Origin of the sequence: Bradyrhizobium sp. LHD-71, from assembly GCF_031157255.1 — a bacterium.
Classification (GTDB): domain Bacteria; phylum Pseudomonadota; class Alphaproteobacteria; order Rhizobiales; family Xanthobacteraceae; genus P52-10.
The window spans coordinates 1-47,296 of record NZ_JAVIFX010000045.1 but is presented as its reverse complement, the minus strand read 5'-3'; the positions used below and the strand labels follow the sequence as shown (position 1 = coordinate 47,296).

The following is a 47,296-nucleotide window of genomic DNA, read 5'->3' as shown; positions in this document are numbered from 1 at the left end:
CTGGGAAGTCGCCAAATAATTCAACGGGCACCTTCGCATAATCCGAAGGGTCTAATCGTTGGGCCACTTTTGTGACCAATTTTGTCGGATCCTCCACGTATTTTACGAATTTTCCTATCGTCTTCATCATGCATTCTCCTGGGTTAGTCGGCGCTGGGTCAACATTCGCTTCCCGTCCGGAGCGGGCCGGCACGGGTGCGCCGCAGGGTCAGCATCTGTCGCAGGTCATCGCGATACATCCACCATTCGGATGATATCGGCGGGACCTCACGTACAGCGGATCGAAGTGTTTACCGACGTCGGCCGACAGCGGCCAAGGAAGGCGAGATCACCGCTGACGTTCTTGGCTTCCTAACGTCCGCGACAAACGCCGAAGTCGCGAAGGTTCATTCGAAGGCGATGCCAGTAATCCTCACGACTGAAGAGCGATTCGATCTCTGGATGACGGCTGATTGGGAAAGGGCATCCAAGCTGCAGAAGCCGTTGCCAGATGGAGCGCTGAAGATCGTCGCGAGCGGCGAGAAGGAAGATGATGCCGCCCGTGGCGCGACACTCGCCTGACAACAGCAGGAATGACGCGCGGAGAGATGAGGCAGAACAGCGAGGCGTGAACGAAAGCAGATTCCGCGTGTCAAAAACGTGCCACTATCGATGCATTCAGCTGCATCGTTCTGCATTTATTCGCAGCACTGTTCGGAATAGCGATTTCAAAAAAACTGTTGCTTTTCGGGCCTTAAGTGGTGCTGCCGGACAGGATTGAACTGTCGACCTCTTCATTACCAATGAAGTGCTCTACCACTGAGCTACGGCAGCGAAACCTAAGAAGATCTCGGGAATCACGGCAAAGGCCCGCCGGATGGGGCGTTCCTTGCCACAAGGGGGCGTTCCGCGCAAGCAGGAGTGGGGGCTGACGGCCCGCCAAAATGCTCGGGGCCACCCTGCGAAAGCAGGAACGATGCGGCGTTGTCAGCCCGCCTGCTTCAGACTTGCCAGATGTTCCTTCGCCGCGGCGCCGGCGTTCTGCTTGTCCGCGAGTTTCATCAGCACGCGCTTGATGCGCTCCGGCGCGAAATCCTGCTGCGCCAGTGCCATGCCGCGGTCGAAGGTTTCAGAGTAGCGCTCGATCAGCCCCTCGCGAAACGTGAAGTGCGCGACGCCTTCGAACACCACCGGCTTTCCTTCCGAACCCGGCATCTTCGACGCGTAGCTGAAGCGATAGCGTGCATAGCCCGTGCCGCCGTCGGTCAAGGCGTCGAAGAAATCCCAACGGAAGTTCCTGCCGGTGTCGTGAAAATGCTGCAGCATCCTGGCGATCGCCTCGCGGCCCGCATATTCGCCGTAGAAGCCGTCGTCATAGACACCGTCTGTCGTAAACAGTGCGGCAAGGCCCTTTCCGTCATTGGCGGCGACCGCGGCTGCAAAATGTTGAAGCATGTTCGTGAATTCGGTCATGGGAACGTTCCATCGGCTGGCTGCGGGCGATCTTACCACGATCCCGGAACAGGCGGTGCGGGAATGCCGCTCCTCCGGCGCGGGCACGACGGTGAGCTTGATTTTCCCGCCATTCGCGCGCATCTCGCATCCATGCCCGACGTTCGCAGCACCGACCGCCAGAACCGCCTCCGCGCTGCACTGCGCGAGAACCTGAAGCGGCGGAAGCAGCAGGCGAAGGGCAGGGCCGGCGGCTTGGTCGACGAGCCTGCTCCTCCTACGACAGAGGGGGACCAGGAGCACGCCGGGCAGGAGGAGGATGAGGCCAAATCGTCGGCTTGAAAGGCGGGCCTTCCGGTCCCGACTTTCGCCGTATTGGCTTGGCAGGGTTCTTGAGCAATCAAATTGATTATCTCAAGGCTTTTGCAACATCCGCAGCTTAGACGTAAGCCTCGTCCGCTCGGACGATTTCGGGGGCACAATGGATCGCATTCGCATCACTGGCGGCAACGAGCTCAACGGCACGATCTCGATTTCTGGCGCCAAGAACGCTGCGTTGCCGCTGATGACCGCGGCGCTGCTCACCGATGACACCCTGATCCTCGACAACGTGCCGCGGCTCGCCGATGTCGCCCAGTTGCAGCGCATCCTCGGCAACCACGGCGTCGACATCATGACGTCCGGCAAGCGGCCGGGCGACAGCGAGTATCAGGGCCAGACGCTGCACATTTCGGCCAAGACCATCATCGACACCACCGCACCGTACGAGCTCGTCTCGAAGATGCGCGCGAGCTTCTGGGTCATCGCGCCGCTGATCGCGCGCATGGGCGAGGCGAAGGTTTCGCTGCCGGGTGGCTGCGCCATCGGCACGCGCCCGGTCGATCTCCTGATCATGGCGCTGGAGAAGCTCGGTGCGGCGATCCAGATCGACGGCGGCTATGTGGTCTGCAAGGCCCCGAAGGGCCTGAAGGGAGCCACGATCGATTTCCCGAAAGTGACGGTCAGCGGCACGCACGTGGCGCTGATGGCGGCGACGCTGGCGAAGGGCACGACGGTCATCGAGAACGCCGCGCGCGAGCCGGAAGTGGTCGACGTCGCCGATTGCCTGCTCAAGATGGGCGCAAAGATTTCCGGCGCGGGTACGCCGCGCATCGTCGTTGAAGGCGTAAACCGGCTGAACGGCACGCGCCACACCGTGCTGCCGGACCGGATCGAGACCGGCACCTATGCGATGGCGGTGGCCATGACCGGCGGCGACGTGCAACTCGCCGGCGCGCGGCCGGAGCTGCTGCAGTCGGCGCTGGACGTGCTGGTCCAGGCCGGTGCGGTGATCACGCCGAACAACGAAGGCGTCCGCGTCGCGCGCAACGGCGCCGGCCTCAGTGCGGTGAAGGTGTCCACGGCGCCGTTCCCCGGCTTCCCGACCGATCTGCAGGCGCAGCTGATGGCGTTGATGACGCGCGCGAAGGGATCGTCGCTCATCACCGAGACGATCTTCGAGAACCGCTTCATGCATGTGCAGGAGCTCGCCCGCTTCGGCGCGCGCATCTCGCTCGATGGTGAGACGGCGACCATCGAAGGCACCGACCGTCTGCGCGGTGCGCCTGTGATGGCGACAGACCTGCGCGCGTCGGTCTCGCTGGTGATCGCAGGACTTGCCGCCGAAGGCGAGACCATGGTCAACCGCATCTATCACCTCGACCGCGGGTTTGAGCGGCTGGAGGAGAAGCTCTCCGCGTGCGGCGCCGACATCGAGCGGATCAGCGGCTGACTTTCACCGTCCGCGTCCCATCGCGCGCGCAAAGCGCGCGAAGAAATCCCGCAGCACGGCCGTCGAGGCTATCTGCAGCTGCGCCCCGAACCTGACGCCGGCGGCGTCTTTGCGCGTGACCGCCTCGCGCAGGCCGTTCTGGATTTCCGACAGCAGCACCCGCAGGTTGGTGTCGCGCACCAGCCGCCGCAGCTGGATCCATGACTTCTCCGATTCTCTGGCCGCCTGGCCGACCGCCGGCCAGTCGATTTCGGCAGCCGAGGCGAGCAGGACGAGTTTGAACGCCGAATAGGTGTGCAGCGATACCGGCAGCGGCGTGCGTCGTAGCTGCGCCGGCATCGTGGTGACGATGACCTTGAAGGCTTCGGCCGCGGCGAGCGCTGCGCCGGTGAGGTCGCCCTTGTTCTCCGCCACTTCTGCGTCCGCCAGCCGTCCCTCGAGCGCGCTGAAGGTTTCCGCGCTCACCATCGGGCGCAGCCGGTTAAGCTCCCCGCGCGCCGAATTGAGGCGGAGCCGCACCGCGCTGGCCCTGTCGGCCAGCGTCAGTTCGATGATTTCGATATAGGTCATGGCGGCTTCGGAGAGGGCCGACGCTGCACGGACCGCCTCGCGAGGCGGCCGCGCACCGCCGCGCTGGGCGAGTTGTGGGGTGTCGTCCGTCGGTGGCACCTGCGCCGCGGCTGGCGATGTCAGCAGCGCCGCGATGATCGCGGCCACCATCCCCTTCGGCATCGGTCCCTCCGCGGGCAGACCCGAAGGGGTTGCCCTGTGACAAACGATGATCGGCTCGTTCGCGTTCCCGTCCCAGCCTGCGGCGTATTCGGCCCGCAGGACGGTGAACCGGGGCTGAACGCGCCGCCAGCCACTAGTGTCCCAAATCCGAAGTTCGCAATACTTCGCGGCACCCTCAGAGCGAACTTCGGATTCGATAAGGACACTAGCAAAGTCATGATTCCAGTGTCGTTTATGGTTCAGAAATTCGCTCCTCGGAGTTGCAGCAAGCGATGGAGCGAATTTCTGAACCACGACACTGGTGCAGGGTTGACGGGATTCTCCTCTCGCGCCATTGAGCGGGAGCCGATTTTGCCCGTCTCCGGATAGAGTTGAATGCCGATCCGCCTCGACACCCGCGCCGCGGACTTTGCCAGCCGCTTCGACCAGTTCCTCGACGCCAAGCGTGAGGTGTCGGAAGACGTGGATGCGGCCGCGCGCGCCATCGTCGCCGATGTGCGTTCGCGCGGCGACGACGCGCTGTTCGCCGCAACAAAGACATTCGACCGGCTCGAGCTGACCGCCGAGACCGTTCGCGTCTCCAGCTCCGAGATCGTCGCCGCCGTCAAGGCGTGCGATCGCGAGACATTGGACGCTCTGACGCTGGCGCGCGACCGCATCCAGGACTTCCACCGCAAGCAACTGCCGAAGGACGAGCGCCACACCGACTCCCTCGGCGTCGAGCTTGGGCATCGCTGGACTGCCATCGAGGCAGTCGGCCTGTACGTGCCGGGCGGCACGGCGGCCTACCCGTCGTCGGTGCTGATGAACGCGGTGCCGGCGAAGGTCGCCGGCGTCCCGCGCGTGGTGATGGTCGTGCCGGCGCCGGACGGCAAGCTCAATCCGCTGGTGCTGGCTGCAGCCAGGCTCGGCGGCGTCACCGAGATCTACCGCGTCGGCGGCGCGCAGGCGGTAGCCGCGCTCGCCTATGGCACGGCGAGCATAGTTGCGGTGGCAAAGATCGTCGGCCCCGGCAACGCCTACGTCGCCGCAGCCAAGCGGATCGTGTTCGGCAAGGTCGGCATCGACATGATCGCCGGCCCCTCCGAAGTGCTGGTGATCGCCGACAAGAGCGCCAACGCCGAATGGATCGCCGCCGATCTCCTGGCGCAGGCCGAGCACGACGTCGCCGCGCAGTCGATCCTGATCACCGATTCCGACGAGCTTGCCGAAGCGGTTGCGCGCGCGGTGGACGGCCAGTTGAAGACGTTGCCGCGCCAGGACATCGCCGCAGCGTCATGGGACGGTTTTGGCGCGATCATCCGTGTCAGCAGCCTCGATGAGGCTGCCACGCTTGCCGACCGCATCGCCGCCGAGCATCTGGAGATCATGACGCGTGCGCCGGAAAAGCTTGCCGCCAAGATTCGCAATGCCGGCGCGATCTTCTTAGGGCTTCACACGCCGGAGGCGATCGGCGACTATGTCGGCGGCACCAACCACGTGCTGCCGACCGCGCGCTCGGCGCGCTTCTCGTCCGGACTTGGCGTGCTCGACTTCATGAAGCGCACCTCCATCCTCAAATGCGGCGCGGACCAGCTGCGCGCGCTCGGGCCCGCGGCGATCACGCTCGGCCATGCGGAAGGGCTGGATGCGCATGCGCGCTCGGTGGCGCTGCGTCTCAACATGCGATGAGCAAGCGCCCCGCCAACCCTGATGCCGACAACCGCATCGTCGCGGTGACGCTCGACGAAGAGTCGATCGGCCGTTCAGGGCCGGATATCGAGCATGAGCGGGCGATTGCGATCTACGACCTGATCGAGAAGAACCTGTTCGCGCCGGAGGGCGGCCACACCGGACCGTTCACGCTGCACATCGGCATCACCGGCAACCGGCTGATGTTCGATATCCGCCGGCAGGACGGTCAGCCGGTGATCGCGCATTTGATGTCGCTCACGCCGTTCCGGCGCATCGTCAAGGACTACTTCATGATCTGCGACAGCTACTACCAGGCGATCCGCACCGCGACGCCCGATCGCATTGAGGCGCTCGATATGGGGCGCCGTGGCATCCACGACGAAGGCTCGCGCACGTTGATGGAGCGTCTCGACGGCAAGGTGCGCATTGACTTCGACACCGCGCGGCGGCTGTTTACGCTGATCTCCGTCTTGCACTGGAAAGGCTGAGCATTGGAGGCGGCGCGCGCCAAAGCCCCACAGGCGGTGCTGTTCGCATGCGGCCTGAACAGCGTCCGCTCGCCGATGGCGGTGTCGCTGATGCAGGCGATGTTTCCGAAGATCTACGCTGCGTCCGCCGGTGTGCGCAAAGGCGAGCTCGACCCGTTCGCGGTGACGGCGATGAGCGAGATCGGCCACGATATCACCCGCCACCGGCCGATGACGTTCGAAGAGCTCGACGACTGGGAAGGGCTGAATTTCGATCTGATCGTCACGCTGTCGCCGGAGGCGCATCACAAGGCGCTGGAGCTGACGCGCACGCTCGCCGCCGATGTCGAGTACTGGCCGACGCCTGATCCGGTCGGTCTCGAAGGTTCGCGCGAGCAGCAGCTCGAAGCCTATCGCGCCGTGCGCGACGGCTTGATGGAGCGCATCCGAATGCGGTTCGGCGGCGCCACCAGGGGCGCGGTGTAGCAGCGCGGCTGCTTCAGCCCGGTTTTGCCATTGCCTCGCGCCGCCGCCGCGCCATAATCGCGTCCATGCGCAATGGCCTCTATTCGCTGCATGTGACGCTGCTCGACGGACCCGGCAAGGGATCGGGCGTGTTCGTCCTGCACGATGGCAAGATGCTGGGCGGCAACGGTCTCGTGTGGCTCGCCGGTACTTACACGTTCGACGGCCGCGGCAAGTGGAAGGGCGAGCTGATCACCGAACCTTACGCACTCGTCTCTGATCCGACATTGGTATTCGAACATCGGATGGTGAGCATCGGATTTTCCGGCACCTATACCGATAATGCTGCAGACACGCTCAACACTGGTTTCGTCGGCAAGCGTTCGATCGCGTTCCGCACCACCATGCTCTGGCTCGCAGACGGTTAGCTGGCTCGCAGAAGGTTAAGTGTTTTCGACGGAATTCACGCGTTTCCATTTTTGGCATGCTGCATTGAATTTGGTCATTCCGCGGGGAACAAAATCCGGTCTCGTGTCATTTCCCATTGCCCGGTGATGAGCCGTGCGCCGCAAGCGGTCGGGACGGGTCCGAGCGACTGGCGCGACAGATGCAGACACGATTGATGCAAATGCGATGCACTGCGTGATGCAGAATGTCGTTCGCCGGATGTTCGCCGCGTCGGCCGCGCGATGGATGGGCAGACCCTTGGGTCATCATGCACAGCGTCGTGCGGTTTTTAGCGAACATGCTTGCGGAGGTGGATGATGCTCAGAGCCGGATGCTTCGTTCTCGCGTCCTTGCTTTGCGTGGGCGCGGCAATGGCGCGTGACGACGGCCGCTACGCCAACACCGATCCCGAATTGAAGAAGTGGTTCGACAAGCTCTCGAGCAAGCGCGGCCCGTGCTGCTCCGATGCGGACGGCTTTGCGCTGTCGGATGTCGACTGGGAGAGCAAGGACGGCCGTTATCGCGTCCGGCTCGAAGGCAAATGGTATGACGTGCCGGAAGACGCGGTGGTGACCGAGCCGAACCGCGTCGGCCGCACTATGATCTGGCCGATCAAGTATCCCGACACGATCCACATCCGCTGCTTCATGCCCGGCGCGATGATGTGAGGGATCGTAGCCCCGGATGAGCGAAGCGACATCCGGGATTCTTAAGCTGTCGAGTGAGCCCCGGATATCGCTGCGCTCATCCGGCTACCGCCTCACTGCTCATTCGCAAACTTCAACCGTCCCGCAGGCTTCAGGGTGCGTGCGTCGAAGGTGCGGATCTCCAGCACGCCCGCTGCTTCCAGCGTCACCACCAGCCGGTCGCCGGCGACCGAGGTCGAAACGATCCGTGCGCCCTTCGGCAGCATCTCGATCAGGTCGGTTGGCGCCGATGTGGTTTCGCCGCGATAGATGCGATAGCCGATGACGATCAGGATCGCGGCAACGCCGAGCCCCGTGGTGAGCCCTGCAATCAGCATCATGCGCCGGACCCGCGCCATCAGCGCATCGGTCTGTTCCGGTGTCGGCTCGGTCGCCAGAGGTTCGGCCATCTTGTGCGTGAACTCCACTGAAAAGCAGGGCCGCCATGTCCGGACATCCCGCTCAAAGGATGCACTGCCAGCATGATCGCCATGGCCGGGTCAAGTCCGCCAATGATCCCGCCATGACAGTGAGGGGGATGTTTGCTACTCGCATGGCCGCTGTGGAACGAGATCATGATCACCGACGGGCATGTTGAAGAGATTGTCGTGAGCGAGGAGGAGGCCGGCGGCCGCCTCGATCGCGTGCTGGCCGTGCGCCTGAGCGAGCTCTCGCGCTCGCGGCTGAAGGCCCTGATCGTTGCGGGCAGGGTGAGCATTGGTGGCCGGCCGGTCCACGATCCCGCGCAGCATGTGAAATCGAGCGAGGTCATCGTCGTCGACGTGCCGCCGGCCGAGCCGGCCGAGCCGGCGGCGGAAGATATCCCGCTCGAGGTGATCCACGAGGACGAGGCAATCATCGTCATCAACAAGCCGGCCGGCCTCGTCGTGCATCCGGCGGCAGGACATGCCAGCGGCACATTGGTGAACGCGCTGATCGCCCATTGCGGCGCCAGCCTTTCAGGCATCGGCGGCGTCAAGCGGCCGGGCATCGTGCACCGGCTCGACAAGGACACCACCGGCGTCCTGATCGCCGCGAAGACCGATCGCGCGCACAAGTCGCTGACGGACCAGTTCGCCGATCACGGCCGTACGGGCGTGCTGCGCCGGGCCTATGTCGCGCTGGTGTGGGGTGCGCCAAAGCTGCCGTCCGGCACCATCGACCTGCCGATCGACCGCCATCGCACCGCGCGCGAAAAGATGGCCGTGCGGACGGGGGGACGCGAGGCGATCACCCACTGGCAGGTGATCGAGCGGTTCACTGACAAGGACGGGACGCCTGTCGCCTCAGCGCTCCTTTGCGAGCTCGAGACCGGGCGCACGCACCAGATCCGTGTCCATCTGGCGCATGCGGGCCATCCGCTGCTTGGTGACGACGTCTATGGTTCCGGTTTCAAGACCAAGGCCGTGCGGCTGGACGCCAAAGCGCGCGCGCTGCTCGAAGGACTCGGCCGCCAGGCGCTGCACGCGGCCCATCTCACCATCGCCCATCCGCTCACCGGCGAGGAGATGTCGTTCGATGCGGACTGGCCGGAGGATATGGCGAAGCTTGCCCAGGCGCTGCGGTGGTGATGCGGCGAAGGCCGGCGGGTCAGGAGTTACCCTCTCGCCATGGGCTACAAGTCTGCATCCGGGCCGGCGTCGCCGCCCGATACGGCGCTGAAGGATGCCTGGGCGGGACCTCAGGCGTTCACGCAACTTAACTGCACTGCAGGACCGCGGACGGAAATTTTCATGCTATTGCATGAATCACTCGTGGATCACGATTTCGGGAAAACAACCAAGATTACAACAATTTAACCAGACGTAACGGCAACGTGACGCACCTCGAACCTTCCCTTTTGGGGGCGTTCTCGTGTATGCTGCATCTGCGTCGAAGGAAAATGTTCGGCGCGGAACATCGCAGCGCCTTCGGCTCTTAATCAAGCGAGGGTCTGCCTGGCTCGCCGCTATCGGGAGCCTGAACAATTTGGAGGGCTCAAACTATGGCCCGTGCTGTTGCTCTGCCGGTCCTTTCCAACGAATCCGGCCTTGCTCGTTACCTCGCCGAAATCCGCAAGTTCCCAATGCTGGAACCGCAGGAAGAGTACATGCTCGCGCAACGCTTTCGCGAGCACGAGGATCGCGACGCGGCGCATCGGCTGGTCACCAGCCATCTGCGTCTCGTGGCCAAGATCGCCATGGGCTACCGCGGCTACGGCTTGCCGATCGCCGAGGTGGTCTCCGAAGGCAATGTTGGTCTCATGCAGGCGGTGAAGCGCTTCGAACCCGAGAAGGGGTTCCGCCTCGCCACTTACGCCATGTGGTGGATCAAGGCCTCAATTCAAGAGTACATCCTGCGTTCGTGGTCGCTCGTGAAGATGGGCACCACCGCGAACCAGAAGAAGCTGTTCTTCAACCTGCGCAAGGCCAAGAGCAAGATCTCGGCTCTGGACGAGGGTGACCTTCGTCCCGATCAGGTGCAGGTGATCGCCAAGCGTCTCGGCGTGACCGAGCAGGACGTGATCGACATGAATCGCCGTCTCGGCGGTGACGCGTCGCTCAACGCGCCGATCCGCGACGACGGCGATCCGGGCGAATGGCAGGATTGGCTGGTCGACAACTCGCCGAACGCCGAAGCGATGCTGGCGGAGAGCGAGGAGTTCGATCACCGTCACGATGCGCTGGTCTCGGCCATGAAGGTGCTGAATGCGCGCGAGCGCCGCATCTTCGAGGCACGGCGTCTGGCTGAAGAGCCGATGACGCTGGAAGACCTCGCGGCCGAGTTCGGCGTCTCGCGTGAGCGGGTGCGCCAGATCGAGGTGCGCGCGTTCGAGAAGGTGCAGGCGGCCGCGAAGGCGCAGGTGGCAGCACAGGCTGCCGCCACCGCCAAGACGGCCGCGGCCCACGCCGCCGCGCGCTAAGAATCGCAAAAGACAACCTGAGCGAAAGCCGGCCTTCGGGCCGGCTTTTTTGTTTTCGGGCGCCTTTGTCGCACCTCGCTCGCACGTATGGCGCGGGACTCTGACGGTTTTCGGCAAGGCCGTTAGGCGCGGTTTAAGAAAGTTCCCGTAGCAGTAGCGGCTGGCGCACCCAGCAAAGACGTCAGCTTCGCATGCGCGCCGGCGGGCCGACAACGTCATCACCTTGAGCCGCCGCTGCCCTCATGCTCATTCACGTCATCGCCGACGAGCCGGCCAAGATCAGCAAGATCCGCGAGATGCTGGAACCCCGGCATACGGTCAGCGCCTCGCTGATCGATGACGCGCCGAAGGGCGTGACCGCGGCCTCGCTGCTGGTCGACGCCGACCTGCGCAATGTCGAGACCATCGCCTCGATCCGGCTGGCGCTGCCGAAGGTGCGAGGTGTCGGCCAGCGGCTGTTCATCGTCGACCGGCGGGCGCGCGCTGCGGTGGTGCAGGCCTATTCGCTCGGCGCCTCCAGCGTCATCCCGACGCCGCTCGATGCACGCAGCCTGCAGCAGAAGCTCGCCATGCTCTATCCCACGATCGCCAACGACACCGAAGACGCCGGGCCGCCGACGGTGGTGTCGAACGCGGCCGCGGCGCTGGCTTCGATGTTCGATGCGGTGCTGAACGGCAGGCAGCTCGACTTCGCCGAAGCGCAGATCGCGACATCCGAGGTCATCGACGCCGTCGCGTCCAACGGACTGACCACCTGGCTCGACAATGTGCGCCGCTATCATGAAGGCACCTTCCAGCACTGCCTGCTGGTGACCGGTGTCGCGGTCGATTTCGCGCTCAGCCTCGGCTTTCACGCCGGCGACGTGAAGCGGCTCGGCGTTGCCGCGACCTTGCACGACGTCGGCAAGGCGGCAATCCCGCTGGAGATTCTCGACAAGCCGGGCGCGCTCGCGCATGGCGAGATGGCGATCATGCAGGGTCACGCGAGGCTTGGCTATGATGCGCTGCGCGGCGTTGGCGGCGTACCCGACGAGGTGCTCGACGCCGTGCGCCATCATCACGAATTTCTCGACGGCACCGGCTATCCCGACCGGCTCACGGCGCCTGACATCTCCGATCTCGTGCGCGTTCTGACCATCGCCGACATTTTCGCCGCGCTGATCGAGGTGCGCGCCTATCGCCCGCCGATGGCGCGTGAGAAAGCCTACTCGATCCTGCAGGAGATGGCGGGACCGAAGCTGGAGAAGGCCCTGGTGACGGCGTTCCGCGATGTCGCGCTGACGCGCTGACATTATGGCGAGCGATGCAACGCTTCTTCGATTGACCGCATTGACGGGGAGGGCGCCTTCAATTCCGTCAAGCCCCTTCATTATCCGTCACTTTCCGTGTATCGCATCGCGATATCCTTCCCCGCTGGTTCCTTGACGATTCCCTTCAATGCTCGGCCGCCCCAAACTCGTTCTCGCCTCCGGCTCGCCGCGTCGCCTGGCCCTGCTCAACCAGGCCGGCATCGAGCCCGATGCGCTGCGTCCGGCCGACGTCGACGAGACGCCGAAGCGGGGGGAGCTGCCGCGCGCCTGCGCCACGCGCCTTGCGCGCACCAAAGCGGAGGCGGCCCTGCGCAGCGTGCGCCTCGATGAGGAGCTGCGCGGCGCCTTCATCCTTGCCGCCGATACGGTGGTCGCCGTCGGCCGCCGCATCCTGCCGAAGGCCGAGCTGGTCAACGAGGCGGAGCAGTGCCTGCGGCTGTTGTCCGGCCGCAACCATCGCGTCTACACCGCCATCTGCATCGTCACGCCGAAAGAAGGTTTTCGCCAGCGGCTGGTGGAGACGCGGGTGCGCTTCAAGCGGCTGAGCGACGAGGACATCCAAGGCTACGTCGGTTCCGGCGAGTGGCGCGGCAAGGCCGGCGGCTACGGCGTGCAGGGCATCGCCGGCACGTTCGTGGTGAAGATGGTCGGCTCGTATTCGAACGTGGTCGGCCTGCCGCTCTACGAAAGCGTGACGCTGCTCGGCGGCGAGGGCTTTCCGACCCGCTTCGGCTGGCTCTCGACGGCCGGCGCGCTATGATGGGCCTATGGCCACTGCGAAACCGCGCCGGAGAAAGTGCCCGATCTGCGGCAAGCTCGAAGTCGAGGCCTTCCGGCCGTTCTGCTCGGAACGTTGCAAGAGTCTCGACCTGCACCGCTGGCTGACCGGCGGCTATGTCATCCCCGTGTCCGAGGACGACGACGAGGATGGCCAGCCGGACAGCAGGTCCAAGCCGCCCGAGGACTGACGGGCGCTTCCCTTTCGCGAAAGCATTGATTTTTCCGCGCCGTCTCTGCAGATTTGGCCCCGGAATGAAGCCTGTGACCTGCTTGCAAGACAGGTGCAGTGGAGGAAACGCGACCTGAGCGCCCTTGGTCCAAGGGCGTGGAAATCACACGCCTTACCCTGAACGAAGGGCTCACGGCCCTTGTACACGGCCCCTTGAAGGAGACCCATGCTCGATCGCCGGACATTCCTCTCGCTGGCCGCGGCCTCGCTCGCGGCGCCTGGCCTCAAGCCGTTGCCGGCGTGGGCGGAAAGCGGGCCGACCAGGGCGGTGCGGCTCGTGGTCGGCTTCGAGCCGGGCGGCGCCACCGACGTGATCAGCCGCGTCATGGCGCAGCGGCTGAGCGAGATGTGGGGCCAGAAGGTGACGGTCGAGAACATGCCGGGCGCCGGCGGCAACCTCGCGGCCGAAGCGGTCGCCAAGTCGGAGCCGGACGGCAACACCCTGTTCATTGTCGGCCCGGGCCAGGCGACCAACAAGTTCATGTATGCCGATCTCGGCTACGACCCGGTCAAGGATTTCGCACCGGTCACCCTGCTGGTGCAGCAGCCGAACGTGATGGCGGTGCCGGTGACGTCGCGCGCGACCTCGGTGAAGGAGTTCATCGCCCTCTGCAAGGCCAATCCCGGCGGCGTCACCTACGCCTCGTCCGGCGTCGGCACCACGCTGCATCTGTGCGGCGAGCTGTTCCAGCGTCTCGCCGGCGTCGAGATGCGGCATGTGCCGTTCCGCGGGTCGGCGCCGGCGCTGCAGGAATTCCTGCCTGGCCGTGTCGACGTGATCTTCGACAACGTGACCTCGATCCTGCCGCATGTGATGGCCGGCGGCGCGCGCGGGCTCGCCGTCACCACCACAAAGCGTGTTCCGGCCGCGCCGGAGCTGCCGACGCTGATCCAGGCCGGTGTGCCGGATTTCGACGTGTCGTCGTGGTTTGCCATGTTCGCGCCGGCGAAGACGCCGTCGGCCGTCGTCGCCCGTATCAACAAGGATGCGGTCGCAGCGCTCGCCCATGATTCAGTGAAACCGAAGCTGATGCAGCTCGGCTGCGAGATCATCGGCTCCACGCCGGCAGAGCTCGCCGTGCATCTGAAGTCCGAGATGGAGCGCTGGGCCCCGGTCATCAAGGAGGCGGGGATCAAGCTGGCGAACTAAGTTCTGTAGCGAATGAGCTGTAGCCCGGGTGAGCGAAGCGACACCCGGGGCCGACGCTGCGGCAAGTCTCCCCGCATATCGCTTCGCTCATGCGGGCTACCGGGCCACTGACGCAAATCCAGAAGACCCGATCAATCGGGCTGAACTCATCAACCCAAGAGGAAACGTTCATGCTCAATCGGCGTCAATTCATCGGAGCCACCGCGGCTGCGCTCGCAGCACCCGCGGTCGGCACCTCGCAGGCTTTCGGCCAGGACTGGCCGAACCGTGCCGTGCGCATCGTCGTCCCGTTCGCGCCGGCGGGCTCCACCGACATCACCGCGCGGCTGCTCGCCAATCGTCTGAGCGAGGTGTGGGGCCAGCCGGTGGTGGTGGAGAACAAGCCCGGCGCCGGCGGCAATGTCGCCGCCGACCTCGTCGCCAAGAGCGAGCCGGACGGCTACACCATCTTCATCGTCGGCCCGGGCCAGGCGACCAACAAGTTTCTCTATCCGTCGCTGACCTACGATCCGGTCGCCGACTTCCAGCCAGTGACGCTGCTGCTCACGCAGCCGAACATGATGTGCGTGCCGAACAATTCGCCGGCCAAATCGGTTCAGGAGTTCATCGCCCACTGCAAGGCGAACCCCGGCAAGGTCACCTACGCGTCGTCCGGCAACGGCACCACGCTGCATCTGTCGGCCGAGCTGTTCAAGAAGCTCGCCGGCGTCGAGATGCAGCACATTCCCTATCGTGGTTCCGGCCCTTTGATGAACGATCTCATCCCCGGCCGCGTCGATGTGGTGTTCGACAACGCGCCGTCGATCTCCTCGCATGTGAAGGGCGGCGCGGTGCGCGCGCTCGGCGTCACCACGCTGAAGCGCATCGCCATCGCGCCGGAGCTGCCGACCATCGATGAATCGGGCGTGAAGGGCTTCAACGTGTTTTCGTGGTTCGCGTTCTTCGTGCCGGTGAAGACGCCGAAGGACGTCGCCGCCCGCATCAACGCCGACACCGTCGCCGCGCTGAAGCACGACAGCGTCCGCCCGCGCCTGCTCGAGCTCGGCGCCGAGCCCGTCGGCTCGACCGCCGACGACCTCGCAAAACACCTGAAGTCCGAGATGGACAAATGGGGCCCGGTGATCGCCGAAGCGCGGATCAAGCTCGACAACTGAGCCGCCACCCCCGTCATTGCGAACGAAGCGAAGCAATCCAGTCTGAGCCTGCCACGGGCGCCGCGCTGGATTGCTTCGTCGCCATAGGCGAGCGAAGCGACGCCGTTCTTCGAACGGCTATGCCTCGCAATGACGCAGATACGCCTCGCTCGAGCCAGGGTACCCCCATTTTCCCTTATCCCCCAATCCCTTGGACAGGCCCGGTGCGCCGCTTGCCACCGCCGCCGCCGCCCCCTATAAACGCGCGCTCTGACCCGGCGCCTCGCGCCGGGGCGGGGGATGCCCAGGTAGCTCAGTTGGTAGAGCATGCGACTGAAAATCGCAGTGTCGGTGGTTCGATTCCGCCCCTGGGCACCACGCTTCGCCTTCGGCTGCGCGTGGCGCAGCCACCGGCGGCCGTAGCCCGGATGAGCGAAGAGGCTGGACTTGTCCGGCCGCGTAGCGACATCCGGGGAGGTCTCCCCGAAGCTCTATGCCCGGACTCGGAAACGAGGTTTGACTAAACGCGCACCAATGGCTTTGCCGGATTTCCAACGACGGTCGAGCCTCCGGCGACATTGCGCAGCACGACCGCGCCCGCGCCCAGAGTTGCGCCCGCGCCGACAGTCACGCCCCCAATGATCAACGCACCGAGACCGACGAACACGTTGTCTTCGATGGTCACGTTGCCGGCGGTGCGGGCGCCCGGCGAAACGGAAACGTGATCGCCGATCACGCTGTCATGGTCGATCGAGCACGACGTGTTCAGGATGCAGAAGCGGCCGACGCGCGCGTCCTGCTGTATGATTGCCCCGGCCGAGACGATCGTGCCGACACCGATCGTCGCTGTGACGGATACAGCCGCCGCAGGGTGAACGATCACCGGAAGGCTGGCGTCTCGTTTCAGCAGCTTTTCGCATGTGGCGAGCCTTCGCGGACCGCGCACGGCGATCACAAAGTCATGGGCCGCGATGAATGCAGGATCGTCGAGCAACCGGTCGTCGCCCAGCCGTGGCCGCGGATGCATCAGCGGCGCGGATTCATCCGCGATGTCGATATAGCCCGTTAGCGCGCGGCCCTGCGCTTCGATAGCCTCGATATAGTTGCGCGGAAGGGAGCCCGGCCCGCCTCCGACCATGACGAGATACTTCATTGCAAATATCCTTGTTGTTTTGCTGCATGGTGCTTGGCCGTGCATCTGCTGACCGGAACACATCAACGCTTCCGCAGTGCCGCCAGCGAGGCCTTCGCCAGCTTGTCCGCTGCGTCGACCATCTGGTCGAGCGGATGGCCGGCAAAGCCAAGAACATAACCGGCCATCGGCCGGATGCGGAAACAGGTGTCCGCCAACAGCCAGCCATCGACGCCTGCGCGCGCCTTGGCGCGCGCAGCCACAGCGGCATCGACTGCCGGGCCAAATCGCGCAACGAGATGCAGCCCCTGCGACGGCACCGGCACCTGCAGCCGGCCTTCCGAGGCTTCCGACAACGTTCGCGCTAGTGCATCACGCGCCTCTCGGTAGATGCCGCGGACTTTGCGAACATTGGCCGAGAATGCGCCGGAGTTCAGCATGTCGGCGATCGCCCCCTCCATCAGCGTGGACGGGAAACGGTCGATCGCTGTGCGGGCCTTTGTGACGGGAGCGATCAATGCCTCCGGCAGCGCGCAGTAACCGATGCGAAGGCCTGGAAACAGCGTCTTGGCGAAGGTGCCCATGTAGATCACGCGCCGCAGGTGGTCGATGCCTGCGAGCGACAGGAGCGGCGCGCCGTCGTATCTGAACTCGCTGTCATAGTCGTCCTCCACGATCCACGCGTTGGCATCCTTTGCCCAGTCGAGCAGCTCGAGCCGGCGCGGCATCGACATCTGCATGCCGAGTGGAAACTGATGCGACGGCATCACGTAGGCGGCGCGGGCGTCCGGCGCGGTCGCACGGCCCCTTGTGACAACGATACCGGACTTGTCGACCGGCACCGAGACAGGTCGGGCTCCGCAATGGGTGATGGCATTGTGGGCGGCGGGATAGCCCGGATCCTCGCACCACACCCGATCTCCCGCCCTCAGAATGGCGCTCAGCACGATCCGCAAACCGTGCTGCGTTCCCGTCGTCAACATGATCTGCTCGGGATCGCAGCGCAGACCGCGCGCAGTCAGCAGATGATCGGCGATCGCAGCGCGCAATTCGCCGCTGCCGCGCGGGTCGCCATAGTGCAGGTGCTCCGCTCCGAATGCCCGCATCCGCCTGCCGACGAACGAGCGAAACCGCCGCAACGCGCGGCTGTCGATGTGTGTGCATCCGAGCGCCAACGCACCCGTTTGCAGGCGTTCGACGGCGAACTTCGTCTTGCGCGCAGCTGCTGCCGGCTGAGGAATGCGTGGAGCGACGAACGTGCCTGAGCCGACCCGCGCAATGACGAAGCCGTCGGCGATCAGCCGCTCGTAGGCGTTGATGACGGCGTTGCGGCGAAAGCCGGTCTGGCGCGCCAGCGTGCGCGACGGCGGTAGTGCCTCTCCGGGTTTCGCAAGTCCTTTCGCGATTGTCTCGCGCAGCGCCTGATAGAGCCGGTCCTGCGCCGAGGCGCCCGGCGTGACGTGGGCTTCCGAAAGATCGAGCGGCAGATCGCTTGTCCGCTGTCCCGCGGTTGAATTGGTCGGAATTTTTTGCATGGAATTGGCACTATCGCAGACCAATGCTTTCGCTACAACTGACCTCGTCCATGCGCGAACTTTCGGAGGCACACGTGAGCGAAGGCGCCGCGACCAGCTATCCCCTGTCGGCGCGGAACCGGGTCAAGCGCCGGCATGATCGTGGCTTTTACGACCAGGCCACCGTCCACGCCGTGCTGGACGCGTCGATGCTCTGCCATGTCGCGTATGTCGTCGACGGACAGCCCTATTGCACGCCGACGTTCTTCTGGCGCGAGGGGACGACGCTCTACTGGCACGGTAGCAGCGCGAGCCGCATGCTGGAGAGCCAGGCGGCGGGGCTGAAGGTGTGTCTCACCGTCGCCCATCTCGACAGCCTGGTGCTCGCACGGTGCGGGTTTAATCATTCGGCGGACTACCGCGCCGTCATGGCCTTCGGCACCGCCCGCCTCGTGACCGACGGCCAGCAGAAGGAGCGCGCTCTGGTCGCGATGGTGGACCGGTTCTTCCCGGATCGCACCGCGGGCCTGCGCGCCAGCACCGCGCAGGAGATCAAGGCGACCTCGGTGATCGCCATGGAGATCGAGCAGGCCTCCGCCAAGATTCGTGCCAAGGGCGTCGCCGACGACGAGGAGGATTACGAACTGCCGATCTACGCCGAGCGCATCCCGGTTCGCACCGTGCTGGGCGCGCCGGAAGCCTGTCCGCGGCTACGCAACGGCGTTGCGCGCCCGGCATCCTTGCAGGGCTACAGCGAGGGGCGTCTGCTCGAAGACGCGCTGACCGGGGCGCAGCGGCACTACTCCCGGCAGGAGTGATCGAAAAAGTCCCTGCGGCGATCGATTGCCCGCGCCATCCGCCGTCGTAAGTGTGTGGTCTCGGCCCCCGGGCGTGGCCGCGGGGCGAAGGCGGGCGGTCCGAGGGGATTCCCCGGCGCGATCCTGCCGGAAACCCCAATAGAAAAATACTGGGCGTGGACATACGCAGATGGGTCACGGATTTCTCCGGTTGTCCATCAACGAGGATCGCGCACATGGCTGACAAGTCGACATTCACCCCTGACGAATGGAAAGTGCTGCTGGAAAGCGTGATGGCGGCGAGCCTTGCCGTCACCGCGGCGGAGCCGAGCGGCCTCCTCGGCATGCTCAAGGAGAGCTTCGCCAGCGGGCGGATGCTTGCGGAAGCGAAGCTCGACTCAGCCTCCAACCCGCTGGTCAAGGCGGTCGTCGACGATCTCGCCACCAGCGAGGGCCGGAACCTGGCGAGCGACGGATTGCGGGCGCAAATGACCGGCAAGTCGCCTGCGGACATCAAGACCGCCAGCCTGGCGATCCTCGGCAAGGCCGACAGCATTCTCGCGGCAAAGGCGCCCGCCGATGCGCCGGCGTTCAAGACCTGGCTGCACCAGCTGAGCCAGAAAGTCGCCGAGGCCGCGAGCGAAGGCGGCTTCCTTGGCATGGGCGGGGTGACGGTCAGCGACGCCGAGAAGGCGACGCTCGGCGAAATCTCGAGCGCATTGAAGCTCGCCTGATCGCGTTACGCGGACGTTCTCATCGCGGAGGATGTCGCGCTCGCCGCTGCGGTCGCGCGCGGCGGCGCGCATTCTCGTTTCACACGCGTGCCGGCTGATTGCCGAGCGCGGCTCGGGCGATGCGCGCCTCAAGTTCCATTCGTTGCGTCTCTACAACATCCAGACAACATCAGGCTTTCGAAAATACGCCGATCCCGCGCCTTCGGTTGACTATCATCAGGCCGCGACCTTAGCGTGTAAGCACTTGAGTCTGCATTCGCGCCAGCCATGAGCGTCCAGGACGACGCCGTCACGCTGAGTGCGCACGTCGCATGGTGAGGGCAGGCCGCTGATCCTTCCAAGGCTGATCCTTCCGAGAACGTCGCCAAGAGGTGCGGAGTAAGCGATGCGCAACAACACCACGCGACGACGTCGGCCTGAGGTTCGTCTTCCCGGCCGCGTTGCCACGGCGGTCGTTGCGGCCTCGACGATGACGCCGATCGCGCTTCTCGCACCGGCGCCCGTCATTGCACAGCAGGTCGTTGCCGACGGGATCACCCTGACGGCAAGCGGAACGATCGACACCGGCACGACCGGCGGGATTCCAGGCATGCCCTTGCGCGCGCTGAACGGCGGCACGATCCAGGGCATCGGCCCCGTGACGCTGATCAGCGGTGGCGCCAACGCCACCGGCGCCCAGGCATTGTCCGGCGGACAGATCAACATCGCCAGCGGGTCCTCGATCGCGACATCCGGGACCAATGCGGCCGGCCTGCAATCCTCCAACGCCGGCTCGACGATCACGGCCGATGGCACGGCCATCACCACATCCGGCAACGATTCGCACGGCGCCCTCGTCTCGCTTGGTGGCGTGCTGATGCTCACGGGCGGCTCCGTGACGACCACGGGTGACAACGGCGTCGGGCTCCTGGCGCTGAATACTGCCGGCTCGATGATCACAGCCGACGGGACTGTCATCACCACATCCGGCGTCGGTTCGCATGGCGCCCTGGCCTCGGATGCCGGCGCCGTAACGCTCATAAACAGTAGCATCACCACCGCCGGCGCTAACGCCCTCGGGCTGTTTGTAAGGGGCGGCTCAACGCTCGCAGCCGCCGGCACTTCGGTCGCGACGACGGGCGCCGGTGCGCACGGCGCGGTCACGCTGGGTGGTGGCCTGACCCTCACGGACAGCACGGTCACGGCGCTCGGCACGGACGCCAGCGCGCTCTTCGCCGGCTTCACCGGGATCAACACCGCGGTGATCACAAACAGCACCCTGACGTCTGCCCAGGATGCCGGCATCAACGTCAGCGGCGTGTTCGGTGCGACGACCTTGAACGCGACCGTGACGGGCTCGTCCATCACCGGCGGCCCGGCGGTGCTGGAAGTGCTCGCCGGCGGCACGCTCAACCTGACCGCCGGCGCCTCGACGCTCAACGGTTCGGCGCTCACGGAAGCCGGCGGCATCTCGAACGTGACGCTGACGAACGGCAGCACCTGGAATCTGACCGGCGATTCCAACGTCACCAGCCTGACCAACAACGCCAGCTCGATCCTGTTCGCACCGCCCGGCGCCGGCGGCTTCAAGACGCTGACGGTGGACAACTACATCGGCGCGGGCGGGTTGCTCGGCTTCAACACCTTCCTCGGCGCGGACGCTTCGCCGACGGATCGCCTCATCATCAATGGCGGGAGCGCGACAGGCAACTCGTCGATCCGCGTCGCCAATGCCGGCGGCCCCGGCGCGTTGACGACCGGCGACGGCATTCCGGTGGTGGTGACGGCGAACGGCGGCACCACCGTGCCCGGCGCGTTCGCGCTCGGTAACGTCGTCGCCGCAGGGCCGTTCGAATACCTGCTGTTCCGCGGCGGTGCGACCGCCGGCAGTGAGAACGACTGGTTCCTGCGCAGCCATCTCAGGCCGACGCCGGAGCCACCCACGCCGCCAACGCCAACGCCGCCGCCACCTTCACCGCCTCCGGTGCCGCTGCTCCGGCCGGAGGTCGCGGTCTATGCGGCGATGCCCGGGGTGATGCGCCAGGCCGCGCTGACGATGCTCGGCACCTTCCATGAGCGGCAGGGCGAACAGGAGCTGCTGCGCGGCAGCGGCGCCGGCGGTTTCCCGGCGGGCTGGGGACGCACCTTCGGCCAGCACAGCAAGCAGGGTTTTGGCGGCAGCGCCAGCCCCGAGTTCGACGGTTCGATCGTCGGCCTGCAGGCGGGACAGGATCTCTACGCCTTCGAAAGCGCCGGCGGCCATCGCGATCACTTCGGCCTGTTCGCCGGCTACACCCGCGCCAGCGGCGACGTCAGCGGCTTCGCGCTCGGCCAGCCCAACTTCGCCGCCGGCAGGCTCGGCATCGACAGCACCAGCTTCGGCGGCTACTGGACCCACATCGGTCCCACCGGCTGGTATCTCGACGCGGTCGCCATGGGCACGCTGTACGACACCAGCGCGCGCTCGCATCGTGGCTTCGGGCTCAGCGCGGATGGCGCCGCCTTCACCGGCTCACTGGAAGCCGGTTATCCGGTGCCGCTATTCGCCAACCTGACCCTCGAGCCGCAGGCGCAGATCGTCTGGCAGCACCAGTCGCTCGACGGCGGGCGTGATGTCTTCTCGACCGTGGATTTTGCCGACAGCGATGCCGTCACCGGGCGTATCGGGGCGCGGCTGCAGGGCCGCTTCGCGATCGGCGCGGCGCTGTGGCGGCCCTACCTGAACGCCAATGTCTGGCACCGCTTCTCCGGCTCCGACACGCTCACCTTCGCCGGCATCCATCCGATCCTGACCGACTTCCGCTCGACCGCGCTGGAAGTCGGCGGTGGCATTGTCGGCAAGCTCACCGCTGCGGTCGATGTGTACGCGACGGCCGCCTACACCACCAACATCAGCGGCAACAAGGAGCGCAGCGTTGGCGGCAATCTCGGCCTGCGCGTCACATGGTGATGAGGGCACGCCGCTGATGCTTCCGAGCTGGTTTGCAGCCGGATGAGCGCCAGCGACATCCGGGAATTTTTCCCTGAAAGCTCAGACCTGCATGTCGCTTCGCTCATGCAGGCTACGACTCGTCACCGCGCCGTGCATCGCCTCGCCGCGCTTCAGCAACGCGACCACCTCTGCCAGCGCGTTGTCGATCGGCCGCGGCGCATAGCCGAGCTCGATCTCGGCCTTGCTGATGTCGAGCGGGATCGAGCGCATGGCGACGCGCACGGCTTCGGCGGAGACCTGCGGCCGCCGCTTGATGACGCTGTTGGCGAACCATTCGGCGGCGACGCCGATGGCGAGCGCTGCCGGGCCGGGCAGTGCATGCGCAGTGGTCTTGCGGCCGCACAGCGCGCCGACCCATCGCACCAATTCGCGCACGCTGACGTTCTCGCCGCCGAGGATATAGCGCTCGCCGCTGCGGCCGAACTCGCCGGCCAGGATGAGACCGCGCGCGGCATCCCGTACGTCGACGAGGTTCAGCGACGCGTCGAGCACCAATGGCGGCGGCCGGCGCACGAACATCGACAGCATCGCCGTCGGCTCGGTGATATTGCGATCACCGGGCCCGATCGGGATCGTCGGGCTGGCGATGACGACGCGCATTCCGTCGCGCGCCGCGGCAAGTGCGGCCTGCTCGGCCATGAATTTTGAGCGGGTGTAGGGACCCGGCATGTCTTCGACCCGGTCGGGGATCTCGCTGTTCGCTCCTGTCGGCGGAAACAGGATCGCCTCGGTGGAGCAGTGCACCACGGTGCCGACGCGCGCCTCGCGCGCGGCGTCGAGCAGCAGCTCGGTGCCGTGATGGTTCACCCGCGCAAAGTCCTCGACATCAGGCGTCCAGAAATGCGGAATGGCGGCGAGGTGATAGACCGTGTCGACGCCGGCAAGCGCACGGCGCAGGTCGCGCGGCTCCAGCACAGTTCCTTCTATGAATTCCGATGGGGATTGCTGGGGTTGCTGCAAGTCCTCAGGCGGCTGCAAGTCGAGCACCCGCACGTGGTGACGATGGCGAAGCGCTTCGACGAGATGCTGGCCGATGAATCCGCTGCCGCCGGTCACCAGCACGCGACGGGTCGCGGCGCCGGCTTTGGCGGGCTGCAGGGCGATCGTGTCCAAATCGTCCGCTCCTTGGAATAAGGCGAGTCACCCCCGGCAGCTGTAAAGATATAGCGTTTATGGTCCGTTCCAACCCTCAATCTGGCGGATGGTTTCCGGATTGAGAAGGTGTTCCCCCCAGCCCGCCCGGGCCATGGTCGAAGCGGCCTCGGGCCGGATCAGCAGCCAGGCGGCGGCAAACAAGGTCGGAACGACGCTCAGCCAGTCGGCGCGCAGCGGCGTCAGTTCCTCCCGGCTTCCCTGGTAGATCCCCCGTTTCATGGCCAGCCGGCCACACTCCCGCGCAAGTTCCAGGCGGGATCCGGTCCGCAGCGCGCAGCCGAGCAGCGCCTGCAGGGCGAGGTGCGAGCGCACGCCGGGCTGCCCGGGCGGCAGTTCCGCCGGCGAGGCGGCCACCGAGACCTGCAGCAGCAGGCCCAGGAGGTCGCAGCCGGCAAGCTGGGCGCTCATCGGCTCCACCAGCCGCGGGTTGCAGTCGATGTAGGCGACGTCATCGCCCGCGCCCCGCGCCAGGTAGTCCACCGACAGCGCCCCGTGCCAGCCGAGATGCGCGCCGATGCGCGCCAGGTGATCGCGCACCGCCGGCCGATCGACGCTGTCCTTCACCGCGTCGCCGCCGCCGGCGCCGCGGGCGATCTGCCGATAGGCGTGCAGGCCGCGCAGCTGTCCGCGATCGAACACCGCCTGCGCATGCTCGATCGGCGCATCGAGCCAGTCCTGGGCGAGGACGACGTCGGTGAACGCGCCGCCGCGCGCGAGCTCGTCGGCGGCCAGCGTCAGGCTGTCACGGTCCGTCACATGCCAGACGGCCCGGCTCGCGGTGCCGACCGCGGCTTTCACCGCATAAGGAAAATCGTCGAGCGCGAGCAGTTCTTCGCGCGTGTGCAGCAGCTGTGTGCGCGGCTGCGGCAGCTCGAGCGCGGTGAGCAGTTTGCTGAACGCGGCTTTATCCAGCGCCTGTCGGTACGCCGCGAAGGACGGCAGCGCGAAGGCGACGTGCGGCGCGAGCACGTCGCTCGCTTTCGCCAGCGCAAGTCCCTGCTCGTGGATCGGCAGCAGCACGTCGAACCGGCGCTGCGATACGAGATCGCGGATGAAGGTCACGTAGCCTTTCGGATCGGTCGACAGCGGCGGGCAGCGATGAAAGCCCGCGACGAAACGCGAGAACCGCCCGAGACAGTGGACCTGCGGATCGCACACCTCCACATGATGGCCGCTCAGGCCCAGCACCGTGATTGCCTCGCGCGCCGACGTGCTCGATCCTTCCGACAGAAGGACGCGCAGGCGCCGGCTTGAAGCGGAAACGTCGTTCGGTGTCATGCGTGCATGGTTATCGCATATCGGAGGCCGCCCCGAACTCAGCGCACCCCTCTCCCGCTTGCGGGAGAGGGTCGGGGTGAGGGGAAGTAACACGGCGCATCTCGCACAGCTGCGTCAATCCCGCCATTTCGAACCTGACACCCTCGCATCCACGACAGCGCGTGCCACGGCCCTCACCCTAACCCTCTCCCGCAAAGCGGGAGAGGGAACACCGCCGTAGCCCACCGGACGAAGCCGGGAGGCAGGGAGGAACACCCACTGTGCTCCACGAATTATACCCTTCCAGCCGAAGGAGCATGACGTCATGCAACAGGTCCAGATCCATGATTATGCGCGCAAGCTCATGGAACTCTATGGCCCGAAAGCCATCGCCGAGGCTGCGCAGAAGGCCGCCGATCTCGAAACCCAGGGCGACCTCGAGCAGGCAAAAACCTGGCGCAACATCAAGGACGCCCTGAAGCAGATGCGCGGCCCCCACCAGAGCTGACTTCTTTCTTCACCCTCCTCCCGCGCGCAGCGCTATCCATAATGGGATCGGAGGCCGCAGCCGAACTCGGCGCGCTCCCTCTCCCCATCGGGGAGAGGGCTGGGGTGACGGGCAGTGAGACCGCTTATCTCGCATAGCTGCGTGAGTCCGCCATTTCGTGTCGAACTACGCACTTGCATCCGCGACAGCCCGTGCCACGGCCCCTCACCCTAACCCTCTCCCCAACGGGGAGAGGGAACAGGCAAAGCGCGTGGCTGCCTCTTGCTCATACACCACGACGCACTCACGCCCGCGGCGTCGCCTCCAGGATCGACACCGACGACGGCGTCGCGATCACGGTCGCTGGCGCGAACCCGGCTGCGCCGAGCAGCTCGTTGAACTCGACGAAGGTGCGCTCGCGCGCGGTGCCGAACATCGCCATCATCTGCATGTCGAGCAGGTATTCCAGCTGCTCGCCGCGCGACGGATCGGGATCGAGCAGGCCTTCCACCACCAGCAGCCGCGCGTTCATGTCCATGGCGGCGCGACAGGCGCTGAGGATGTTCACCGCCTGGTCGTCCGGCCAGTCGTGCAGCACGCGACAGAGGATGTAGAGGTCGCCGCCGCCGGGCACCGTATCGAGGAAGCTGCCGCCGTGGGTAGTGATGCGGCCCTCGGCGCGCGCGTCGTCGGTGATCGCCGCGACCACGTCCTCGCGGTCGAACACGATGCCTTGCGCCTGCGGATAGCGCGCGAGGATGCGCCGCAGCGTCTCGCCGTTGCCGCCGCCGACGTCGACGATCATGCGCGCCGACGAGAAGTCATAGCAGGCAGCGACAGCGGCGTGGCGGTCGTCCGGGAAGGCGGCCATGAACGCATCGAAGATGCGCGCTTCCTGCGGATGGTCGCGCAGATACGCGAAGCGGCTGGTGCCCCACGCCACCTGGTGCGGGTTGGCGCCGTGCAGGGCGGCGTCGAGCGCCTCCCAGGCGCGCCAGCTGCCGGGCCTGGTCCAGAAACGTGCGGCGTGGTGCAGGCTGCCCGGCGCGTCGCTTCGCAGCAGCAGTGACCGTGGCGTGTGCGCGATCGTACCGTCGGCATCGATCAGAAAGACGTCGAAGCTGGCGAGAACGCGCATGACCCGCATGAGCTGCTGGGGCCGCACGTTGCAGACATTCGCGAGCGCTGCGACCGGCGCCGCGCCGTCCGGCGCAATGCGATCGGCGATGCCGAGATCGGCAACGAGACGGATCGTTCGCGACACCTGAAAGCCGCGGATCAGCAGATCGAGCGCCTGCCGGTCGTCCTCGGGATCACGCATGGCCACCCCGTTCTCGACGCCAAGGACCGCAAGGCTACCTCACCCCCGCCGCAAACGCCATGGGATGCCTTGGCGTGCATTTCATTGCACCCGTCGATCCTCTCGGGCTCGCGCAGAACTCGGCGCGCCCCCTCTCCCGCTTGCGGGAGAGGGTCGGGGTGAGGGGCAGTAACACCGCTCATCTCGCATATCTGCGTCAGTCCGCCATGTCGTGTCGCAACTAAGCACTCGCGTCCACGACAGCGCGTGCCACGGGCCCTCACCCTAACCCTCTCCCGCAAGCGGGAGAGGGGATACCGCCGGATCGCGGGACGGCTCTTGAGATCAAAGCAGCACTTTACTTCCCGCCCCGTCGGCGCTCTCCTTGCACATGCTCGCGCCGCGCATATGCCAGCTCGCCCAGACCTTCGCGCTCCTCGTCGCCTGCGCGCTCACGCCTGCGCATGCGCAAACCATCTCCGGTCGCGCCACCGTCATCGACGGCGAGACGCTGGAAATCCGCGGCACCCGCATCCGTCTCTACGGCATCGACGTGCCGGCCGACGATCACGCCTGCGAGCGCACCGATGATCTCCGCTGGCGCTGCGGCCCACGCGCCATGAACGCGCTCGGCGAGATGCTGGAGGAGGCGGTGGTCAGTTGCCTGACGCGGGAGAAGGATGACGCCGGCCGCCTCGTCGCGGTGTGTTCGGTGGGGCCGGTCGATGTGGGGCTGTGGCTGGTGCGGAACGGACTTGCGCGAGCGCGGCCTTCTGCGGACGGCAGATACGGACAGGCGCAGGAGGAGGCGCGGGCGGCGCGGCGAGGGAGCTGGGCCGGACAACAGAATTCAGACTGAGCTGAGGAATGAGGAAGAGGTCAGCATGATGCTTACGACACTCGCTTGGTTGGGGTTGGCGGCATATGCCGCCCACATCCTCGAGGAGCACACGTTTGATTGGCGCAATTGGGCCAGAGGCGTCATGGGGTTGCCGGTGGAGTGGACCGACTTCTACGTCACGAACGCCGTGGTGATTGTGCTGGGCATCGTCCAGGCCGAGTTGGCCGCCGCGCTTCCACTGGCGCCGCTGAGCTTCGCCATGCTCATGCTCATCAACGCCGTGGTGTTTCACATCCTGCCGTTCATTCGGGCCAGGGGACGGTTCTCGCCGGGGCTCATCACCGCCGTCGTTCTGTTCATCCCCCTCGGCATCGCGGTGATCTACACCGCGCTTCCTGCGGTCGGCTGGGGAACGCTCGTCGCGGCCTTCGCGGTGGCCGCTGTCATCATGGCGTATCCGGTCGTGATGCTGAACGCGAAATCAAAGCCATTCTTCAGGCAGACATGACCGAAGAGAGGTTTGCGCAGCGGACCGAGATGGAAGAGGGAGGGCACGAACGGGCCAGCGGCGCGCTTCACCCTCCTCCCGCGCGCGCAGCGCGTGGTGGGGAGGGTCGGCCGGCTGTGCTCGAAGAGCGCAGCTGGCCGGGGTGGGGGGCGCTGAGCTTCCTCATTGAATCCAGCTAATGAGGAGACTCGGCAGGCCCCCCACCCCGGCCTCCACTTCGCTCCACATAGCCGTTCGAAGAACGGCGTCGCTTCGCTCGCCTATGCGACCCTCCCCACCACTCGCTGCGCTAACGCTTCGCGAGCGGGAGGAGGGTGGACGCGCGTTGCCTTCCGGAGGTAGCCCTGCCTGTGCAGGCACGCCCCACCCGCCCGCGGCAGTTGTTGCGCGGCGCATCCTGTGACACCATCTAAGTCCATAATTGCTATGATCTTTTGATGCCTATGCCCCGTCCGAAATATGCCTGGGAGAAGCTCACCGATGAGCAGCTGCTCAACAAGCGCCTCAGCAGCCTGAGGGTTGGCCTCGATGGCACCTGGCTCGAGGATTGTCTCGGCGCGCTTTACGGAGAGATGGAAGAGCGGGGCCTCCGGCTGCGGCCGCACGCCTGGATCTCGAGCGAATGGTTCAGCCCGGCGGATACAGCCGGCATCGCCATTCCGTTCTATCTCACTCATCCGCGCCTGATGAAGCTCGAGAAAAAGATGATGCTCGATGTCGAGGGCGGCAGCTGGTCCGAGTGCATGGCTATACTCCGGCATGAGGCCGGCCATGCCATGCAGCATGCGTATCGGCTGCATCGCCGCCGCCGCTGGCAGCAGCTGTTCGGCCCGTCCTCGCGACGCTACCCGCGCTACTACCGGCCCAATCCGGCCAGCCGGAGCTATGTCCAGCATCTTCGGCTCTGGTACGCGCAGAGCCATCCGGACGAGGATTTCGCCGAGACGTTTGCGGTGTGGCTGCGGCCGCGGTCGAACTGGCGGACGCGTTATGCCGGCTGGCCGGCGCTGAAGAAGCTCGAATATGTCGACGAGCTGATGGACGAGCTCGCCGGCAAGCGGCCACTGGTGACGACGCGCGAGCGCGTCGATCCGCTGCATGAGCTCGGCCAGACGCTGGGCGAGCACTACCAGAAGAAGCAGGCGTTCTACGCCTTCAAGCCGCCGAAGACTTACGACCGCGATCTCTTCCGGCTGTTTTCCGCCGAGCCGCGCCATCGCCGCGCGCTGCCGGCGTCGGTCTTCATCCGCCGCCACCGCGCGCAGATCCGCCGGCTGGTCGCGCGGTGGACCGGCGAGAACCAGCTGACGCTTGATGCCGTGCTTGACGAGATGATCTCCCGCTGCCGCGAGCACAACCTGCGTGCCGTCGGCTCTGAACGGAGGCTTGTGATGGATTTCACCATCCTGTTGACCGCTAAGACCATGCACGCGCTGTTCGGTCCCTCGCGCCGCAAGTGGATCGCGCTATGAGACGGCAGCGCATATTGGTGTTGATGCGGCCGGACCTGGTGCCCCCGGAGTCGACGGAGGGCTACACCGCGCGGCAGATCAACGAGTGGAAGACCGAGTATGACGTCGTCAGCACCTTGCGCGAGGCCGGCCATGAGGTTCGCCCGCTCGGCGTGCAGGAGGAGATCAAGCCGCTGCGCGAGGCGATCGAGGGCTTCAAGCCGCATGTGGTGTTCACGCTGCTCGAGCAGTTTCACTATGAGCCCGTGTATGACCAGCATGTCGCGAGCTATCTCGAGCTGGTGAAGGTCCCGTATACGGGCTGCAACCCGCGCGGCCTGATCCTGGCGCGCGGCAAGGACCTGTCGAAGACCTTGGTGCACCATCGCCGGATTGCGGTGCCGGCCTTTGCCGTGTTTCCGATGCGGCGCAAGGTCAAGCGGCCGGCGCGGCTCGCGCTGCCGCTGATCGTCAAGAGCCTGAACGAGGATGGCTCGCGCGGCATCTCGCAGGCCTCCGTGGTCGAGACCGACGAGAAGCTCGCCGAGCGCGTCGCTTTCATCCATGAGCGGATCGGCACCGCCGCCATCGCCGAGCAGTTTATCGAGGGGCGTGAGCTCTATGTCGGCGTGCTCGGCAACACGCGGCTGCAGGTGCTGCCGGTGTGGGAATTGAAGTTCGGCTCCATGGGCGACCAGGGCGCGCGGCAGATCGCCACCGAGAAGGTGAAGCACGACCCCGACTACCAGGAGCGCGTCGGCATTGCCGACGGGCCGGCCAAGAACCTCAACCCGGAAATCTACGCCCGCATCCAGCGCACCGCGAAGCGCATCTACCGCACCCTCGGCCTCGACGGCTACGCCCGCATCGACTTCCGCCTCGCCGCCGACGGCACCCCCTATTTCATCGAAGCCAACCCCAATCCTGAGATCGCCAAGAGCCAGGAGTTCGCGACGGCGGCAAGGCATGACGGGCTGGATTACCCGGGGCTGCTGCACCGGATTTTGGCGTTGGGGATTAGCAGGGCAAAGGCAGGGGTGTCGGTGGGGTGAGGGCGAGGGGCGGCTGAGCGCCTGGAGATGTTCGAACTGGGGACGAGGCGCTCGCAAACTGGACAGAGAAGCGATGACGGGCATATGCGAAGCATGTTCGCTCGCCACCTATCTCGCCTGTGCGGCTGAGAAGGCTTAGAGTAGACAGACCGAACGCTAAGATAGTTGTCCCATTTCAAGCATTTCCCGAAGCAAACGGGTATTCTTTTCGCTAATTGCATCGATAGTTCTAACATGTGCGCCCATATAAGCCTTCTCCGGGATCACTTGTCCGGCCTGACCCGGGCGCGCAACTCGCCACACGGCAACTCTTCCAAAGTATTTCAGGGAAATTAGGACAAGAAGCGCCGCAAGTATCTTTGGACCCATAGGGACCAGAACAACGCGATACGACGTCACCAACGAGTACACTATATTCTCAATGTGTTCATATGCGGCCTTCACATCGAAAAGTTCGTATTCTGTGATCTCTACATTGTAGGGATTGAAATCGAACTGAAGATTCGCCGCACGAACAGCTTCGGCATATTTTTCGTCGCCACCGGTGGCTCGAAGGCACAAGGTGAAATTTGGCTCGAGCTGGTTTATCAAACCGACCGCCGTTCCGTACTCATAACCTAGCCCTAATATCAAGGCCACTGGCAGCGCTGGCTCCGAATCGAAGCCAGAGAGTTCTGGAGTAACCGCTCCAACTTGATCGATCGGAGTAAACGTCAGAGTAGGCTCAGAAAACTTTGCGGGTACGTACAGTATTTCGAATTCGCCTATATAATCCTTGCAAGCAAACATCGTGGAGAGGGCAAGCGCGGACATCGTTCTATTCATCGACGAGACATCGATCCCTACTGACAGGGAGCGGCTGGCGATCGTGTATTTTTCGAAGATCAACGACCGAAATTTTGTACGGAAGAAGTCGGATACATCTGTCACGATAAGCGCAGACATGCGATCCATTACCTTCTTATTCTCGGCGAAGCTAAGCACCTCATTTTCTTCGAACGACAAGCTAATGAAGCAATCAGCAGAAACTCGACCGGCCCTTACCAAAGCTGCTGCACGTTCTTCGTATCCAATCGAATTGATGAAGACATCAAAACGATGTGTCTTGTTGTCCTCAAATGTGTAGACGCTACTGTGCGAGATCATATGAGGGTTCTCTCGCCCGTGCTGAATAGATCGCCGAGTATCAATTGCTCGGATGGAGTTGCAATAGGCGGATTTGATCTCAGCACCGGCGAAAGATCGACTGAACGACCAAGGACAAGCGGAAGCCTGTACCGAGGAGCCAGTAAGAATGACAACCGCACTCTCTTGCCCCAAATATTTCCAGGCGCTGACGACGCCGCTTCGGGATCGCCCCGCCGGAGCCCTTTCTGAGGAACCAATACTAAGGCGCCTTGATTGATCGCGCGGCCTACAGCGCTATAAACGTCCTTCCCGACATTTCTGTCGATAGTGAAAGATAGTATTGGCTCCGGATTGAAATCTTGCCCAAGCACCTGTTCAAAGCAAAAGTCACCGAGTTGCTCGACCAGCTCAATTATGGATTTTGCGGACTGACCACGATGGCTCGATCTTAATGTCGAAAGCAAAGTTAAGAACGTTGCGATTGTTCGTTCAATACGCTTCGTTTGCTCAGTTCTGCTAATTGCTTTGACGGCTGAAACATCTCGCATCTGGACAAGGTCAGCAATAAGTGGGCGAAAAAGCCCAATGATCCAGCGAGGATTGCCTTCGCAAAGCGTAAACAAAGAGAATGCGCCGGTATAGATACGGGATACTGATTTTTTCGCTCGGAAGCGCCTTGAACGCCCAGCCTCGCTGTTCTGCGTCTGATGCTGAAACAGAAACTCATCTCGCACAATAACCGTAGATATAATTTTTCGTATCAGCGACGCTTTTTGGAATTCGGGCAGCGCTGCCATCCCTTCCGGATTGATGTTATGCTTCGCTAGATAGCGCAAGAAACTCGAATCCTTGCGCGCAAGTCCTCTGAATTTCCTATTGTAGAATCCGTCAGGTGCAAGTCTGGCTCCCCGTCCACGGCGGACTGAACGCTGCAATGATGCGCTGGTAACGTTCGACGGTCGATCGACATCAGGATCAAAGCCATCATCATAGAATGAAGGTCCAAGTAGGTGCTCCGCCTTGATTGGGCTAATCCCGACCTCGTTACATAACTTGGTGAACATCCGTTGGCTAAACCGATCGACTTCGCGGCGAGCTTGCGATGATAGATCGACCTCCAAGAAATCATGAGCTACCATAGGCATCTGCGGCTGGAGTAACTCCGTAAGGCTCCCATCATATGGACTAGCGGAAATCTTAATCAGAAAACGTGGATCAAACGATCGACCGCTCTGCCAAATGGGAATTTTAACGGGGTCAGGAGCTATTTCGAGCTCATCAAAACAGGCCGCCCATTTTTGGCGCCGACCATAGATGTGTTCAAATACATCCCCGAATTCCCTCAGATCGTCGAAGAACGTCGCGGAAAGGTGCGGATGATCTTCAATCAACCTATCTGCATCTAGCGGCTTCATTGCCGTCACCGTAAGTAGATGCTGGATAGCGCGAACCCTATTCGTCACCGCGCTTCTTAGGCCGTAATAGCCACCGACTTGTAGGGATAGTCCCCATCCGGACGCAAGTAGCTTCGATGCCTTGTCTCCAAGGACTTCGTCACGTGGTATTACAAACCTCGCTAGATGCCGATCATCTTTAAGAGAAGGGTCTTCCATATAGGAGATGGTGTCGCAAATCGCGAGGAGGACATGACTTCGAAACAGCGAATAACTCAATAAGTCGTCCGTGTCCTTCGGAGGCTGCGTCTTTATCGGACGCCTAAAGTCTGGGTACCACGTGAAGTCGGACGGGACATAGATTGAAACGAAATCGAGATCGGTCATCAACCGCTGGACTTCTCTGCTTTTGTCGCGTGGCCACCAATTGCGAAGAGCCGGTAAGGTCAGCATCTTCAGAAGCGTCGTCTTTCCGCTCCCTCGAGGGCCAAGTACTACTGAGTTCGACCGAGCTGCGACGTCGACGAAAGCAGGCGAAAATATGAATCCGCGGCCTACCTGCTCAGGCTCTAGTGAGCGAGCATTGAAGGATTCAAACAGCGATTGCGGCGCCATCGATTTCGTTTCCTCGATCAAAGAGGCTAGGCAACAACCACTTATCGTAGTGGACTATCGTCCCGGAGTTCTCGAGCAGCTCAATCAGGTGTTTCAACTCGCTCGGCACAAGAAACTGAACGTCGGGAATGATCTCAATCAAGTCGTCCCATTTCAGTCGTCTGGTCGCTTGGCTCGAAATGCGGGCATTGATTTGGTCACGAAGCGATTGCGTGCCGAGCTGGTCACCGAAGCCACATAGCTTGGGAAGACCTGAGTCAGGGAACGAAGCAGTCCATCCGATAGCCGGAGCCCAATTCCACGTGTAAATGCGGGCGCGAAAATTACCTATCTGATCAAACTCGATTAGGTGCATCTGGTTTCTGGGCGTCCTTCCTTGGACTTCAAATCTGTTCCCTGCGATACTCCCTGCTGACAGGATGATCGGAGCAGCTTTATCGGCGTTCGCATAGTTCAGGTCGGGTAAGTGCTGATGGCCATGAATGACGAGCCACCGGACGCCCGTATTTGCAAGCGCCTCTAACAATAGCGGGCCATTTTCTGCGTGACTGTGATCGTCTGGCTGCCACGGATGCTGTCTAATGTGATGATGCATTACGAGCACGTTCAGAGAGGACAGTTTGCTCGATAGCTCTGCGCTTAGTTTCTGAATGACCGTAGTGCTAACATGGCCGTGTTCATGAGACGCCTCCTTTCCTCTCTTCACAGCCGTGCCGTGAAGAGCGCAGCTATTGACCAAAACAAGCGTGGCTTGATGAGATGTCTCTTTGACGACGACGTAGTCCTGTGCCCAAAATCGGCTAGCCAGCTTCTTGTCAGAGAGAGGAAACGAAGGCACTAGAGATTTCAACGCTTCGTCGGGCCGAAAAGAGGCGTCGTTACGTCTTGAATCCAGATCATGGTTGCCGACATTGCCAATCAGCTTTCGTGCCCTAAGTCGTTTGCGCATCGCATCGAGTTGGCTCCAAGCGACCCCTGCTGAGACGGTGTCGTTCTGATTTGAGATGTCTCCGGGGCATATGATCCAATCGATCTTAACGCCCTGAGATATCATCAAGTCGGCCGCGTCACGGATCGGACTTAGCTTGGGGGCGTTGTAGTTTGGAAGCGAGCTTAGGTATGAAGGGGCGGATCCGAGCGGTTTGCCCTGATGCATATGCGGATCGCCCAGTACCAAGATACGAAAGCTAGGCATAACAAGGATCGTAGTTAAATATCAGAAGCTCTTTGGTAGCGCCTCGCGCGGCGACGTTTCCAGCGACTGTTCGGCGAACGTTTATCCGCTTCTTGTTCCAAGATGCCGCCAAACGTTTAGAGATCGCGCAGTCGGGATAGCTGAGAAGGAATGTTGCTCCAGCTCGATCAATTCGTCGAAGAGTTTGCTCTAGTCGTCCTACATCAGCTTTAGAGAATGGTTCAGACGAGTACTCTCGAAAGATGCGTTTTCTTGGCATGTAGTAAGGAGGGTCCAAATAGATAAAGTCTCCTCGCCTGACTTGCTTGCTGCAAACGTTCTCAAAGTCCCTGCACTGCAGTACTGCCTTATTGAGAACCTTGATGGCGGCGATGAAGTTCGCCTCAGACTGATATTTCGCGACACGACTGCCGGAGAAGGGAACGTTGAACTCGCCCTTGTTGTTCGTGCGATAAATTCCGTTAAAGCAGTTGCGATTCAGGTAGAGGAAGTAAGCTGCCCGTTTAACGGGATCGGTTTCATCATTCATTGCCGAACGTACACGATAGTATGTATCCGAATCGCGCGGCAATCGGCGAAAGGTCTGGAAAACGCTTTTCGGTCTTTCCTTCGCTATGCCGTAGAATCGCATTAGATCAACATTATTGTCGACCAAAATTGCTTGGTCGGGATCGAGATGAAAGAACAGGCAAGCGGATCCGGCAAACGCCTCAATGTATCGATCCCAACCGGTAGGAAGGTATGGTGCGATGTTTGGTAGGGACCGCTGCTTACTTCCCGCCCATCGCAAAATGGGCTTTATCGTTGCTGAGCCTTTATCCGCGTCCGAAACTGATTGGAGATCGTCACGCATTTGGCCCCTTGACACACCTCGGATCGGCAATTCGAATCGGTTGAACTTGCATTGGAGGTAAGAGATACGGAGAGTTCTTCAAAGGCAACGAAATATTGCAACTATCCTCACGAAGCCGGTAGGCTAGCGCGAACGGCGTTCTCACCGCTTCAAACTGAGAAATAGTATCTGGGGGGCGTCTTGAGCGCTGTAATGACCTCAATAGAGGCGCACGAGCGGACGATCGGTCAGCTCTTTAGCGATTCATTTTCGTTCGAGATACCTTCTTATCAGCGTCCCTATGCATGGGAAAAGGAGCAGGCGGATGAGCTTCTTACTGATCTCATCTACGCAATGGAGAACTCCAAGACGAGTGGGGGCATGTGCTTTCTGGGGAGCATTGTTCTAATCAAGCAGCCCTCGGCGCCTCTTTCGAAAGTTGTGGACGGCCAGCAAAGATTGACGACGCTCACTATCTTGTTGAGCGTCTTGCGAGATCTGACAGAGAACGATGAGGCACGCCTCAGCCGGCGAAACTACGTTTTTCAGAGGGCGAATCCGGACAACGGTACCGAAGAACGCTATCGGCTTACATTGAGGCCCAAAGACCAGCCGTTCTTCTCGAACCATATCCAACTGCCGGATGCGACCAATAAGCTTCCTGACCCTAGCACTCTGACAGGTAGCCATGCGCGCATCATAGAGAATGCTCGTCATTTCCGCACAACGCTATCGACTATCCCTGAAGACCGGCGTAACGCGTTGATCGCCTTTATCATACAGCATTGCTTTGTTGTTGCTGTAGCTGTCCCGACACCTGAGGCCGCGCGGAGAATCTTCACTGTCCTGAACGCACGCGGTCTAGATCTCACTCCGACGGACATTTTGAAGGCAGATCTTCTTGAGCGAGGTGCGCCATCCCAAGAGATAAGTTTAGCCGATCGCTGGGAAGCGGTTGAGCAGCGCATCGGTCGAGACAAGATGGTCGAGCTATTCGGACATATCCGTATGATGTTCGAGCGCGACAAGCCTCGAATTTCTCTCGAAAAAGGCTTCAAGGAATTTGTGCTGCCGTTCAACGAGGATGCCGAACGCTTCATTTCAAACATACTGGAGCCAATTTCTGACGCGATCGCATTGCTGAGCAGCAATCAATCAGTAAAGCAAAGGTATGGTGTAAAGGCCGCGACAGCTCTTCGTTCGCTAGAGCGAATTGATAACAAGGACTGGCTAGCGCCTGCTCTGTTGTTGATGTGGAAGGCGGGTGATGACGCTGCTCATGTGTCGAAGGTGCTTTGCGATTTGGAGCGAGTTGCCTATTTCCTTTTTACGACCAGGGCAGATGTGAACGCTCGAATTCGACGATTTGCCAGCGTGATGAACGAAATTGACATGCCCGCCGGGCAAACCATTTCTGCCGTAGGGCTGGCGCTTTCTAGGGTCGAGCAGACTGAGTTCATCAAGGCCTTGGATGGCTCTCTGTATACAAAGACGAGAGTGTGCAAACCTGTGTTGTTTCGGCTTGACGAACGGCTCTCAACTGGGGGCGCGAGCTATGACGAGCAGGCGTCGATAGAGCATGTTCTCCCGCAGACCGTGAGTAGTGGGTCGGAATGGGCGAACTTGTTCCCAGACGAGGCGGAGCGCATTTTGTGGACGCACCGGATCGCGAACTTAGTGCTCCTGACTAGGCGAATAAATGCCAAGGCGTCGAATTGGGATTTTGAGCAGAAGAAGATCAATTATTTCGCAACGGAGGACGGAACGTCTCCATTTGTCGTCACGCAGGGGGTGCTGCGGGCCGAGACATGGAGCCCAGAGTATTTGAAGACTCGGCAGGCCTATCTTATTTCCACGCTTGCCGATATCTGGGAGCTTGATGGCAACGACCCGGACAGAGTTCAGATTGACGCGAGCTCTGCGGGTTTCACGTCAGCTGCAGAGGAGGCAACCTGGCGGGAAGATGTGCGGACGGCATTAGTACAACTCGGTGGCCAAGCTCACCTTGAGGAAATCTATCGAGCTGTGAACTTGCTTAGAGAAAAGGGCGGCCGGTCAGTGCCCGCTTCGTTTAGGTCGCTTGTCAGGAAGAATTTGGAAGAGAACTCATCCGACTCCGAAGCATTTTCGGGTTTGGACCTATTCGCTCTAAAGATTAAGGGATCCGGAGTGTGGTCGATTAAGAGTCGCGATGCGTGAGTGCAGTTAGTCGAACACACGGCAGCAATTCTCCGCGGATCTATTAACCAATGCCGAGAGGCGCCGAGCTAGTCCGTTAAGAAGCTCTAACGACGGCATTGGCGTCTAACGGGCGCGGACTAATCGATGGTTTGTGCTAGATCTCATAGTGCGCCTGTCGCTGCTTCGATCCGTCACGCGAACCGAACTGGATCGCTCGGATCGTACTTGGAAGGCTGCAAGGGGTTTTTGCTGGCCGCGCATTCATCGCGTACCCCTAGACAGTAGCCAATTGAGAGTGTTTTTCAGCAATTGATTGAGGGGGCGAAATGGGTGAGACGATCGACTGGGGAAGCGTCCCGCAGTGGCTAACGGCAACTATCGCGCTCTGCGCGTTCATTGCGGCGCTAATTTCGATAGGAGTACAGCGGGCGACGGCGCGGCGGCGAGCAGCCTTCGATTTGTTCTTGAAGACCGAGACTGACGAGAAAATGATCACCGCTTTTGACAGGTTTCACGAGGGGATCGCCGCCATGCGTGCGGCCCCAGATGTGCAGACATTTTGCACCAGTCCGTCGTCCCGCGAGCAGTACCTTAACGTGCGAAAGTACCTGAACGTGCATGAGCTAGTGGCTGTTGGCATTGATCGGAACGTGCTCGATCCGAAAGTCTGCTTCTCATACTGGGGCGACACGCTGACCAATAACTATAGCGATGCACAACCGGTGCTCGATTTCCTGGCTACCCGCCCGAAGAATAAGTACACCTACTCGGATCTGCACAAACTGAATGCCAAGTGGGTAAAGCAAAAGAGTCGGTCGTGATTTGCCTGAACGGCGCAGTCCTTGCTGGGATGACCTTTTGGAATTGCGGGATGACGCAGCGCAATGCACCGTGTCCTTGCGGTAGCGGTAAGAAGTTCAAGCACCGCCACGGCAAGGTCCCAGCCAAGAACAACATTGCTGGGATCCTTCTTGATGCTGAGAACAACCGCAGGATCGTCGTCACCAAAGACTTCTTGCTCAATCAGTTGCATCGAGATGGTCCGAAGGTCGCTCGGTCGTTTGATAGACTGAACGAAAGCGGTGATGCAGGACGTCAGTGTGTTGATCGCAGAAGCCGCAGGCTTGCTGATCAGCAATGTTAGCTTGGATGCCGCAAGCTATAGGGAGACCACTGCTGGTCTTCTATCGAGTGCGGTGTCTACGTTTGTGGCGAGCCTTATACTCGCGCGCCAAGATTTTCGCCGTCAGTATGGATCGATGGCGCGAGGCGTGATTGAGACGCTCTGCACGGTGATTCACATCGCCGTCGAAAAAGGCGCGTTGGAGCGCTTTCACGCAGACGATTTGCAGTCCACGAAGAGCATCGGCGTTGCGAAGAGAGTTATCGAGCCGCTCGGACCGGTTCTTTAGCAATTCCTTTGTGCGCGTTAACCGGCGTCACGCCAGCTTTGAACGAGTTCAGGTTTACTCGGCGCAGGATGAGGCGTTGCCGTTTACGCAAAGCTGCCGAAATTCCATACGTCGAATCTCAGGTTGCTGACATGCCGTCAATGTCCGCTCACGGTCGCAGTGCGGACTTCGTGTTTCGTGATTGGGGTTCGGAAATACCTCTGCGCAGCCACGCGATCAGCACACAGCATATCGCGGCCCCTACCACCAGCCCTGTTCCCCCCGATAACTGTTCTGCCCCGCCGCGCCGCCGCGTCGTTGTCTCGGGGCTGGGTCGCGCTGGAAGAAGCCGTTGTCGTTGCCCCAGCCTCGGTTGTCCCAGCCGCCGTTGCCCCAGCCATTGCCCCAGCCGTTGTCGGCCCAGGTGTCGCTCTCCATGGGAGCAACGGGTGTCGGCTTGCGCGTGATGAAGCCGCCTTGGGGCTGGTTGCTCAGCACGGCGACGAACTCGGTGCGATAGTTGGTCTCGGTGCTCAAGGGCTCGTCCGAGACGATGATCGAGGAGCGCGGCAAGGCCGTCGGCGCGATGCGGTCGATCAGGTCCTGCGGGATGGTGATGCGGTCGAGCGCGCTCTTGGCGTTGTCGCCGGTGTCGATCGTCACCGCGCTCCAGCGCAGGCCCTTGTCGTGCTGCGCCATCGCCGTGAACACATGCGTGCCGATCGGCTGGTCGGGATTGCGGATCTTCACCGGCACTTCGATCGTCGCGTCGAACACCTCACCGCCGTCCGGCCACGGCTTGCGCGTCGCGCGCCGCACATAAAGCGTCTGCGTCGCGCGGCTGATGTAGACCTGCACCGGCTCGAGCGCGAGCTTCGCCTCGGTCGCGGCCTTGGCCGTCTCGGTCTTCCTGGCCGCGGCCATTTTGGCGGCCTCCTTGGCGCCGGCGATGGCGTCGAGCTTCGCCTTCGTGTCGCCCCTCGCGGCGTCGAGCTGCGTCGCCAGCTCCTCGGCCTTCGCGGCGGCCTTCTGCTTTTTCTCCTCGGCCTGCGCCCTGGCCTCGTCCGTCTTCGCGGCGGCGATCGCCTTGTCGATTGCGGCGAGGTCGGCGTCGGCGCGGGCCTTCAGCCGCTCCAGCTTGCGCAGCGATGCGGTCAGCGCTGCTGCCTCGCGTGGCGCTTTCGCGGCGGCTTTCTTCGCCTCGTCGGCGGCCCGCGCGGCCTCGTCGGCTTCGCGCGAAAGCGTCTCGGCACGCGCCGGCACGGCGGCGAGCGCTTCCGCCTTCGGCACGAACAGCGCCGGGTGGGAAAAGTCGACCGGTGCCGCGTCGATCGGCGAGATGATCACCCGCATCCCGAGCCGCGTCTTGTCGAACAGCCGTTCCGCAAAGTCGAAGGGCATCCGCACGCAGCCGTGCGACGCCGCATATCCCGGCAGCGGCCCGCCATGCAGCGCGATGCCGTTCCAGGTGATGCGCTGCATGTGCGGCATCCAGGCATCGTCATACATGTTCGAGCGGTGGTCCTCTTTCTTCTCGACCAGGGCGAAGACGCCGGCCGGCGTCTCGCGGCCCTTGGTGCCGGTCGACACCGGCGCGCGCATGATCCAGCCCTCGGCGTCGAAGAGCGTCACCTGCTGGCTCTTGATCGACACGATCGCCATGATCGGCTCGCCCGCATGGCGCGGCGCCGTCGCCTCGCTGGCGGCCTGCTTCGGGGCGGCGCCGGCAGGAGATGGCATCAAGGCGGATGGCATCAACGCGGCCGTCGCCGCGAGCATGGTTGCAACGGAAAGTCCACGACGCCGCATCGCCACGGTGGCCCGCGCCGGCGTCAATCGATCTGCCATCTCACACCCCGGTTGAAAGACCCGCCCTTAAGTCGAGTAGTGTCGAAACACGTTTTTTTTGGGGTTCGCCGGCACGACCATACCGCTTTCTCATCCGGTCCGGGCACGCGAAACATCGAGATTTCCGCCTTCGGCACGAGCACCTTCGTGCAACCGGTGTTTGCCGCCGGCGCCGCCGTCGGCCTTTGGCCTAGCGCGCGTTACATTCGGGCAACACTTTTTGCAAAAGAACGATGACAGGCCGTTCCTTCATTGTTTGTTCCTATTTTGGCCAAAAGAATCAGCCCGCTTGACCGTGCATCATGGCTCAGCTGGAGCCGTTGGGGGCGATCGGGATGATGAACCCGCAGCGATTTCCGACATCGGCAGCGACGTCTTGCGTGCTCGTGGGCCTGGTTGCCGCGTCACTTGCCGGTTTCAATTCTGCCGACATCACCACTGTAAAGCCGATCGAGGAGCGCCACGCAGCCTCCGTGGCCGCCGACGCCGAGCGCGTGGATACACCGCCGGCACCCGCAATGGGCAGCACCGTGGTTGCCAGCGCCGATGCAACGGCGGTGCCCGAGCTGGTGACGGCGCCGGCCATCGACGCAACGGCGGACTCGGACAAGCCGGGATCGATCGCCATCGCCGCATTGCCCGAGACGTCGCAGATCCTGCCGCCTGAATCACCGCCCGTAGAGATGGCGCCGGCGAGCACGCCTGATCCGGTGCCAGATGACGATGAGCGTGGCGATGAGGCTGTGAGCGCGATCGAGCTTCTCGACGAATGCTTCGTGCTCGACGTCTGTGTCGATCATTACCTGTGGGCGCTCTACCAGCGCACGGCCAAGGTCGACACCAGGAAGGAGTTCGAGTGGAGGAAGGTGAAGGTCAAGAAGAAGCGCAAGACGGTGACGGTCTCCAGACGCTTCACCAGGCTCGTCGAGGAGGATTTCACCTGGAAGGATCCGAAGGCGGCGGAAAAAGCCGGCATGCCGATGATGGACTATGTGATCGGCGGCATGGATCCCCGCTTCAAGCTGAAGCTGTTTCATGTGCTTCGCGCCGCTGAGAAGGCGGGGCTGGCGCCCGGCATCACCAGCGGCTTCCGCGACGATTATCGTCAGTCGATCGCAAGCGGAATGAAGGCTGCGTCCAACAGATCGTTCCACGGCGGCAGCTTGCGCGGCGGCTATGGCAAAGGCGTTGCGGCGGATGTCGTGAGCGTCAAAGGCGCGACAAAAGGGCAGCGATGGCTTTCCACGGTCGCCTTGTGGGAGTGGATCGACGCCAACGAGTTGCAGTTCGGAATAGGCCGACCGTATCTCCACAAGGATCCGCCGCATGTGGCGCCGATCGATGGCAAGGAATATGCCTCTCGCAGAGGAGCGAAGACTCAAACTGCGGAAGCGGATGCAAAGAAGCCGGCCGCGCAGCCCGATCGCAGCGTGGCGAAAACGAACAACCGCAACATCAACATCGTTGGTGCAGAGCGCTTGCGTTGAATGATCGTCATTGCGAGGAGCACAGCGAAGCAATCCAGCCGCGCGAAGCGCGCAAAGAAAAGCGCGGCATCCGTGTCCGGCTCAGACTGGATTGCTTCGCTTCGCTCGCAATGACGGAGCGAAGTCCGTAGCCCGGATGAGCGAAGCGATATCCGGGGCTGACTCTCCGCGAAGCATCCCGGATGTCGCTTCGCTCATCCGGGCTACAGGCTGAACGACGACGCAAGTGTGGTTGCGACGAACCTGATCTTCTCTCATCACTCATTTAGCAGACCTGCCCATCGACGCGTGCACGCGCATCGTACGTTGAGCGAGCATTGACGCTGACGAATGGCCGCATGCATCGCGCGGCCCACGCCGCTGCCCACTCGCCGGCGTCATATTTTCGTCCAGTTCCAGGGCCCCAAAGCATCTCGTGAGTTTGTGTTCAGTGTGTGTTGCGTAAAGGAAGTGCCGTGCGTCGCGTATTTTTCTGCGTAGTCTTTTGCTTGACTTTTTTGCCCCTCGAACTCCACGCGCAAATTCTCCGGCATCCTGAAGGCTGCCCACGGCGTGCGTTCTGCGGCTGCGGAGCTTCGGTCCATCTGTTCGGCCGGCCCGTGCGCGAGCTGTTTCTCGCGAAGAACTGGTTCAGGTTTCCGCGCACTGCGCCGGCCCACAACATGGTCGCCGTGCGGCGCGGACATGTGTTCGTCCTCAAGCAGCCCGTGAGTGGCTCGACGTGGCTGGTGTACGATGCCAACAGCGGCGGCCGGCAGACGCGACTGCATCATCGCTCGATCGCCGGCTACACGATCGTGAATCCGCACGGCGCGAGCCGCATGGCCTTCGCAAACAGTTCGCACTAAAGAGCGCTTCATTGCGATCCGCTTCGCCTTCTCGCAAGGCGAAGCGATTTGTCCAGCGGGTGCGCGAAGGGCGTAATCGTTTGATTGGCTTTACTCGCGCTTGAGGCCGATCTGATCGATGATCCGCTTCTTCTCCGCGATCTGCTTCTGCACAAACTCCTGCGCCCACTGCACATCGCCGGGCAACGGCCGCAGGCCGAGCTTCTCCAGCTTCTCCCTCACGTCCGGCCTGGCGAGCGCTTCGTTGACGGCCTTGTTCAGGATCTTGATGACGTCAGGCGGCGTGCCTCTGGCAGAGACCAGGACGCTCCAGGTGTGCGGATCGTAGTCCTTGAAGCCGGTCTGCTCCGGCACCGACAGAAGATCCGGCAGGAGCTTCATGCGCTCCGTGCCCGGGCCGTTCGCGGCCAGCGCCTTCAGTTTTCCATCGACGATGAACGGCGTGGCGGACGCGGTCGCGACGACCGCCATGCTGACGTCGCCGGTCAGCACCGCGGTGATCGCCGGAACGTCTCCTGAAAACGGGACGTGAAGCATCTTCACGCCGGCGAGCTGCTGCAGATACTCGAAATTCAGATGCGCCGGGCCGGCAACGCCGGCCGTGGAATAGGTGACCTTCTCCGGGTTGGCGCGCGCGAACTCCAGCACTTCCTTGATGCTGTTCTGCTTGAGCGAAGGTGCCGCGACCACGACGCCGTAGACGCTGTTGAGGCCGGCGATGACGTCGAGATCGCGCGACGGATGATAGGTGAGCTTCGGATCGATGATCGGAATGATCGCCGTCGCGCCGACGCCGCTGACCCCGAGCGTGTAGCCATCCGGCTTGGATTTCGAGACGATGTCGATGCCGAGCGTGGCCGCCGCACCGGGCCGGTTCTCGATGACGAGCGGCTGTCCGAGAATCTCCGACATCGCCTCACCGACAATGCGCGCCGTCGCGTCGGTCGAGCCGCCCGGCGTGAACGGAACGATGAATCGAATGGGCTTGTCGGGATAAGACTGCGCTGCGACAGGGCTCGCCGTGCCGATAACAACGCACGTGAGAAGGCAGAAAAGACGCTTGATCATGACCTGGCCTCTTTGGTTGAGGTTCTTGTGACGGGTCATGTCAGGATCACGATTACCGCGGCGTGATCAAGGCGGTCACTAGGACCGTCAATCGTGCATGCCGAGGCGCTTCTTGGTCGCAACCACACTTTCGTGTCGTCGCCGCGAAGGTGGGGCTATCGCACATGGGGCGATCGAAGATTTCGCCGAACTCGGCGCGCTCCCTCTCCCGCGTGCGGGAGAGGGTTGGGGTGAGGGGCAGTCACACGGATCGTGTCGCATAGCTGCGTCAGTCCGTCATTTCGAACCTGACACCCTCGCATCCACGACCGCGCGTGCCACGGCCCCTCACCCTAACCCTCTCCCCGGCGGGGAGAGGGGACTTAGGACTGGCAATTGTCTGCCGCCGACCCCGGATTTCGCTGCGCTTCATCCGGGCTACGGTCTGAGCCTGTCGCCTACGCCTCGCTGTCCGAGGCGGGCATCACCACGACCCTGGCCCCGTTCGGAACGCGGTTATACAGGTCGATGATGTCCTGGTTCATGAAGCGGACGCAGCCGGAGGAGACCATGGTGCCGATGGTCCAGGGCTCCACCGTGCCGTGCAGCCGGTAATACGTGTCCTGGCCGTTGCGGTAGAGATAGAGCGCGCGGGCGCCCAGCGGATTCTCGAGGCCGCCGGGCAGGCCGCCCGCAAATCTGGCATAGCGCTCGGGCTGGCGGCGGATCATGTTCGCCGTCGGCGTCCAGCCCGGCCATTTCGCCTTGTGGCCGATCACGGCCGAGCCGCGAAAGTTGAAGGCCTCCTCCCGGCCGACACCCACGCCATAGCGGATGGCGCGGCCGCGCTCCGTCACCAGATAGGCATAGCGCGCGTCCGGGTCGACGATCACGGTGCCCCGCGGGTGTGAGGAGGGAAAGGACACCTCGCGCCGCCAGAATTTCGGGTCGACCCGGTCGAGGTCCACAGCGGGCACACTAAACGGCTCGTCGTCCAGCGCGGCATACATCCGCCGATAGCCGGGATCCCATGCCGAGATCGCCGCCATCGGTGACGTGCATCCGGCCAGCATGCCCGAACCCATCATCATCAGCAAAGCACGCCGCGTGGTCATCGCACGAATCTCTCCCCTCAAGTCACTCTATCTGACGTATCGCTGAAGAGCCGCGCATGTCCACTGGTGATGAGGTATGAGCTGCATAACCGATCGGTATGGAAGCGGACCTTTGCAGGATGCCGCTCCCGGAATCCCATCACGATCGGGTGAAGCTGGCGCCGAAATCCTTGAGCTGTGGCCCGGGGGTCACGCGCGAAGCCCGCAACAAAAAACGCAGCGTCCGTAACCGGCGGAGCCTGGATTGCCGCGGCGCGCCGCGGCTCGCAATGACGAGGCTGAGGCGTCGCCGCGCAAGCCACCCCGTCATTGCGAGCGAAGCGAAGCAATCCAGCCGCGCGAAGCGCGCAAAAAAAAACGCAGCGTCCGTATCCGGTGCAGACTGGATTGCTTCGTCGCTGACGCTCCTCGCAATGACGCCTTTCGCGCGGAACGTGGTCCCTCACTCCGGCTTCATCCCCACGCCCTGCATGAACTCGACCCACAGTGGTGTCTGCTCGGCGAAGAGCTTCTGCGCCTGCTGATAAGGGACCGGCGGGTTCAGGTTGAAGGTCGCCAGCGTCTCCTGCACCTTTGCGTCGGATGCGCCGGCGACGATGGTGTCGGAGAGCTTCTTGATGATCTCGATCGGCGTGCCCGTAGGCGCGGCGAAGCAGGTGAAGCCGACCAGGTCGTAGAGCCTCGATTTCGCGCCTTGCTGCACCAGCGTCGGCGTGTCCGGCAGTGCGCTCAGGCGCTGCAGGCCGGTGGCGCCGATCGGCTTGCCGCGGCCGCTCTGTAGCGTGCCGAGCGCGGCGTTGTAGCTGCCGATCGCCGCATCCAGCGTCTGGCCGGCGATGTCGGTCCACATCGGCGCCTCGCCGCGATAATGCACCGCCTCGATGTTGAGCCCATACTGCTTGTTGAGCTCGACGATGATCAGGTGCGCGGTCGAGCCCGCCGCATAGGTGCCCATGCTCACCTTGTCGGCCTTCTTCGCGTAGGCGACGAACTCCTGCAATGTCTTCGCGCCCGTCTTCTCGCTCGCCACCATCACGAGCCCGACCTGGCTCAGGAGCGAGATGAGCGCGAAATCCTTGTCGGCGTCATAGGGCAGGTTCTTCACCGTCACGCGGTTCTGCACCATCGTCGTCGAGATCGTGCACATCAGCGTGTAGCCGTCGGGTGCGGCGCGCTTCACCTCCACCGCGCCGATGATGCCGCCGGCGCCCGCCTTGATGTCGACCACCACCGGCTGGCCGAGCTGCCGCCCGACATAGTCGCCATAGGTGCGGCCGATGATGTCGGTCTGCCCGCCGGCCGGATAACCGACCACGATCTTGATCGGCTTGTTCGGGTAGGCCGTCCCTTGCGCCCGCGCGCGCACCCCAAGTCCCGGCAGCGTCGCCGCCGCAGCACTGCCTGCAAGGAATGTCCGGCGATCCAGTCTCGTCCTCATCGGTCGTTGTCTCCCTCTGGTGATCGTGTCTTTTTTTGAAGCCACGAGACGCCGCCCGCCGCGCCCCGTCAATGCAAAATGCAGCGTCCAAGTGCCGCGAGCCGAAGACCTGTAGCCCGGGCGAGCGAAGCGACCCCGGGGCTGAATCTGCGACAAGCATCCCCGGATGTCGCTCCGCTCATCCGGGCTACAGGTCTCCGTCTACGCCGGGCAGGGCGAAGCAACACAACTCGTCATTGCGATCCGGCTTCGCCCTGAGGGCTGCGCCGGGGCTAGGCGAAGCTCGTCATTGCGAGCAACCATTAAACGGCGGCCGGGGATTTGATCCAAGGAGTGCTTCGGGCGAGGATGGTATTGGCGAAGACGAGAAGCTTTCTGGCGCAGGCGACGAGAGCGAGTTT

At 63.0% G+C, this 47,296-nt stretch carries 46 protein-coding genes and 2 tRNA genes; 31 read left to right on the top strand and 17 right to left on the bottom strand.

What is annotated here, in order from left to right; genetic code table 11:
* Positions 1 to 399: 399 nt before the first annotated feature.
* A complete protein-coding gene (locus tag RCO31_RS32540) occupies positions 400 to 561 on the top strand; it encodes a hypothetical protein (protein ID WP_308972533.1) in 162 nt (53 codons plus the stop codon).
* A gap of 177 nt (positions 562 to 738) precedes the next feature.
* On the opposite strand, the gene RCO31_RS32535 is transcribed toward RCO31_RS32540, so the two are convergent.
* Positions 739 to 813 (bottom strand) — tRNA-Thr (locus RCO31_RS32535).
* Between the two features lie 153 nt (positions 814 to 966).
* A complete protein-coding gene (locus RCO31_RS32530) occupies positions 967 to 1,452 on the bottom strand; it encodes a nuclear transport factor 2 family protein (protein ID WP_308972532.1) in 486 nt (161 codons plus the stop codon).
* 63 nt (positions 1,453 to 1,515) lie between these two features.
* Here RCO31_RS32530 and RCO31_RS32525 point away from each other — a divergent pair, with 63 nt between their 5' ends.
* Positions 1,516 to 1,773, top strand: a complete 258-nt coding sequence (locus RCO31_RS32525; RefSeq protein ID WP_308972531.1) for a hypothetical protein — start codon at positions 1,516 to 1,518, stop codon at positions 1,771 to 1,773.
* A gap of 139 nt (positions 1,774 to 1,912) precedes the next feature.
* Entirely contained in the window at positions 1,913 to 3,202 is a 1,290-nt protein-coding gene (gene murA, locus RCO31_RS32520) for a UDP-N-acetylglucosamine 1-carboxyvinyltransferase (protein WP_308972530.1), read from the top strand.
* Positions 3,203 to 3,205: 3 nt separating this feature from the next.
* Here murA and RCO31_RS32515 read toward each other — a convergent pair whose 3' ends face one another.
* Positions 3,206 to 3,934: a hypothetical protein gene (locus tag RCO31_RS32515; RefSeq protein ID WP_308972529.1), complete on the bottom strand. Its 729-nt coding sequence runs from the start codon at positions 3,932 to 3,934 to the stop codon at positions 3,206 to 3,208.
* Positions 3,935 to 4,309: 375 nt separating this feature from the next.
* Here RCO31_RS32515 and hisD point away from each other — a divergent pair, with 375 nt between their 5' ends.
* The 5 genes from hisD (at position 4,310) to RCO31_RS32490 (ending at position 7,655) form a co-directional block, all read left to right on the top strand.
* A complete protein-coding gene (hisD, locus tag RCO31_RS32510) occupies positions 4,310 to 5,605 on the top strand; it encodes a histidinol dehydrogenase (RefSeq protein WP_308972527.1) in 1,296 nt (431 codons plus the stop codon).
* The gene (locus RCO31_RS32505; protein ID WP_308972526.1) at positions 5,602 to 6,096 is read left to right on the top strand and encodes a UPF0262 family protein; all 495 of its coding nucleotides are present in this window, start codon (positions 5,602 to 5,604) and stop codon (positions 6,094 to 6,096) included. The genes hisD and RCO31_RS32505 overlap by 4 nt, the downstream gene beginning before the upstream one ends.
* 3 nt (positions 6,097 to 6,099) lie before the next feature.
* On the top strand, positions 6,100 to 6,561 hold the full coding sequence (locus RCO31_RS32500) for a low molecular weight phosphatase family protein (RefSeq protein WP_308972525.1): 462 nt from the start codon (positions 6,100 to 6,102) through the stop codon (positions 6,559 to 6,561).
* A gap of 65 nt (positions 6,562 to 6,626) precedes the next feature.
* Complete coding sequence (locus RCO31_RS32495; protein WP_308972524.1) at positions 6,627 to 6,968, top strand: GrlR family regulatory protein; 342 nt, start codon at positions 6,627 to 6,629, stop codon at positions 6,966 to 6,968.
* A 333-nt stretch (positions 6,969 to 7,301) separates the two neighbouring features.
* Positions 7,302 to 7,655: a hypothetical protein gene (locus tag RCO31_RS32490; RefSeq protein WP_308972523.1), complete on the top strand. Its 354-nt coding sequence runs from the start codon at positions 7,302 to 7,304 to the stop codon at positions 7,653 to 7,655.
* Between the two features lie 92 nt (positions 7,656 to 7,747).
* Here RCO31_RS32490 and RCO31_RS32485 read toward each other — a convergent pair whose 3' ends face one another.
* Positions 7,748 to 8,083 (bottom strand): hypothetical protein, encoded by a 336-nt coding sequence (locus RCO31_RS32485; RefSeq protein ID WP_308972522.1) that lies wholly within the window; start codon positions 8,081 to 8,083, stop codon positions 7,748 to 7,750.
* A gap of 165 nt (positions 8,084 to 8,248) precedes the next feature.
* Between RCO31_RS32485 and RCO31_RS32480 the strand changes: the two genes are divergently transcribed.
* The 8 genes from RCO31_RS32480 to RCO31_RS32445 all read left to right on the top strand — a co-directional run bounded on the left by RCO31_RS32480 (position 8,249) and on the right by RCO31_RS32445 (position 15,555).
* Positions 8,249 to 9,244 carry an RluA family pseudouridine synthase gene (locus tag RCO31_RS32480; protein ID WP_308972521.1) on the top strand — a complete coding sequence of 332 codons (996 nt, stop codon included), beginning with the start codon at positions 8,249 to 8,251 and terminating at the stop codon, positions 9,242 to 9,244.
* A gap of 413 nt (positions 9,245 to 9,657) precedes the next feature.
* On the top strand, positions 9,658 to 10,575 hold the full coding sequence (gene rpoH, locus RCO31_RS32475; protein WP_308972520.1) for an RNA polymerase sigma factor RpoH: 918 nt from the start codon (positions 9,658 to 9,660) through the stop codon (positions 10,573 to 10,575).
* A 242-nt stretch (positions 10,576 to 10,817) separates the two neighbouring features.
* Entirely contained in the window at positions 10,818 to 11,864 is a 1,047-nt protein-coding gene (locus RCO31_RS32470; RefSeq protein WP_308972519.1) for an HD domain-containing phosphohydrolase, read from the top strand.
* A 148-nt stretch (positions 11,865 to 12,012) separates the two neighbouring features.
* Entirely contained in the window at positions 12,013 to 12,645 is a 633-nt protein-coding gene (locus RCO31_RS32465) for a Maf-like protein (RefSeq protein ID WP_308972518.1), read from the top strand.
* Positions 12,646 to 12,652: 7 nt separating this feature from the next.
* Complete coding sequence (gene yacG / locus RCO31_RS32460) at positions 12,653 to 12,853, top strand: DNA gyrase inhibitor YacG (protein ID WP_308972517.1); 201 nt, start codon at positions 12,653 to 12,655, stop codon at positions 12,851 to 12,853.
* A 207-nt stretch (positions 12,854 to 13,060) separates the two neighbouring features.
* Positions 13,061 to 14,044: a tripartite tricarboxylate transporter substrate binding protein gene (locus RCO31_RS32455; protein WP_308972516.1), complete on the top strand. Its 984-nt coding sequence runs from the start codon at positions 13,061 to 13,063 to the stop codon at positions 14,042 to 14,044.
* Between the two features lie 170 nt (positions 14,045 to 14,214).
* On the top strand, positions 14,215 to 15,198 hold the full coding sequence (locus RCO31_RS32450) for a tripartite tricarboxylate transporter substrate binding protein (protein ID WP_308972515.1): 984 nt from the start codon (positions 14,215 to 14,217) through the stop codon (positions 15,196 to 15,198).
* Between the two features lie 281 nt (positions 15,199 to 15,479).
* Positions 15,480 to 15,555 (top strand) — tRNA-Phe (locus RCO31_RS32445).
* Positions 15,556 to 15,697: 142 nt separating this feature from the next.
* Here the strand turns inward: RCO31_RS32445 and RCO31_RS32440 are convergent.
* Together RCO31_RS32440 and RCO31_RS32435 are read right to left on the bottom strand one after the other, a co-directional pair.
* Positions 15,698 to 16,330, bottom strand: a complete 633-nt coding sequence (locus tag RCO31_RS32440; RefSeq protein WP_308972514.1) for a NeuD/PglB/VioB family sugar acetyltransferase — start codon at positions 16,328 to 16,330, stop codon at positions 15,698 to 15,700.
* Positions 16,331 to 16,392: 62 nt separating this feature from the next.
* On the bottom strand, positions 16,393 to 17,844 hold the full coding sequence (locus tag RCO31_RS32435) for a PLP-dependent aminotransferase family protein (protein ID WP_308972513.1): 1,452 nt from the start codon (positions 17,842 to 17,844) through the stop codon (positions 16,393 to 16,395).
* 74 nt (positions 17,845 to 17,918) lie between these two features.
* Here RCO31_RS32435 and RCO31_RS32430 point away from each other — a divergent pair, with 74 nt between their 5' ends.
* The 4 genes from RCO31_RS32430 (at position 17,919) to RCO31_RS32415 (ending at position 22,283) form a co-directional block, all read left to right on the top strand.
* Positions 17,919 to 18,641, top strand: a complete 723-nt coding sequence (locus RCO31_RS32430) for a pyridoxamine 5'-phosphate oxidase family protein (RefSeq protein WP_308972512.1) — start codon at positions 17,919 to 17,921, stop codon at positions 18,639 to 18,641.
* A 215-nt stretch (positions 18,642 to 18,856) separates the two neighbouring features.
* Complete coding sequence (locus RCO31_RS32425; protein WP_308972510.1) at positions 18,857 to 19,354, top strand: hypothetical protein; 498 nt, start codon at positions 18,857 to 18,859, stop codon at positions 19,352 to 19,354.
* Positions 19,355 to 19,385: 31 nt separating this feature from the next.
* A complete protein-coding gene (locus RCO31_RS32420) occupies positions 19,386 to 19,625 on the top strand; it encodes a hypothetical protein (protein ID WP_308972508.1) in 240 nt (79 codons plus the stop codon).
* Between the two features lie 114 nt (positions 19,626 to 19,739).
* Positions 19,740 to 22,283 carry an autotransporter outer membrane beta-barrel domain-containing protein gene (locus tag RCO31_RS32415; RefSeq protein ID WP_308972507.1) on the top strand — a complete coding sequence of 848 codons (2,544 nt, stop codon included), beginning with the start codon at positions 19,740 to 19,742 and terminating at the stop codon, positions 22,281 to 22,283.
* A gap of 81 nt (positions 22,284 to 22,364) precedes the next feature.
* Here the strand turns inward: RCO31_RS32415 and RCO31_RS32410 are convergent, their stop codons facing one another.
* Positions 22,365 to 23,438, bottom strand: a complete 1,074-nt coding sequence (locus RCO31_RS32410; protein WP_308972506.1) for an NAD-dependent epimerase/dehydratase family protein — start codon at positions 23,436 to 23,438, stop codon at positions 22,365 to 22,367.
* Positions 23,439 to 23,495: 57 nt separating this feature from the next.
* Positions 23,496 to 24,758 (bottom strand): hypothetical protein, encoded by a 1,263-nt coding sequence (locus RCO31_RS32405; RefSeq protein ID WP_308972505.1) that lies wholly within the window; start codon positions 24,756 to 24,758, stop codon positions 23,496 to 23,498.
* 304 nt (positions 24,759 to 25,062) lie between these two features.
* On the opposite strand from RCO31_RS32405, the gene RCO31_RS32400 reads away from it, so the two are divergent.
* On the top strand, positions 25,063 to 25,245 hold the full coding sequence (locus RCO31_RS32400) for a hypothetical protein (protein ID WP_308972504.1): 183 nt from the start codon (positions 25,063 to 25,065) through the stop codon (positions 25,243 to 25,245).
* A gap of 283 nt (positions 25,246 to 25,528) precedes the next feature.
* On the opposite strand, the gene RCO31_RS32395 is transcribed toward RCO31_RS32400, so the two are convergent.
* Positions 25,529 to 26,545 (bottom strand): methyltransferase, encoded by a 1,017-nt coding sequence (locus RCO31_RS32395; RefSeq protein WP_308972536.1) that lies wholly within the window; start codon positions 26,543 to 26,545, stop codon positions 25,529 to 25,531.
* A 370-nt stretch (positions 26,546 to 26,915) separates the two neighbouring features.
* On the opposite strand from RCO31_RS32395, the gene RCO31_RS32390 reads away from it, so the two are divergent.
* The 4 genes from RCO31_RS32390 to RCO31_RS32375 all read left to right on the top strand — a co-directional run bounded on the left by RCO31_RS32390 (position 26,916) and on the right by RCO31_RS32375 (position 30,376).
* Positions 26,916 to 27,383 carry a thermonuclease family protein gene (locus RCO31_RS32390; RefSeq protein ID WP_308972535.1) on the top strand — a complete coding sequence of 156 codons (468 nt, stop codon included), beginning with the start codon at positions 26,916 to 26,918 and terminating at the stop codon, positions 27,381 to 27,383.
* Between the two features lie 25 nt (positions 27,384 to 27,408).
* Positions 27,409 to 27,873 (top strand): HXXEE domain-containing protein, encoded by a 465-nt coding sequence (locus RCO31_RS32385; protein ID WP_308972503.1) that lies wholly within the window; start codon positions 27,409 to 27,411, stop codon positions 27,871 to 27,873.
* Between the two features lie 437 nt (positions 27,874 to 28,310).
* A complete protein-coding gene (locus tag RCO31_RS32380) occupies positions 28,311 to 29,345 on the top strand; it encodes a putative zinc-binding metallopeptidase (protein WP_308972502.1) in 1,035 nt (344 codons plus the stop codon).
* The gene (locus RCO31_RS32375; RefSeq protein ID WP_308972501.1) at positions 29,342 to 30,376 is read left to right on the top strand and encodes an ATP-grasp domain-containing protein; all 1,035 of its coding nucleotides are present in this window, start codon (positions 29,342 to 29,344) and stop codon (positions 30,374 to 30,376) included. The genes RCO31_RS32380 and RCO31_RS32375 overlap by 4 nt, the downstream gene beginning before the upstream one ends.
* Before the next feature lie 156 nt (positions 30,377 to 30,532).
* Here RCO31_RS32375 and RCO31_RS32370 read toward each other — a convergent pair whose 3' ends face one another.
* From RCO31_RS32370 to RCO31_RS32355, 4 genes are all read right to left on the bottom strand, one after another.
* Positions 30,533 to 31,522 (bottom strand): hypothetical protein, encoded by a 990-nt coding sequence (locus RCO31_RS32370; RefSeq protein ID WP_308972500.1) that lies wholly within the window; start codon positions 31,520 to 31,522, stop codon positions 30,533 to 30,535.
* Positions 31,519 to 33,285, bottom strand: a complete 1,767-nt coding sequence (locus RCO31_RS32365; protein ID WP_308972499.1) for a hypothetical protein — start codon at positions 33,283 to 33,285, stop codon at positions 31,519 to 31,521. The genes RCO31_RS32370 and RCO31_RS32365 overlap by 4 nt, the downstream gene beginning before the upstream one ends.
* Before the next feature lie 205 nt (positions 33,286 to 33,490).
* Positions 33,491 to 34,708 (bottom strand): metallophosphoesterase, encoded by a 1,218-nt coding sequence (locus RCO31_RS32360; RefSeq protein ID WP_308972498.1) that lies wholly within the window; start codon positions 34,706 to 34,708, stop codon positions 33,491 to 33,493.
* Positions 34,701 to 35,561, bottom strand: coding sequence for a Dam family site-specific DNA-(adenine-N6)-methyltransferase (locus RCO31_RS32355; protein ID WP_308972497.1), 861 nt, complete (start codon positions 35,559 to 35,561; stop codon positions 34,701 to 34,703). The genes RCO31_RS32360 and RCO31_RS32355 overlap by 8 nt, the downstream gene beginning before the upstream one ends.
* A gap of 192 nt (positions 35,562 to 35,753) precedes the next feature.
* Here RCO31_RS32355 and RCO31_RS32350 point away from each other — a divergent pair, with 192 nt between their 5' ends.
* The 4 genes from RCO31_RS32350 (at position 35,754) to RCO31_RS32340 (ending at position 39,133) form a co-directional block, all read left to right on the top strand.
* Positions 35,754 to 37,739: a DUF262 domain-containing HNH endonuclease family protein gene (locus tag RCO31_RS32350; protein WP_308972496.1), complete on the top strand. Its 1,986-nt coding sequence runs from the start codon at positions 35,754 to 35,756 to the stop codon at positions 37,737 to 37,739.
* Positions 37,740 to 38,047: 308 nt separating this feature from the next.
* Positions 38,048 to 38,542: a DUF4760 domain-containing protein gene (locus tag RCO31_RS32345; RefSeq protein WP_308972494.1), complete on the top strand. Its 495-nt coding sequence runs from the start codon at positions 38,048 to 38,050 to the stop codon at positions 38,540 to 38,542.
* A 29-nt stretch (positions 38,543 to 38,571) separates the two neighbouring features.
* On the top strand, positions 38,572 to 38,865 hold the full coding sequence (locus tag RCO31_RS34815) for an SEC-C metal-binding domain-containing protein (protein ID WP_374991567.1): 294 nt from the start codon (positions 38,572 to 38,574) through the stop codon (positions 38,863 to 38,865).
* Positions 38,807 to 39,133 carry a hypothetical protein gene (locus RCO31_RS32340; protein ID WP_308972493.1) on the top strand — a complete coding sequence of 109 codons (327 nt, stop codon included), beginning with the start codon at positions 38,807 to 38,809 and terminating at the stop codon, positions 39,131 to 39,133. The genes RCO31_RS34815 and RCO31_RS32340 overlap by 59 nt, the downstream gene beginning before the upstream one ends.
* 240 nt (positions 39,134 to 39,373) lie before the next feature.
* On the opposite strand, the gene RCO31_RS32335 is transcribed toward RCO31_RS32340, so the two are convergent.
* Entirely contained in the window at positions 39,374 to 40,960 is a 1,587-nt protein-coding gene (locus tag RCO31_RS32335) for a L,D-transpeptidase (RefSeq protein WP_308972492.1), read from the bottom strand.
* Between the two features lie 302 nt (positions 40,961 to 41,262).
* Between RCO31_RS32335 and RCO31_RS32330 the strand changes: the two genes are divergently transcribed.
* Together RCO31_RS32330 and RCO31_RS32325 are read left to right on the top strand one after the other, a co-directional pair.
* Positions 41,263 to 42,447 carry a peptidase M15 gene (locus tag RCO31_RS32330; RefSeq protein ID WP_308972491.1) on the top strand — a complete coding sequence of 395 codons (1,185 nt, stop codon included), beginning with the start codon at positions 41,263 to 41,265 and terminating at the stop codon, positions 42,445 to 42,447.
* A 599-nt stretch (positions 42,448 to 43,046) separates the two neighbouring features.
* Positions 43,047 to 43,295 carry a hypothetical protein gene (locus RCO31_RS32325; protein ID WP_308972490.1) on the top strand — a complete coding sequence of 83 codons (249 nt, stop codon included), beginning with the start codon at positions 43,047 to 43,049 and terminating at the stop codon, positions 43,293 to 43,295.
* A gap of 90 nt (positions 43,296 to 43,385) precedes the next feature.
* Here the strand turns inward: RCO31_RS32325 and RCO31_RS32320 are convergent, their stop codons facing one another.
* The 3 genes from RCO31_RS32320 to RCO31_RS32310 all read right to left on the bottom strand — a co-directional run bounded on the left by RCO31_RS32320 (position 43,386) and on the right by RCO31_RS32310 (position 46,895).
* Positions 43,386 to 44,363 (bottom strand): tripartite tricarboxylate transporter substrate binding protein, encoded by a 978-nt coding sequence (locus tag RCO31_RS32320; protein ID WP_308972488.1) that lies wholly within the window; start codon positions 44,361 to 44,363, stop codon positions 43,386 to 43,388.
* Between the two features lie 437 nt (positions 44,364 to 44,800).
* Positions 44,801 to 45,457 (bottom strand): L,D-transpeptidase, encoded by a 657-nt coding sequence (locus RCO31_RS32315; RefSeq protein WP_308972487.1) that lies wholly within the window; start codon positions 45,455 to 45,457, stop codon positions 44,801 to 44,803.
* 442 nt (positions 45,458 to 45,899) lie between these two features.
* Positions 45,900 to 46,895, bottom strand: a complete 996-nt coding sequence (locus RCO31_RS32310) for a tripartite tricarboxylate transporter substrate binding protein (RefSeq protein WP_308972486.1) — start codon at positions 46,893 to 46,895, stop codon at positions 45,900 to 45,902.
* Positions 46,896 to 47,296 lie beyond the last annotated feature (401 nt).

What these genes read in the sequence shown, in the direction of transcription:
- RCO31_RS32540 (WP_308972533.1), top strand. Translation starts at nt 400, where the DNA reads ATGCCAGTAATCCTCACGACTGAAGAGCGATTCGATCTCTGGATGACG.
- RCO31_RS32530 (WP_308972532.1), bottom strand. Translation starts at nt 1,452, where the DNA reads ATGACCGAATTCACGAACATGCTTCAACATTTTGCAGCCGCGGTCGCC.
- RCO31_RS32525 (WP_308972531.1), top strand. Translation starts at nt 1,516, where the DNA reads ATGCCGCTCCTCCGGCGCGGGCACGACGGTGAGCTTGATTTTCCCGCC.
- murA (WP_308972530.1), top strand. Translation starts at nt 1,913, where the DNA reads ATGGATCGCATTCGCATCACTGGCGGCAACGAGCTCAACGGCACGATC.
- RCO31_RS32515 (WP_308972529.1), bottom strand. Translation starts at nt 3,934, where the DNA reads ATGCCGAAGGGGATGGTGGCCGCGATCATCGCGGCGCTGCTGACATCG.
- hisD (WP_308972527.1), top strand. Translation starts at nt 4,310, where the DNA reads ATGCCGATCCGCCTCGACACCCGCGCCGCGGACTTTGCCAGCCGCTTC.
- RCO31_RS32505 (WP_308972526.1), top strand. Translation starts at nt 5,602, where the DNA reads ATGAGCAAGCGCCCCGCCAACCCTGATGCCGACAACCGCATCGTCGCG.
- RCO31_RS32495 (WP_308972524.1), top strand. Translation starts at nt 6,627, where the DNA reads ATGCGCAATGGCCTCTATTCGCTGCATGTGACGCTGCTCGACGGACCC.
- RCO31_RS32490 (WP_308972523.1), top strand. Translation starts at nt 7,302, where the DNA reads ATGATGCTCAGAGCCGGATGCTTCGTTCTCGCGTCCTTGCTTTGCGTG.
- RCO31_RS32485 (WP_308972522.1), bottom strand. Translation starts at nt 8,083, where the DNA reads ATGGCCGAACCTCTGGCGACCGAGCCGACACCGGAACAGACCGATGCG.
- RCO31_RS32480 (WP_308972521.1), top strand. Translation starts at nt 8,249, where the DNA reads ATGATCACCGACGGGCATGTTGAAGAGATTGTCGTGAGCGAGGAGGAG.
- rpoH (WP_308972520.1), top strand. Translation starts at nt 9,658, where the DNA reads ATGGCCCGTGCTGTTGCTCTGCCGGTCCTTTCCAACGAATCCGGCCTT.
- RCO31_RS32470 (WP_308972519.1), top strand. Translation starts at nt 10,818, where the DNA reads ATGCTCATTCACGTCATCGCCGACGAGCCGGCCAAGATCAGCAAGATC.
- RCO31_RS32465 (WP_308972518.1), top strand. Translation starts at nt 12,013, where the DNA reads ATGCTCGGCCGCCCCAAACTCGTTCTCGCCTCCGGCTCGCCGCGTCGC.
- yacG (WP_308972517.1), top strand. Translation starts at nt 12,653, where the DNA reads ATGGCCACTGCGAAACCGCGCCGGAGAAAGTGCCCGATCTGCGGCAAG.
- RCO31_RS32455 (WP_308972516.1), top strand. Translation starts at nt 13,061, where the DNA reads ATGCTCGATCGCCGGACATTCCTCTCGCTGGCCGCGGCCTCGCTCGCG.
- RCO31_RS32450 (WP_308972515.1), top strand. Translation starts at nt 14,215, where the DNA reads ATGCTCAATCGGCGTCAATTCATCGGAGCCACCGCGGCTGCGCTCGCA.
- RCO31_RS32440 (WP_308972514.1), bottom strand. Translation starts at nt 16,330, where the DNA reads ATGAAGTATCTCGTCATGGTCGGAGGCGGGCCGGGCTCCCTTCCGCGC.
- RCO31_RS32435 (WP_308972513.1), bottom strand. Translation starts at nt 17,844, where the DNA reads ATGCAAAAAATTCCGACCAATTCAACCGCGGGACAGCGGACAAGCGAT.
- RCO31_RS32425 (WP_308972510.1), top strand. Translation starts at nt 18,857, where the DNA reads ATGGCTGACAAGTCGACATTCACCCCTGACGAATGGAAAGTGCTGCTG.
- RCO31_RS32420 (WP_308972508.1), top strand. Translation starts at nt 19,386, where the DNA reads ATGTCGCGCTCGCCGCTGCGGTCGCGCGCGGCGGCGCGCATTCTCGTT.
- RCO31_RS32415 (WP_308972507.1), top strand. Translation starts at nt 19,740, where the DNA reads ATGCGCAACAACACCACGCGACGACGTCGGCCTGAGGTTCGTCTTCCC.
- RCO31_RS32405 (WP_308972505.1), bottom strand. Translation starts at nt 24,758, where the DNA reads ATGACACCGAACGACGTTTCCGCTTCAAGCCGGCGCCTGCGCGTCCTT.
- RCO31_RS32400 (WP_308972504.1), top strand. Translation starts at nt 25,063, where the DNA reads ATGCAACAGGTCCAGATCCATGATTATGCGCGCAAGCTCATGGAACTC.
- RCO31_RS32395 (WP_308972536.1), bottom strand. Translation starts at nt 26,545, where the DNA reads ATGCGTGATCCCGAGGACGACCGGCAGGCGCTCGATCTGCTGATCCGC.
- RCO31_RS32390 (WP_308972535.1), top strand. Translation starts at nt 26,916, where the DNA reads ATGCTCGCGCCGCGCATATGCCAGCTCGCCCAGACCTTCGCGCTCCTC.
- RCO31_RS32385 (WP_308972503.1), top strand. Translation starts at nt 27,409, where the DNA reads ATGATGCTTACGACACTCGCTTGGTTGGGGTTGGCGGCATATGCCGCC.
- RCO31_RS32380 (WP_308972502.1), top strand. Translation starts at nt 28,311, where the DNA reads ATGCCTATGCCCCGTCCGAAATATGCCTGGGAGAAGCTCACCGATGAG.
- RCO31_RS32375 (WP_308972501.1), top strand. Translation starts at nt 29,342, where the DNA reads ATGAGACGGCAGCGCATATTGGTGTTGATGCGGCCGGACCTGGTGCCC.
- RCO31_RS32370 (WP_308972500.1), bottom strand. Translation starts at nt 31,522, where the DNA reads ATGATCTCGCACAGTAGCGTCTACACATTTGAGGACAACAAGACACAT.
- RCO31_RS32365 (WP_308972499.1), bottom strand. Translation starts at nt 33,285, where the DNA reads ATGACCGATCTCGATTTCGTTTCAATCTATGTCCCGTCCGACTTCACG.
- RCO31_RS32360 (WP_308972498.1), bottom strand. Translation starts at nt 34,708, where the DNA reads ATGCCTAGCTTTCGTATCTTGGTACTGGGCGATCCGCATATGCATCAG.
- RCO31_RS32355 (WP_308972497.1), bottom strand. Translation starts at nt 35,561, where the DNA reads ATGCGTGACGATCTCCAATCAGTTTCGGACGCGGATAAAGGCTCAGCA.
- RCO31_RS32350 (WP_308972496.1), top strand. Translation starts at nt 35,754, where the DNA reads ATGACCTCAATAGAGGCGCACGAGCGGACGATCGGTCAGCTCTTTAGC.
- RCO31_RS32345 (WP_308972494.1), top strand. Translation starts at nt 38,048, where the DNA reads ATGGGTGAGACGATCGACTGGGGAAGCGTCCCGCAGTGGCTAACGGCA.
- RCO31_RS34815 (WP_374991567.1), top strand. Translation starts at nt 38,572, where the DNA reads ATGACCTTTTGGAATTGCGGGATGACGCAGCGCAATGCACCGTGTCCT.
- RCO31_RS32340 (WP_308972493.1), top strand. Translation starts at nt 38,807, where the DNA reads ATGCAGGACGTCAGTGTGTTGATCGCAGAAGCCGCAGGCTTGCTGATC.
- RCO31_RS32335 (WP_308972492.1), bottom strand. Translation starts at nt 40,960, where the DNA reads ATGGCAGATCGATTGACGCCGGCGCGGGCCACCGTGGCGATGCGGCGT.
- RCO31_RS32330 (WP_308972491.1), top strand. Translation starts at nt 41,263, where the DNA reads ATGGCTCAGCTGGAGCCGTTGGGGGCGATCGGGATGATGAACCCGCAG.
- RCO31_RS32320 (WP_308972488.1), bottom strand. Translation starts at nt 44,363, where the DNA reads ATGATCAAGCGTCTTTTCTGCCTTCTCACGTGCGTTGTTATCGGCACG.
- RCO31_RS32315 (WP_308972487.1), bottom strand. Translation starts at nt 45,457, where the DNA reads ATGACCACGCGGCGTGCTTTGCTGATGATGATGGGTTCGGGCATGCTG.
- RCO31_RS32310 (WP_308972486.1), bottom strand. Translation starts at nt 46,895, where the DNA reads ATGAGGACGAGACTGGATCGCCGGACATTCCTTGCAGGCAGTGCTGCG.